We start from the raw sequence: 57671 nt of genomic DNA on the forward strand, positions 1-57671 counted from the left end.
ATGGCTTGCGGACCTCCATAGCCGTCGAATCTCGTCGTTGTCTAGCGACTGCGCTGCTCGTGTAGAAAAGCCTACACTGCGCTGCTCGCTGCGTCTACGCCTAGAGCTTCTCGGCTCTGGAGGTCCTCGCCATTGCCTTTTATTTGGGGAAGGTAGCCAATGGCTTGCGGATCTCCATAGCCGTCGAATCTAAAGCATAGATAAGCTCAGACTGAATGAAAACGTTTGTCTTTCGAGACGCGAAGCCTTAGGAGGCGCGGAGTTGCCATAAGGGCAATGAGCACCGGATAAGGCAAAGCAACGAAGAAAGCGAGCGTTTCTCATCAGGCTGTGTCGAATCTCGTCGTTGTCTAGCGACAGCGCTGCTCGTGTAGAAAAGCCTACACTGCGCTGCTCGCTGCGTCGACGCCTAGAGCTTCTCGGCTCTGAAGGTCCTCGCCATTGCCTTTTATTTTGGGAAGGAAACCAATGGCTTGCGGATCTCCAAGGCGATTTTGGCTTTGGACGTCCGCGCCATTGCTTTTAAAATGAATCATCACAACAATTGTTCATATAAGTCGGCTACATTATCTATGGATGGTTGTCTGAATGGACTTGTAGGTGAGCTTCTTATAAAAATGTTTAAATGAAACCTGGACGAGTGTCTCAGAAGACATTGAGCAAATTTAAATAGAGGAGGTTGCTTGTTGTGGGCACGATGTTAGTCATTCAACTGCTAATATTTTTGCTTATCATTGCAATCTTTGTGTTATCACCTAAAATGCGGAAGGGATCCATGAAGGAACGAAAGATTGTACAGTGTAATATCGCTATGAGTGTTGCTGTGCTGTTGCTTTTTCTCTCATTCTTTAATGAATTAGGGTGGATGGTTTTCGGTAGCTCATTTTTGCTCTTACTGACAAGCTTTAGCGCACAATTAAGAGTCAGGCGGCAACAGCATTGACCATCACACGATTTATTTGGTCTTAATATTTATGGATAAGAGAGTGAATGCTCTTGAAGCAAATGGCTATGTGCCGCGATTTACATCCTTAAATACTCTCATTATAAGAGGGGGTTAGTGTTTGAAATTAGCAACGAAAAGAGAACGCTTACTATTGTTGCATCATGGGCTTCAAGGTCAATGGAAGCCTTTGAAACGTGCGTTCGATGTTGATGAAGACCTCAATATCATCTTCAAAATGTCACCCTCAGAACTTGCTGCCTCTCTTCAATTGTCCCCAGCATTTGCCTCTTCACTCCATTCATTCATCTTGCGTACGTCACCGACAGAACTTGAAGAAGCCTATGCGAAAGAAGCTATCGAAGCCATTACGTTGTTTGATGACTTGTATCCCTTCCTCTTAAAGCATATATATGATCCTCCGTGGGTGTTGTATGTAAAGGGTACGCCGTCATTGCTGAACGCACAACGCCCCACCTTGGCTGTTGTCGGATCGCGTAAGCCTTCTAGTGACTGCTTGCCGTCGTTAGAAACCGTATTGCCTCCGTTAGTCAAGGCAGGTTACTGTATCGTTAGCGGTCTCGCCTTTGGAGCGGATCGGATGGCGCACGACATCACGTTAGCCCATCATGGCGTCACGTTTGCTGTCCTTGGGGGAGGTTTCTCACATCTCTATCCAAAAGAGCACAAACCGTTAGCTGAGGCCATCACCGCCCAGGGGTTGCTTATTAGTGAATACCCTCCCCATACAACTGTACAACGTTGGCATTTTCCGGCAAGAAATCGGATCGTGAGCGGATTATCTAATGGCGTGCTCATTGCTGAAGCAAAAGAGAAAAGCGGTACGTTAATTACGGCGCGTGTTGCGATGGAGCAAAACCGAGATGTGTTTGTGCTCCCGGGTTCCGTTCACCATGCAAAAGCACGTGGAAGCAATCGCCTTATTCAGGACGGAGCAATCCCTGTAATCGAAGCGGAAGACATTGAATTGCACTGTCATCTTTCAGGTTGATTTGGGCTATTGTTTGACAAAACATAGATAGATCATTAATAATAGGGAAGATTTTAATCTAAACCTCTTTGGGGGGAACTGAAGTTTATGGCAGATTACCTTGTCATCGTGGAATCGCCTGCAAAGGCGAAGACCATTGAAAAATACTTAGGCAAAAAATACAAAGTTAAAGCATCTATGGGACATGTGCGCGATCTGCCCAAAAGTCAAATGGGCGTTGACGTAACGGCTCATTTCGAACCCAAATATATTACTATACGCGGCAAAGGTCCTGTATTGAAAGATTTAAAAACCGCCGCAAAAAAAGCGAAAAAAATCTATCTTGCAGCTGACCCGGATCGCGAAGGGGAAGCCATTGCCTGGCATTTGGCTCACAGCTTAAACATTGATGAAACAAGTGCTTGTCGCGTCGTTTTTAATGAAATTACGAAAGAGGCCGTAAAGGAATCATTTAAACATCCAAGGGCAATCAATATGAATCTCGTTGATTCACAGCAGGCACGACGAATTCTTGATCGATTGGTTGGCTATAATATCTCACCATTGCTCTGGAAAAAAGTGAAAAAGGGCTTAAGTGCAGGGCGTGTTCAATCTGTAGCTGTTCGCCTGATCATTGAACGTGAAAATGAAATTAAAGCGTTCAATCCTGAAGAATATTGGACGATCCCAGCGCAAATGAAAAAGGGAAACAAGGAATTTGAAGCTAATTTTTGTGGGTATGGAGGCAAAAAGCAACCGTTGTCTACACGCGAGGACGTCGATGCTGTCTTAGCGAAAATGGATGGCGATGAAATGCTCGTCTCTTCTGTCTCAAAAAAGGAGAGACGCCGCAACCCTGCTCCTCCATTTACGACATCGTCCCTGCAGCAGGAGGCTGCGCGCAAGCTGAATTTCCGTGCTAAAAAGACAATGATGCTCGCTCAGCAACTCTATGAGGGGATTGATCTTGGAAAGGAAGGGACAGTCGGTTTAATCACGTATATGCGTACGGACTCTACTCGTATTTCGAATACAGCCCTTGAGGAAGTAAAAAATTACGTTGAAGAGACCTATGGCAAAGAGTATGCTTATAACCGTCCTGTTTCAAAGGGAAAATCCGAGAAAACACAAGATGCTCACGAAGCCGTGAGACCAACAGCTACTATGCGAGCGCCATCAGAGCTCAAAAAGTATCTAAAGCGAGACCAACTTCGTTTGTATAAACTCATTTGGGAACGTTTTGTGGCCAGTCAAATGGCTCCTGCTGTAATGGACACGATGTCTGTCGATATGACAAACAATGATGTTGTGTTTAGAGCGACAGGCTCAAAAGTTAAATTTCCAGGCTTTATGAAAGTATATGTAGAAGGAAATGATGACAATACGAAGGAAGAAGATCGGATTTTACCTCCTTTAGAAGAAGGGGACAAAGTGTCCACTTCCGACATAGATCCAAAACAACACTACACACAACCGCCTCCTCGCTACACAGAGGCGAGACTTGTAAAAACGTTAGAGGAGCTAGGTATAGGCCGTCCTTCAACCTTTGCTCCAACGCTCGATACCATCCAACGTCGTAATTATGTAGCACTTGACAATAAACGCTTTATTCCTACGGAGCTTGGCGAAATTGTACTCGATCTCATTCTAGAGTTTTTCCCGCAAATCATTGATGTGAACTTCACGGCAGAAATGGAAAGAAGCCTCGATGACATTGAAGAAGGCGGAAAAGAGTGGGAAAAGGTCATTGATCAATTTTATCAAGACTTTGAAAAACGACTTTTAGTCGCTGAAAAGGAAATGCAGGAAGTTGAAATTGAAGATGAGCCAGCTGGCATTGATTGTGATAAATGTGGATCGCCGATGGTCATAAAAATGGGACGTTACGGCAAGTTTATGGCTTGCTCCAACTTTCCGGACTGTCGAAATACGAAACCAATCGTTAAAGAAATAGGTGTCCCTTGCCCAACCTGTAAAGAAGGTCAGATTGTAGAACGTAAAAGTAAAAAAGGTCGCATTTTTTACGGCTGCGATCGCTTTCCGGAATGCGAATTTATTTCGTGGGATAAACCAATATCAAGACCATGTCCAAAATGTGAATCCCTGCTTGTGGAAAAGAAAATTAAAAAAGGCAAGCAAATTCAATGTACAAGCTGTGATTACAAAGAAGAGCCTCAAGAGTAGTTTGTAAGGAGAGAGTACCCAATGAGTGAAAAAAAAGTACATGTTATCGGTGCTGGTCTCGCGGGAAGTGAAGCGGCTTGGCAATTAGCCAAGCGCGGCATTTCTGTCGTATTACATGAGATGCGTCCAGTGAAACAGACCCCAGCACACCATACAGATAAATTTGCAGAGCTAGTTTGTAGCAACTCTCTGCGCGCCAATGCATTGACAAATGCAGTCGGTGTATTAAAAGAAGAAATGCGCTTGCTTGATTCCGTTATTGTTTCGGCAGCAGATGCCAGTTCAGTTCCAGCCGGTGGCGCCTTAGCTGTTGACCGTCATGAATTTGCTGCTCGCGTCACGCAACAAGTCAAAGAACACCCACTCGTCACCGTCGTTTCAGAAGAGGTTCAGTCCATACCAGATGGTCCAACAATTGTAGCTACAGGGCCACTTACGTCTGAGGCGTTTGGATCGTCACTACGTGCTCTGACTGGCGAAGAGGATTTATACTTTTTTGATGCCGCAGCACCTATTCTTGAAAAAGACTCCATTGATCTTGAGAAAGTCTATTTAAAATCACGCTATGATAAAGGTGAAGCGGCATACTTAAATTGCCCTATGACGGAAGACGAATTCAATCGCTTTTACGACGCCCTTATCGCTGCGGAAACTGTTCCAGTGAAGGAATTTGAAAAAGAAATCTTCTTTGAAGGCTGTATGCCTGTTGAAGTGATGGCAAACCGAGGACGTCAAACGCTGTTGTTCGGCCCGATGAAACCGGTTGGTCTAGAGGATCCAAAAACCGGCAAACGACCTTTTGCTGTCGTACAGTTGCGTCAGGATGATGCGGCAGGAACACTTTACAATATTGTCGGTTTTCAGACACATATGAAATGGGGCCCTCAAAAAGAGGTGCTGCGCCTGATTCCAGGATTGGAAAACGCTGAAATTGTCCGCTATGGCGTTATGCACCGCAATACATTTATTAATTCTCCTAAGCTATTAAAAGCGACCTACCAATATAAAGACCGTGATGATTTGTTTTTTGCCGGCCAAATGACAGGTGTGGAAGGGTATGTAGAGTCTGCTGCCTCCGGGCTCGTTGCAGGCATCAATGCAGCGCGTCTTGTCCAAGGAGAAGAACCTATCATTATGCCAACAAATACGGCAATGGGAAGTCTAGCAAATTATATTACGTCTGCTGATTCAACGAATTTTCAGCCGATGAACGTTAACTTTGGTCTTTTCCCTTCGTTAGAAACACGGATAAAAAATAAGCAAGAACGGAACCAAGCGATTGCCGAACGTGCACTGGAGTCAATTCAGAATTTTGAATTAATCCGATGATTATGGATTGCATAGCACTTTGAAAGTATGGTACTATTTGATTGCCTTCTATCTAGCGAGGTGAAAAAATGTTCACCAATGTACACCAATGCAAAAATGAGGTTGATCAGTTTCTAACATATCTTCGTGTAGAGAAGCTTTATTCCACTCATACGTTGACAAACTATGAGAAAGATATTGCACAGTTTGTTCAGTATATGGAGCAGCAACAGACCGAAACGTTTGCTGCTGTTTCCTATGCAGACGTAAGAGCGTATTTAACGATCCTTTATCGAAAAAATTATGCTAGAAAAACGGTCGCTCGTAAAATGTCTGCGCTACGTAGTCTCTACCATTTTCTGATGAGAGAATCCCTGGTCACCGAAAACCCTTTTGTGTTTTCTCATATTCCAAAGGCAGAGCGAAAACTGCCTCAATTTCTATATGAGAAAGAATTGAATCAACTTTTTTTGGTTTCAGATCAATCAACGGAACTCGGACAGAGAAATCAAGCATTGCTCGAATTGTTGTATGCAACAGGAATTCGTGTCTCAGAATGCATAGGAATTAATTTAGAAGACATTGATTTCTCAGTGGAAGCTGTTTTGATCAGAGGAAAAGGTCGTAAAGAACGCTTTGTCCCATTTGGAAGTTTTGCTCATGAAGCGTTACGCATGTATTTGAATGAAGGTAGACCAATACTGTTAGAAAAAGCTCCCCAGGCATCCAGTGCCCTTTTTTTGAATCATCGAGGAGGAAGGCTCTCTGACAGGTCAGTACGTGAAGTATTAAACAAACTTGTTCAAGAGGCTGCCCTCCATATACATATTAGTCCGCACACATTGAGGCATACGTTTGCAACTCATATGTTAAATGAAGGAGCCGATCTAAGATCCGTTCAGGAATTGCTTGGGCACAAAAACCTTTCGACAACACAAATGTACACTCATGTGACAAAAGATCGGTTGCGCCAGGTCTATCAACATACCCATCCCCGTGCGTAACAAGATTAGGAGGGACTCAATTGGAACACGCCTTTCATGCAACGACAATTTTTGCGATACACCATAACGGAGAAGCAGCGATGTCCGGTGATGGGCAGGTCACTTTTGGAAATGCAGTCGTCATGAAGCATACGGCAAGAAAAGTGAGAAAGCTTCATAATGGCCGTGTTTTGGCCGGATTTGCCGGATCAGTTGCAGACGCTTTTACGCTGTATGACTTATTTGAGAACAGCTTGGAAGAGTATCAAGGCAATTTGCAACGAGCCAGTGTTGAGCTTGCAAAGGAATGGCGGTCAGACAAAGTGCTTCGCCGTCTTGAAGCGATGCTAATCGTGATGGACAAATCGAATTTGTTTCTAGTTTCAGGTACTGGAGAAGTGATTGAGCCAGATGATGGCATTCTGGCGATTGGATCTGGTGGGAATTATGCACTCTCAGCGGGTAGAGCGTTAAAGACGTATGCGCCACAGTTAAGTGCTGAGGAAATTGCTCATGCAGCGCTAAAAACAGCTGGGCAGATTTGTGTGTACACAAATGATCAAGTGATTCTCGAAACGCTATAACGTTTCACGATTAGTCTTTCATTCCTTTCAGATGAAATGTTCGTAAAATGGTAACATAATGGGGCTGTTTTTTTGTTTATTAAGGGAAAACAGCTTATTATTAGGTTTTCTAACTTTCGTACAGAAACGCAGAGAAGGAAGAATAAGGAGGATGCCAATCTATGCAACAATCTCTCACTCCAAGACAAATTGTAGAAAAGCTTGATCAATTTATTGTAGGTCAAAAACATGCCAAAAAAGCGGTGGCTGTCGCTTTGCGGAATCGTTATCGAAGGAGTTTAGTGGAAGAGACCATTCGCGAAGAAATTGTCCCGAAAAACATTTTGATGATTGGTCCTACTGGTGTCGGGAAAACAGAAATCGCTCGAAGATTAGCGAAGCTCATCGGTGCACCTTTTGCAAAGGTAGAAGCTACAAAATTCACCGAGGTTGGGTATGTTGGTCGTGATGTTGAATCGATGGTGAGAGATTTAGTTGAAAGTGCGGTTCGCATCGTCCGTGAAGAAAAGGTCATCAGTGTCCAAGACAAAGCGCTTGAGCAAGCAAATCAACGAATTGTTGACCTGCTGATCCCGACAAAAAAGCAACAGCAAGCTTACAAAAATCCGCTTGAGATGCTTTTTGGACAGTCGGCATCTGAAGATGATGAACATGATGATGATCAACAACAGGAAAAAATGGACAAAAAGCAGCAACGTCAACAAATTGAGCAAAAGCTTTTGCTTGGTGAGTTAGAAGATCATGTGATTACAATTGAGCTTGAAGAACAGCAAGCATCAATGTTTGACATGCTTCAAGGAACGGGTATGGAGCAAATGGGCATGAACATGCAAGACGCGCTTGGAAGCATGATGCCTAAGAAATCAAAAAAGAAAAAACTTCCTGTATCTGAGGCAAGACCATATCTTATTCAAGAAGAAGCTCAAAAATTAATCGATATGGACGATGTAATACAAGAAGCGATTCAACGTGTCGAAAGTATGGGAATGATTTTCATTGACGAGATTGACAAAATATCCGGCAAAGGTGGCCATGGTGGTGCAGACGTATCCAGAGAAGGCGTTCAACGAGACATTCTTCCAATCGTAGAAGGATCAACCGTTGTTACGAAGCATGGGCCTGTGAAGACGGACCATATTTTGTTTATTGCGGCAGGTGCTTTTCACATGAGCAAGCCTTCAGATTTAATCCCCGAGCTTCAAGGGCGATTCCCGATTCGTGTTGAACTGTCTAATTTGACGGAGGATGATTTTTATCGCATTCTTATTGAGCCGGATCATGCCCTTCTTCGCCAATACAAGGCATTAATTCAAGCTGAAGGTATAAACGTTGAATTTTCAGACGATGCTATTCGTAAGATCGCTTCGATCGCTGCGAAAGTCAACCAGGAGACAGACAATATCGGTGCAAGACGTTTGCATACCATTTTGGAAAAGCTCCTTGAAGATGTGTTGTTTGAAGCGCCGGAGATCACACTGGAGACAATTGAAATCACGCCAGCCTATGTGGATGAAAAATTGTCAGAAATCGTTAAGAATCGTGATCTGAGTCAATATATTTTATAAGAACCAAGGAGGAAATCAAAAATGAATTTACTAGACAAAACTAGAGGGATTAACGCAATGCTACAAAAGGCTGCTGGTCGGCCGGTAAACTTTCGCGACATGGCGGAGACACTTCAAGAAGTGATTCAAGCAAACATCTTTGTTGTTAGCCGCAGAGGAAAGCTGCTTGGGTATTCTATCAATACGGAAATTGAAAACGATCGAATGAAATCGATCATCAGTGACCGTCAATTTCCTGAAGAGTATACAAATCGTTTGTTTAATGTAACAGAAACGTCTTCCAATCTTGATGTGGATAGCGAATACACAGCTTTCCCGATTGAAAATAAAGAGTTGTTTAAGAATGGTTTAACGACGATCGTTCCTATTATTGGTGGCGGTGAGCGCCTAGGGACACTTATTCTTGCTCGCTTAAGTGATTCGTTTGCAGACGATGATTTAATTTTGGCTGAGTATGGCGCAACAGTTGTTGGCATGGAGATCCTGCGAGAAAAAGGCGAAGAGATTGAAGAAGAAGCGAGAAGCAAAGCGGTTGTTCAAATGGCGATTTCTTCACTATCCTATAGTGAGCTTGAAGCCATTGAACATATTTTCGAAGAATTAAATGGCAATGAAGGCTTACTTGTCGCAAGTAAGATTGCTGACCGTGTAGGTATTACACGTTCGGTCATTGTTAATGCTCTCCGTAAGCTTGAAAGCGCAGGCGTTATAGAATCTCGCTCTCTTGGTATGAAAGGGACATACATTAAAGTCTTGAACAATAAATTCTTACATGAGCTAGAAAAATTAAAAGCAAATTAATTTTATAGACTCAACTTTCACACGCTCGCTTTCATACAAGTGCATCATCGACTCAAAAAGACTTCGTCGTGATTTCTTCTATGCCGCAGGAGTCTCGCTAGTGGCATCTTTTCATGATGGCCACTAGGTATGATGTGACATGAATAAAAACGCAGAAACAAAACTCAGCATAGTCAACATACGTAGACTCCTGCGGGAACAGCGCGAGCTGAAGATCCCGCAGGAAAGCAAAACTCCGAGGAAGCTGAAGCCGTGCCCGAGGAAAGCGAAGTATTTTGACGAAGCGTTCGTGATTTATAAATTATAGAAAAATGATAAAAACTGCTTTACTCGTCATGAATACGACGGGTAAAGCAGTTTTTTGTGTCTTTAGTCCTGAAAGCGCTCACAAGCCTATATGTCAATAGGCGTAGTCTAAAAGACTTTAAATGTCGAATTGATGATAAAAAAACCCGAGATATTATTTGTTTGTAATAAAAAAGATGTCGAATGGTGTTTGATGCAATGAAGTGTAGTTCTATTTAATCATAAAATTTAAGTGGTATCAACGTTAATAGGTATAAAGATACAAGTCATTGTAGGACTTTAGAACGATTTATGACGACTGTATTAGACATCATAGACAACAAGGCTAATATTATTTACAATAAAAATGAACCGAATTAAGGAAAATTAATGAAATAACACCACAATATTGTCTAAAAAGGTCAAAATGAGGAGGAGCGGAATGAGTCTTTTGTCGAGCAATACAATTAATCAGCTCATAAAATCAGTAGAATATGCACAGACGAAACAAAACGTTATAGCCCAAAATATCTCTAATGCAACAACACCGGGATATAAAGAACAGACGGTTACGTTTAAACAAACCTTAAATGAACATCAACATAGACTTAAAGCGAACATGACCAACCAAAAACATATTCCTTTCTCTACTCAAGTTGGTTCGCCTTTTATTATAACGAAAAGCAATACGATGTCCTATAATCACAACGGAAATTCGGTTGACGTGGACAAGCAGATGGCTATGATGGCTGAAAATCAACTGCATTATTACGCATTGGTTGATCGCTTGAGTGGAAAGTTTAGTTCATTACAATCGGTCATTCGAGGAGGACAGTAATTATGTCATTATTTACACCGCTTCATATCAGTGCCTCTGCTCTTACAACACAGAGATTGAAAATGGATGTCATTTCATCAAATATTGCGAATGCAAACTCAACAAGAGCACAGCTAGTAGACGGAGAATGGCAGCCCTACAGAAGGAAAATGGTCGCAGTAGCACCTGGTGGAGGGTCATCGTTTTCAAACATGCTATCTTCAGCTCAAAGGGAGCTTTCTGGTGTTCGAGTCACCGGTATTGTGGAAGATGAAACACCATTCATTCAACAGTATAATCCGACACATCCGGATGCAAATGAGCTCGGCTACGTGCAAATGCCGAATGTTGATCCCTTGAAAGAAATGGTTGATTTAATGAGTGCTACAAGAAGTTATGAAGCAAATGTAACTGTGTTGAACGCATCAAAGGGGATGCTCATGAAGACGTTAGAGATTGGCAAGTAACCAGCAGAGGTGATAAGGTTGATCGAAAATTTACAAAGTTTACAAAACATAAATAATATTACTGGCCAAACGACACAAAAGGTAAATACGCCAAACACGATGCAAGCCTCTTTTAAAGATTCATTATTTAATGCAATTGACCAAGTGAATCAAGCGCAAAAAGCATCCGACGTAAAAACAGAGCAGCTTACTACTGGAAAGGTAGATTCACTCCACGAGGTCATGATTGCTTCTGAACAGGCCGGTCTCTCGCTTCAGCTAACGATGGAAATTCGCAATAAAGTGGTTAGTGCCTATCAGGAAGTAATGAGGATGCAGATCTAGTCACAGCATATTACAGACGAAGGGGCAACCGGGGGAATGATGAACGAAAAACTGAAACAATACGGGGGTCGCTTTAAAGCCATTTGGAGTGAACGACCTCTTTGGCAAAAAGCAAGTGTGATTGGCGGAGTTCTCCTTCTAATCATTCTGCTTTCGGTCATGGCATACCGTGGGTCAAACCCATCGATGGTTACACTTTACAGTAACTTGACCCCTGAGGAGACGGGGCAAATCAAGTCAAGCCTTGATGCAAAAGGTGTACCATCTGAAATATCGGGCAACGGAACAGCCATACAAGTTCCTAAAGATCGTGCTGAAGCCCTTACAGTTGAATTGGCGTCAGAAGGTATTCCGGAAAGCGGAAACATTGATTATGGATTTTTTGGGGAACAGATGGGCCTAGGAATGACTGAAAACGAATTCCAGATGGTGAAGTTGGAATCAATGCAGAATGAACTTGCTTCACTCATGACATCCATAGAGAGCATTGAAGATGCAAAGGTAATGATTACGATTCCAGAGTCTTCTGTGTGGGTGAATGAAACAGAACAGCCAGCGTCAGCATCCATTGTACTCAACGTCGCACCAGGTGCATCAATGGACCAAGCATCCATTGATGGATTGTATCACCTCGTCTCAAAAAGCGTTCCGAATTTGCCAACTGAAAACATTGTCATTATGGATCAGAACTTTGCTCGTTTAGATATGAAAGGGAATGATGACCAGTCTCTTGTGTCCGTCTCCGATCAGCTAAGTGTGAAAAAGGCTATTGAGGATGACATTAAAAACAGAGTTCAGCAGATGTTGGGAATGCTCATCGGATACAACCGAGTCGTGACTACGGTGACCGCTGACATTGATTTCACGCAAGAAAATCGCACTGAAAACCTTGTCGTACCGGTGAACGAAGAAGATATGGAAGGAATCCAGCTTTCTGTTGAACGGATTACCGAAACCTTTGAAGGTGAAGGGGCGGGTGCAGGTGGCATTGATGGTACTGGAGCAACAGATATACCGAATTATGCAGCTGCTGGAAATACAGGAACGGGCGATTATGAACGAATTGAAGAACGTATCAATAACGACGTGTCGAGAATTCAGAAGAACATCGTTGAAAGTCCTTACCAGTTGCAAAATTTAGGCATTCAAGTCCTTGTCGATCCAACCATTCCAGGACAAGCAGGAGAGACACTCCCAGAAGCTGAGCAAGCCCAACTACAGGAAGACATTACTCAGATTCTTACAAAAATAATTCGTACTTCATTGCCAGAAACTGTCCGTCAAGAGCAGGAAAGTGACATTTCTGAGAATATTTCGGTTGCCATGCAGCCCTTTAACGGCCGTGTTGACTTTGAAGGGGAATCAGTTCCCTTCCTTCCGCAATGGGCAATTTACGTCATGGTTGGTTTAGGCTTGCTCTTACTAGTCTTGTTGGTTGTCCTCTTAAGGCGCAGAAAGCAAACAGAAGAGTTTGAGGAAGAGTTCGTTGAGGGGCAAGTTGACAACGATGAAGAACTTGAAGAGCTTGTTGTTGATGAAGGAACAGTAAAACGACGACAGCTTGAGAAGCTAGCCAGTGACAGTCCAGAAGATTTTGCTAAGCTATTAAGATCATGGTTATCAGAAGAGTAAAGGGAGGGGCAGTGCGTGGCGCGGTCAACAGTTGATTTATCTGGTAAACAAAAGGCAGCCATATTGCTCATTACACTAGGTCCGGAAGTATCAGCGAACGTGTATAAGCATTTGAGTGAAGAAGAGATTGAGAAGCTTACTTTAGAGATTTCCGCAGTGAAAAAAGTGGAAACATCGTATAAAGAATCAATTATTGAACAGTTTTATCAACTCGTCATGGCTCAGGATTTTATTTCTCAAGGTGGCATCGGGTATGCCAAAACAGTGCTTGAAAAGGCAATCGGCAAAGAAGAAGCCACGAGATTGATTACAAGGTTGACGTCCACGCTTCAAGTGCGGCCCTTTGATTTTGCACGGAAGGCAGAACCATCACAAGTGCTGAATTTCATCCAAAACGAACACCCGCAAACCATCGCGCTCGTATTGTCCTACTTAGATGCAGAACAATCAGGGCAAATACTGTCTTCGTTGCCTCATGAAATGCAGGCCGACATTGCGAAACGAATTGCTTTGATGGAAAGCACGTCTCCAGAGATGATCAATGAAGTAGAAACCATCTTGGAAAGAAAGCTATCGTCGACATTAACGCATGATTACACGCAAACGGGTGGAATTGAAGCAGTTGTTGATGTATTAAATGGTGTGGATCGTTCCACTGAGAAAACAATTCTTGAAGCACTTGAAATTCAAGATCCCGCCCTTGCTGAAGAAATTAAAAAACGGATGTTTGTCTTTGAAGATATTGTCACTCTTGATTCGAGAGCCATTCAGCGCATCGTTCGTGAAGTCGATAACGATGATTTGATGCTATCGTTGAAAGTCGCAAGCGAAGAAGTTAAAGATATTGTATTTTCCAATATGTCCCGACGTATGGTCGAAACATTTAAGGAAGAAATGGACGTGTCAGGGCCTGTGCGATTGCGAGATGTGGAAGAAGCACAAACGCGTATCGTGACGATTATCCGCCAGCTCGAGGATTCTGGTGAAATTGTGATTGCAAGAGGTGGGGGGGACGATATCATTGTCTAGAATTATCAAGACGACAGCAAAAAAGGCGGAAGGCAAAAAAATCATGCTGTCCCGCCCACTTTTTGAAACAAGCCATATCCCTGACGTATTGACTGAGGAGCAGCTTCTAGAACAACGCCTGCAATTGGCTGAGCAAGAAATGAAATTAAAGATTGAGCAAGCCGATGAGTATTACAGAGCGAAGATGCAAGAAATTGATGAAGCGCAAGCAAAAGCAGAAATAGAGAAAGAGGCCTTGTTCGCTAATGCAAAGCAAACTGGGTATCAGCAAGGGCTAAATGAGGGACGCGAGAAGGGTGAGGTCAGCTACAATGACCAGCTGCAACTTGCGCAGGACATCGTGGTTTCTGTTTCTGAAGCCAAGCGAAAAGAGCTCACCGCCTACGAGCGTGATTTGAAAGCCCTCGCCTTTGCCATTGGAGCTAAAATTACAAAACAAAAAATGCAAGATGAAGGTGCCTTCCTACCAATCATTGAGGATATGCTAAGAGAGGTCAAGGAAGCAAAAGCTGTGAAATTGTTTGTACACCCGAACCAATTTACAGCGATTGCGACACAAAAAGAATCCCTGATCCGATTTGGGCAACAGCTAGAGATTTATCCGGACAAGGACATGGACGAACTTTCATGTCTCATTGAAACGCCTTTTGGCAAAGTGGATGCCAGTATTGATAGCCAGCTTACAGAGCTTCGCAAGGCACTGGAGCTGCCGAAAGAAGAGGTGGACATCTATGAAGCCCTCTACACTAAAGCTTCTGAAACATATTGAGCAGGCTGACCTCTATCAACGGTACGGCAAAGTGTCACGTGTTGTAGGACTCATGATTGAATCGATCGGTCCAGCCTCATCGATTGGCGATGTCTGTTATATCCATGTCGGAAAGGGTGGCCGAGAACCGGTCGCTGCTGAGGTCGTCGGTTTTAAAGGCGAGCATTTGCTTCTCATGCCATTCTCTAGCACAAATGATGTTGCAGCTGGTTCCCTTGTTGAAGCGTCTAATACGGCTCTTCAGGTGCCTGCAGGAGACGCATTAATTGGGAAAACGGTAGATGCCCTTGGTCGGCCATTAGATGGATCATCACTGCCAGAAGGGATGATTCATGTAAGTGCTGATGCAGCGCCGCTTAATCCGCTTGAACGTCCGGCAATCAGTGAACCAATGGCGCTTGGCGTCAAAGTCTTGGATGGACTGCTCATGATGGGAAAAGGACAACGAATGGGCATATTTGCTGGGTCAGGCGTTGGAAAGAGTACTTTGCTTGGAATGATTGCTCGCAACTCCGAAGCGGACGTCAATGTCATCGCGCTTATAGGTGAGCGAGGTCGTGAAGTAAGAGAATTTATTGAACGCGACCTTGGACCGGAAGGTTTGAAACGATCTGTTGTCGTGGTTGCCACATCTGATCAACCAGCGTTAATGCGTATTAAAGGTGCTTTTACAGCGACAGCGATTGCCGAGCATTTTAGAGAGCAAGGGTTAAATGTGATGTTCATGATGGATTCTGTTACACGAGCAGCAATGGCGCAACGTGAAGTAGGCCTCGCAACAGGTGAGCCTCCGACGACAAAAGGATACACCCCTTCTGTTTTCGGAATGCTACCGCGGCTTTTAGAACGTGCAGGAAACAGTACGAATGGAACAATGAGCGCGATCTATACGGTGCTTGTCGACGGAGACGATTTAAATGATCCAATTGCGGATGCGGTTCGTGGGATTCTTGACGGCCATCTCGTCTTAGATCGTGCGATTGCGAATAGAGGACAATTCCCGGCGGTCCATGTGCTCAAAAGCATTAGCCGGCTAATGAATCACCTCGCATCGAAAGAACATTTGGAAGTAGCAGAACAAATTCGAATATGGCTTTCAAGCTATGAAGAAGCGGAAGACCTAATCAAAATTGGCGCGTATAAAAAAGGGTCGTCACGTGAGGTCGATCAGGCTGTTGCTAAAATGCCAGATATTCGCGCATTTCTAAAACAAAAAACGGATGAATCCTTCGAGCTTGACGACACATTGCAGGCACTAAAGCACTTGTTGGAGGGAACTCATGCGTCTTAAACATCGTTTTGATAAAATCATTCGCTTAAAATCTCATGAAACGGTCAGTGCAAGACAGGCATACGACCAGGCGGTTGAGATGTTCAGAATAGAAGGGACCGCCTTGTATCATCTCTTAAAAGAAAAAGAAGCGGTGGAAACCGAGCTTGGCGAAGTGCTTAAAAAAGGATGTACGTTATTGCACATTCAATCAAGTCAAGCCTTTCTAGGACAGCTTTCAGAAGAAGTAGCACGCAAACAGCATCAAGTTGCTGATGCGAGAAATGTCATGCAAGCAAAACAGGAAGTTCTTTTACTTAAGAATATTGAACAAAAAAAATATGAACATCTGAAAGACGTGCAAACCCAGAAAGAAAAGGAGCTTCATCAAGCCGAAGAAGCAAAAATGCTCGATGAAGTTTCCATACAGCAGCATCAAAAAAACGGGGCGCAGGTGTAGGTATGAAAAAGAAACAAGCAAACAAACGGTGGCAATGGTTTTTTCTCGTCATCCTTTTGCCTTTTGCTGCAGCACTGACGCTAACATTCGTCGTGATGTATTTCTTAGGAATGAACATTATTGATACGGGGAAATCACTGGCAAGTTCTGTGCCGTTCCTAGAGCAATGGGTCGACGAAGATACGGCGACTCAGGACGATGAAGCGAAGCTACAGCAATTGACAGCGTTGAATAGTGATCAAGAGAAACAAATTGCGGAACTGAAAGCCAGTCTTGAAACATCTGAGCAAACGATAGCCTCCCTTGAACAGGATGTGATGGAGGCTCGTCGAGCGCAGGAGCAACGGGAAACTGTTCAGCAGAATGAGCAAGACCAGGCAGCAGAAACGATTAAAACGTTTGAGGCGATGTCGGCCTCAAAGGCAGCCGAGTTGTTCAGTGAAATGGATCAGGAAATTGTTACGGGACTGCTTCTGCAAATGAAGCCTGACCAACGTGGTGCAATCCTGACGAGCATGGAACCAGTCGATGCGGCCCCGATAGCAGAATCAATTGCCGCAAACCTGCCATAAGGAGAGGAGGTGAGAGAATGAATGGTTTTCCAGCAATGCCACTTACAGGGCAACTGAACTCATTGGTCCAAAAGCTTTCAACAACTGAAAATGGCAAAGAATTGAGCATCACAACACTATTTGGGGACTATTTTTCAGCTTCTTTAGGAGCAACGACAAAAAGTGTGTTGAGCAATAGTGAGGCCACGCTCCCGTCGTTCCTTGCAGAGGTGAAGGCATTGCTTCAAGAAACAGGCATGTCATTTGAGGATCTAGAGGCGCTCCTTTCGAAGCTAAGTCAGATCGTATCGGCAGAGGAGCTTTTGCTTGAAAGTGACATCCCTGTCGAAGAGAAGAATGATGTCGGAGATGGTAGCGAAGTGCAGCTTCAACAGCTTGTGGTCTTAGTTTCACAGCTGATGACCTTATCAGAGGGAAAGCAAAGTAGCGGCGAGGTCGCGAAAAGCAGCCAGCAGGAACTCAGGGTAGCTTTGCAGCAACTTCTTGGTCAAACAGAGAAGCCCATTCAACACCTAACCCATCAACAAACACAACAGCAAGCTACGAAAACAATGCCGCAAACACAAGTGTCAATGATGACTGAAGGGACAGTACCCTTACAGCGCATTGAGGTTTTGGTACAGCTAGCAAACGTGAAAAATAAGCTTCCTGACCAATGGGAGACGTTAAAAGCGGCAATCGTCGGTTCAAGTGATGCACGTAAGGGGATCGAATCTAAATGGACGCATCAAGGGGAGCAACAGAGGTGGAAACTGTTAGAAGGCCAGGTGCAACAGACGCAGCCTGTAGTCCCTGTGCATTCAGAGCAAGGGAAAGGAACTTCCTTGCATACGGCCCTTCAAAAAACTGAGACTTTGCCTGGGGCATCCCAAACACAACGTCCCGTACTAGAGCAGTTGCAGCAAGCATTCAAACATCATTTCTCTGCACGTCCTGAAGCTTTGCCAACGCGATTAACAATCCAGCTTCAACCGGAGAACCTGGGGCAGGTAACGCTTCGTTTAACACAGACCAATCAAGGGATTGTTGCCCTTGTCACAGCTCACGTCACACAAACAAAAGAGTTATTAGAATCCAATTTACATCAGCTCAGGAACGCTTTAGGTCAACAGAATATCCAAATTGATCGAATTGAAATCGCTCAAGCGGATGATACGGAACGCTCGCTGACAGAGCAGCATACAGACGATCAGCAGCAGAGCTCTGATCAAGAGCAAGGTACGTCACAAGAAGCTGATGCAGAGACAAGTCGCTTTATCGATGAACTAGAACAAGAGCTTCTGAATTTAAGAGTCTAGGAGGCAGTGGATGAGCCCAAGTATAGGAAACCAATACGACCTTCCGACACAAAAAGCAACCATGCTCGAACCTAAGGAAACCATGAGAGAAGCTGGAGACAAGCTTGATAAAGATGACTTTCTGAAACTATTAATTCTGCAACTTCAGCATCAGGATCCTATGAGCCCAATGGAGGATAGAGAATTCATTGCTCAAATGGCGAGCTTTTCTTCTCTAGAGCAAATGACAAATCTCAACAAAACCTTTGAGGAGTTTGCTAGCAAGCAATCACAAAATGGTTTGACAGCTGCCGCAGAGCTTCTAGGAAAAACGATTCGTTATCAAAATGGAGAAGGTGAAGGAGAAGCCAAAACAGGCATTGTAACGTCTGTGTTTTCTAGCTCTCAAGGGATTACGTATCAGCTAGAAGATGGCACAAAGGTACCAGAAGCGAGCATCGTCTCCATCTCAGAAACAGATAAGCCCGAGCCTGAAGCGGGTCATCAACAACCAGTAGTACCACCAATTCCTGAAACACCGCCCGTCACCGAGTCACTCCCAGCTGAAGAGTTGACAGAAGAAGGACAGAACACCACAGCACCACTAGAGAATGGCACCGAGCCATCTGATGATCCAACTGTACCGGATGAGTCGGCGCCGGTGATTCCGCCTATCGTAGACGATCCGCCAGTCGTGGAACCACCACTTGAGGCAGATTCGCCAGTCGAAGGAACAGAACCGCCTCCATCAGATGCTGGAGACGAAGATAGTGAAAGCAGTGAGAACGGTGGAGTGACAGAACCTGTAGAGGCAACCGATGAGCCGGAAGAAAATCAACAAGAAGAGCCACAGGAAGAAACCGACGTCACTTGATAAATTAAATTAGGGGGAATGGACGATGCTACGTTCGTTATATTCAGGAATTAGTGGGATGAAAAATTTTCAATTGAAGCTTGATGTCATTGGCAACAATATCGCCAACGTAAACACGGTCGGCTTTAAAAAAGGGCGCGTAACATTCAAAGATCAAATGTATCAAGCGATCTCAGGAGCAAGTGCTGCTGCTCAGGGGCGTGGGGGGATTAACCCGAAGCAAGTCGGACTAGGAAGCACCGTGACGACAATTGACACGATTCATACCCAAGGGTCGACACAATCAACCTCTCGGGCTTTAGATTTATCACTTGCAGGAGACGGATTTTTCGTCGTTGGATCAATCATTGATGGCACCCTTGTACAAAAGGATACAAGCGGTGGAATGGGCTCAAACATCATTGATGGCAGCATCGATGACGCGATGGACCTTAGCTACACCCGTTTTGGCCGTTTTTTTATCGATGAAGAAGGCTATCTTGTGAATTCAGACGGCTTGTACCTTGTTGGGGAAGCCGGTCAGAAGGTCATGCCAGATCCTGCTGAAGCTGCGGCTGCAAAGAGTTTTACAGGTCCAGACGGAGACTTGACTACGTTTATCAGTGCAGTAACTGCTTTTAACCAAAGCTTGTCGAGTGCAACAACAGTAGATGAGATTCAAGAGGCCATTCAGACATTTGCAGGAACTACAGCACAAATTGGGGCTGGGGAAACAATAAGCGCAGGCGGTGCCATAGGCGCATTTATCTCAGATTTGGAAACTGCGAATGATACTGGTGAAAACTCTGGCTTTAATGCTGGCATGGGCAATCAATTAGGTAACTTAAAGGCACTTGCTAAAGAGCTTGCTAGTATTTCAGATGCAGCTGAAACTACAGGTGATGAAGTAGCACCTGACGTCGAAGATCTCCTTAAAAACATAGTTCCCCTAATGGAGACACCTGTAAACATCATTGAGACGGCAGAAAATGCAGCGCATGCGGCAACAGAGCCATCCTATACGACGGGGCTAAGCTTTGAGGCTGGTTTGATCCAAATTCCGAAGAGCGCAAAAAGTTTTTCGATTGGTTCTGACGGTACGATATCGTTCATTGACGCACGTGGTCAATTGAAAAAAGCAGGTCAACTTCTTGTTGCTTCTTTTCCAAACAATGGAGGCTTGCAAAAATCTGGAGATAACTTGTATAAAGCTACTACGAATTCGGGGTCACCTGATGCAGATGGCAATGGCTTGCAATTAAATGAACTTGGACGTCCAGGTAGTGGCGTATATGGAGCCGTCGCCGCAGGAACGCTTGAAATGTCCAACGTCGATCTAGCAGAAGAATTTTCAGAGATGATTATTGCCCAGCGTGGGTTTCAAGCAAATACAAGAATCATTACAACCGCTGATGAAATCTTGCAGGAGCTTGTCAATCTGAAACGATAGGGGGGACAGTGCCTTTGGTGGGCGCGGGATATCATGATTGAAGTGACTCGGTTAAATGGAAAAGTGTTTCATTTAAATGCACTTTTGGTCGAACAGGTTGAATCTCATCCTGATACAACGATTACTTTGACGAACGGCAAAACCTTTGTCGTTCGTGATGAAGAAAAGCTTGTTGTCCGCAAAGTCATCAACTATCAGCGGGAGATTCATCAACAGATAGTAAAGTAGAACGGAGGTATCCCATTGTTTGAAAATCGTGCGGTACGTTCTACGGTTCTTGTGCTTGTCATCGTGATTGTCTTACTCATCGGCGTTTTTGCGTGGCTTATGTTTTTTGATAACGAACCTAAAGTCAATGCAGAGCCGACCATTGACGAAATAGTCACCTGGTCGTATGCAACAGAGGAAATGACAACGAATCTTCACTCAGGTGAATATGTGAAGGCACAATTTACGATAGAAACCGACAGTGAAAAAGCGAAGAAAGAGTTGGAGAAACGTGGCTTTCAAGTGAAAAATGTGCTAATTCATCAGTTTGCTGGGATGGAAGAAGCTGATTTTAAGGAAGCCAACAGTATTGCGGCATTGGAAGAAACACTGAAGAAGAAACTGGGCGCTTTATTGGACCATGGTCATGTCGTCAATGTGTATACGACATCCTTTGTTCTTCAATAGAAAGGGGTGAATTCAATTGGCAGAGGAAATTCTTTCTCAAGGGGAGATTGATGCCTTACTTTCCGCCATCTCAAAGGGAGAGATGGACACGGAGCAATTCAAAGTGGAAGAAACAAAACGCCGTGTAAAGGTCTATGACTTTAAACGAGCGCTGCGATTCTCGAAAGATCAGATTCGCTCTTTGTCCAGAATCCATGACAATCTGGCTCGACTACTGACGACGTATTTTTCTGCCCAGTTGCGTACATACATCGACATAAAAGTCGCTTCCGTTGACCAACTTCCCTATGAGGAATTCATCCGATCCATTCCAAAAGTGACGATTTTAAACGTGTTTGAGATGGAGCCACTTGAAGGTCGAATGATTATGGAAGTCAACCCAGTCATTGCCTACGCAATGATGGAGAGGATGTTGGGTGGTCAAGGACGTTCTTACAAAAGCTCAGGAGCGTTAACTGAAATAGAAACACGCATCATATCCCAGCTGTTTGAAAGAATGAGTGAGCATTTTAAAGAGGCGTGGTCATCGATTGTGGATATCGAACCATCTTTGGATGAGTTTGAAAGCAATCCGCAATTTCTGCAAATGGTATCACCGAATGAAACGGTTATTGTCATTAGCCTGAACACAACTATAGGTGATTCTACTGGCATGATTAATATTTGTATTCCGCACGTTGTGCTCGAACCTATCATTTCGAAATTATCTGTTCATTATTGGATGCAAACAGGACGTAGGGAACAGCCTAAAGAAACAGCTGATTTACTGCAGAAAAAGCTCGAAAAAGCGACGCTTCCGCTAAGTGCGGAGCTCGGGACATCAACGATTTCTGTAGAGGATTTTTTAAGCCTTCAGCTCGATGATGTGATTGAACTCCAACAGTCCATTCATTCGCCATTAGTGATAAAAGTTGGCGATGTTCCGAAATTTACTGCGCAACCCGGAACAAAGGGAAAGAAGTTGGCTGTGCAAATATTAGAGAAGATTAAGGGGGGAGAAGAAGAAGATGAGTAACATGCTTTCACAAGATGAAATTGATGCATTGCTGAAAGGAACTGCACCGGCAGAAGACACCACTTCCCCTGAGTTATCGTTATCGGAGGTCGAGTCGGATGCAATGGGTGAGATCGCTAATATCTCCTTTGGAAGTTCGGCAACGGCACTGTCTGCTCTCCTGCAACAAAAGGTTGAAATTACAACACCTACGGTTCGAGTCATTCAACGTGAAGAGTTGCAAGAAGCGTTTCCAAGACCTTACGTGGCGATTGTAGTCAGCTATACAGAAGGATTTGTCGGTCACAACGTGTTCGTTATGGAAACCCGCGACGCCATGATTATTGCCAATTTGATGCTAGGCGGAGATGGGACTGACCCCGGTGAGGAATTGGGCGAGCTTGAAAAAAGTGCTGTCCAGGAAGCCATGAACCAAATGATGGGTTCGGCAGCAACGTCTATGTCCACCGTCTTTCATAAAAAGGTAGATATCTCACCACCGTCTGTTGAAGTATGGGATTTTAAGAATGAAGATTTTAAATCAATTCCAGAGGACCCAACGATCGCACAAGTATCCTTTCGTCTAAAAGTGGGTGAGTTGATCGATTCCGCATTGATGCAGCTTGTTCCGATCGATTTTAGTAAAGATCTAGTGGCCGAGTTGTTCCGAATCAATAAAGAAGATAATCAATCGGCTCCGGCGCAAGAAACACTGACACCACCGACTGTTGAAGCACCGCGCCAGCAGATGGTACAAAGCTCACAGTCATCTAGTCAACCAGCGCCAACAGCATCAAAGGCGGCTCCAAAAGCGCAAGAAGTTCAACCAGCCATATTCTCTAGCTTCGATGAGATTGAGCAACCACATCATGTGGACTCCGCGAATATTGGCATGTTGCTTGATATCCCTTTACAGGTGACAGTTGAGCTTGGACGCACAAAACGCAAAGTTCAGGACATTCTTGATTTGGCTTCGGGCTCTATAATTGAGCTTGATAAGTTGGCAGGAGAGCCCGTCGATATATTGATCAACCAAAAGAAGGTTGCGAAAGGTGAAGTTGTCGTCATAGACGAGAATTTCGGCGTTCGCGTTACGGATATCATTAGTCAAAACGATCGAATAAAAAAATTGCAGTAAGAGGGAGAGTTTCTTGACATGGCTCATAAAATTTTAATAGTTGATGACGCTGCTTTCATGAGAATGATGATAAAAGATATTTTAACAAAAAATGGTTTTGAAGTTGTTGGTGAAGCTGTGGATGGCAATCAAGCCGTTGAGAAATACAAAGAGCTTTCCCCTGACCTTGTCACGATGGATATTACAATGCCTGAAAAGGACGGCGTTTCTGCATTAAAAGAGATTCGTGCATTTGATAGTGACGCAAACATTATTATGTGTTCAGCGATGGGGCAGCAAGCGATGGTTATTGAAGCGATCAGCGCCGGCGCAAGAGACTTTATTGTAAAGCCGTTTCAAGCGGATCGTGTCGTTGAAGCGATCAATAAAACGCTCGAGTAGTGATGACTGTGCATGCATTAAAGAAAGTCGCTGCGATTGTCTTTATCGCAAGTATTGTTGCCATGTATGGATTGCCGCATAGCGCGAACGCCTCAGAACCAACTGTGAGTGATCTGTATCAACAGCCTGCTGAAAATGATGAGTCTGCAAGTGAAGAAACGACAACGCAAAATGACGTCGAGAATGATGGAAGCATAGACGCTCTTCCTGGTACTGAAGAAGTGGCAAGCGATAATGAGAGCCTAGTGTTTGATGCATTACGAGCATTTTTGGCTCTCGCTGCCGTCATTGCATTGTTGTATCTCATTCTAATGCTCGTCAAAAAACGTCAATCGGCTCTGCAGGCGAAGGGAGGCTTGCAGTCGATCTCTGGCCTCCCACTTGGGCAGCAACGTTCTATTCAGGTCGTTAAGGCAGGGTCGAAAATTCTCGTTGTAGGGGTCGGTCAGCAGGTCGAGCTACTTGCTGAGATCAATGATCCTGAAGACATTCGTTTCTTCATGGAACAACAAGAAGGATCAGAAGACGAATCCTTCACAGCATCGTTTACGACAAAGCTTGAGAAATTAAAGCAGCAACGTAAACAGATGTCGTCAAGTTGGAAGAAAAACAATGGGGACTCAAAATGAATGAACTAGTGAATTCAGTGGAGGGATTGCCCGGCATATCAACATCCTTGCAGCTGTTGCTTTTGCTGACTGTACTCTCTTTTTTACCAGCCGTACTCGTTTTAATGACAAGCTTTACACGCATTATCATTGTTTTAGGTTTTGTGCGGACGTCATTAGCTACGCAACAAATGCCGCCAACACAAGTGTTAATTGGCTTGGCGTTGTTTTTAACCTTTTTCATTATGGCACCAGTATTTGCGGACGTGAATGATCAAGCACTTCAACCTCTGCTTGCAGGGGAACTGGATGCTGAAGAAGCGTTCGATGCAGCAGCTTTGCCAATGAAGGAATTTATGGCTCAACATACAAGACAAAAAGATCTTGCGCTGTTTCTAGGATATAGCGGAGCTGAGCGTCCTGAAAGTGTGGCGGATATTCCACTCACTTCACTAGTGCCTGCCTACGCGATATCAGAGCTTAAAACGGCTTTCACGATTGGCTTTATGATTTTTATTCCGTTTCTAGTCATCGATATGGTCGTTGCGTCTGTGTTGATGTCAATGGGGATGATGATGCTTCCCCCCGTCATGATTTCATTGCCTTTTAAGATCCTGCTTTTTGTGCTTGTTGATGGTTGGTATCTTGTTGTGAAATCATTGCTGTATAGCTTTTAGAACCAATGTTTTTATCAAGAAAGGACGTTGTACATTGAATGCCGAGACTGTCATTGCTTTTGCAAAGGAAGGCGTCTACATTACACTGCTCGTGTCGGGACCGTTGCTGCTATTGGCGCTCGTTACAGGTCTGATTGTGAGTATTTTTCAGGCGACCACTCAAATTCAGGAACAAACGCTTGCTTTTATTCCTAAAATCATCGCCGTCTTAGTGGGCCTCGTCTTTTTTGGCCCTTGGATGCTCACAGAAATGGTCAATTACGCGCATGCCATCTTTGAAAATCTCTCGCGCTTTGCAGGGTAACGTATGACTGAATTTTTATTGCAGTGGCCGGTGTTCTTATTGGTTCTCGCCCGAGTGGCTTCATTTTTTACTGTGCTGCCACTATTCTCATATCGTAACGTACCTGTCATCTACCGTGTTGGCCTTTCAATCTTTCTCAGCTGGACGATGATCTACACGATAGATGCGCCGCCAATTGGCGTCGATGGCACTTACGTGGCGTATCTATTACAAGAAATTTTCGTTGGCCTTGCGCTAGGACTCATCGCGTATATCATTATGAGCGCCTTTCAAATTGCTGGGGCATTTATTGATTTTCAAATGGGGTTTGCTGTCGCCAATGTCATTGACCCGCAAACCGGAGCACAAACCCCGCTTGTCGGACAATATTTGTATACCTTTTCGTTGTTGTTTTTATTAAGCGTAGATGCCCATCACATGCTATTGAATGGTATCTTTTACAGCTATCAGCTATTGCCCCTTGGACTTGATGGTCTTTCAATTGCTGACGGGAACGCTGTTCATACCGTCATTGTCGCTTTTACGAAAATGTTTCTCATCGCTCTGCAAATGGCGATTCCTGTAGTTGGGTGCTTGTTTCTTGTTGATGTCGCGCTAGGAATTGTTGCCCGTTCAGTGCCGCAGCTTAACGTATTTGTCGTCGGTCTTCCGTTAAAAATTTTGGTCAGTTTTATCATGCTTATTATTGTCATGCCTGCGTTTTTTATGTTGGCAGATGAAATGTTCAGCTTGGTAACGAAGACAATGCGAGATGTCCTGCTGGCTTTGGAGGGAAATGTATGAAGCGGCAGACAATGATAGAGCTAAATTTACAATACTTTTCGCAAGAGAAAACAGAGAAGGCAACACCGAAAAAACGGGAGGATACGAAAAAAAAGGGGCAAATTGCGAAAAGCGCAGATATAAATACAGCGATCATTCTCCTCTTTATGTTTGTTTTCTTTTCGGTTGGAGGCGGGTATATGAAGGACGCTGCTTTAGGGTTCTTCATCAACACCTTCACACAAGATATGAGTGCATCTTTAACGATTGATAATGTGATGAAGCTTTTTATCGAAATCATGGTCGATGCCGGATTGTTTTTGGCGCCAATCATGGGTGTAGCTGCTGCAGCTGCCATTTTTGCGAATTACATTCAAGTCGGACCAATGTTCTCAGGGGAAGTCATTAAAGCAAAGCTTGATCGCTTAAATCCGCTCCAGGGCTTTAAACGAATATATTCAGTTCGCGCACTTGTTGAATTTATAAAGTCATTGCTGAAAATATCACTGGTCGGTTTTGCTACTTTCTTAGTCATCTGGCTCAATCTTGATGAGTTGCTTGTGCTCTCACAGCAAAGTCTTGAGGTATCGTTGCAATTTTTCGCAGAGACGACGGTTATGATGGGGCTCTCCGCTTCCATACTCCTTATTTTTTTGGCAGGGCTTGATTATTTCTATCAACGCTTTGACCATGAGAAAAATATTCGGATGTCGAAGCAAGACGTGAAGGATGAATACAAAAAATCTGAAGGTGATCCACTCATACGTTCCAAGCGAAAAGAAAAACAAAAACAGATGGCCATGCAGCGAATGATGCAGGAAGTGCCACACGCTGATGTGGTCATAACAAACCCAACCCACTTTGCGGTTGCACTGAAGTATGATGAATCGGTTTCTGAAGCGCCCTATGTCATTGCAAAAGGCCAGGATCATATGGCTTTGCGAATTAAGGAGCTAGCAAAAGAAGCAAATATCGCGCTTGTTGAAAATAAGCCATTAGCAAGAGCGCTTTACGCACAATTGGATGTGCTAGATGCCATCCCAGCGAATCTGTTTCAAGCAGTAGCTGAAGTTCTAGCCTATGTGTACCAATTAAAAAACAATACAAAAACAACTATGAATAAGGAGAGAAGAGGATGATCGTACGTGATTTTTCAGTTCTAACTTTTGTCATTCTAATCATTGTTATGCTCGTCATCCCACTGCCTCCTTTCTTACTTGACTTGCTCATCATTACAAATATCGCCCTCTCGTTAGTGGTCATACTTGTTGCGATGAACATGAAAGAACCGTTGGAGTTTTCGATTTTCCCTGCTTTGCTACTCCTCTTAACTTTGTTTCGATTAGGGTTAAGTGTATCAACGACAAGAGCGATCCTGTCTGATGCAAATGCTGGACACGTCATCGAAGCCTTCGGTGCGTTTGTGGTCGGTGGAAATGCCCTTGTTGGCTTTGTCGTCTTTGTCATTCTCGTTATTATCCAATTTGTTGTTATTGTAAAAGGGGCCGAGCGTGTCTCGGAGGTTGGTGCGCGTTTTACATTGGACGCGATGCCAGGAAAGCAAATGAGTATTGATGCCGATTTGAATGCTGGGATGATCACTGAGACCCAAGCCCGCGAACGAAGAGAGAAAGTAGAAAAAGAAGCCGATTTTTATGGTTCGATGGATGGGGCAAGCAAATTTATTAAAGGGGATGCCATCGCAGCGATTATCATTGTCATTATTAATTTAATTGTTGGTATGGTTGTTGGTATGGTTCAGATGGGCCTTTCCTTTGGTGAATCAGCTCAAACCTTTACATTGCTCACGGTTGGGGATGGGCTCGTCACCCAGATCCCTGCATTGCTCGTTTCGACGGCAACCGGGATTGTTGTGACACGTGCCGCTTCAGACGGCAACTTAAGCCAGGACATTACGAAGCAATTGCTTGCCTTCCCGAAAATGCTGTATGTGGCAGGAGCTACCATTCTTCTCTTAAGCGTACTTGCGCCGATCCCATTTCAAGTCACACTGCCGGTTGCGGCAATCCTGATTGTGGGTGCGTATCTTATCAGCCGTCAGAAAAAAGAGCTTGAAGCAGGAGAAATGGCGGCAGTGACCGATGAGGAGACGAACGAAGACGATCGAACAAGTCCTGAAAGTGTGATGAGCTTGTTGCAAATCGATCCGATTGAATTCGAGTTTGGGTACGGATTGATTCCTCTTGCAGATACCGAGCAAGGTGGCGATCTCCTGGATCGAGTGGTTATGATTCGTAGACAGTTGGCGATTGAGCTAGGCCTTATTGTTCCTGTCGTTCGCATCCGCGACAACATCCAGTTGCAGCCAAATGAATATCGTTTGAAGGTCAAAGGCAATGAGGTTGCTCGTGGGGAGTTGTTGCTCGATCATTATCTAGCGATGAGTCCAGGATATGACGATGAACGAGTAGAAGGTCTCGACACGATCGAACCGGCCTTCCAAATGCCCGCCAAATGGATTTCTGATGGGATGAAAGAAACGGCTGAACTGGCAGGATACACAGTTGTGGACCCTCCTTCTGTTGTGTCTACCCACATGACGGAAGTGATAAAACGACATGCGTATGAGTTGCTGGGTCGTCAGGAAACGAAGCAGCTGATTGAGCATCTTAAAGAAACACATGAGATTCTAGTGGAGGATGTGACGCCAGAGCCGTTATCCGTCGGCTCTGTGCAAAAAGTGCTCGCCAAATTGCTGAAGGAGCAAGTGTCCATTAAAAACCTACCACTTATTTTCGAAGCTCTTGCGGATTATGGCCGCCATACGAGTGACACAGATTTACTTGCGGAATACGCTCGACAGCAGTTGGCCAAGCAAATTACGTTGCAATTTGCAGGTGATGCTCGTCAGCTTCAAGTATTAACGTTGTCAGGAAGTGCAGAGAAAACGATTGCTGAAGCGATAAAGCACACAGAGCAAGGAAGCTACTTGCATCTTAATCCGCAAGACTCGCAATCGTTGATTGAATCGATTTCGTCTGAAGCCAATCGCTTGGCAGAGCAAGACACTTCTCCTGTGATCCTTTGCTCACCAGCCGTTCGAATGTATGTCAAAGATATGATTGAAAAGTATTTACCAACGGTTCCTGTCCTTTCCTATAATGAGCTGGAGCCATCAATTGAAATTCAGAGCGTAGGGATGGTGAGTATGTCATGAAAACCAAAAAGATAGTCGCGGGCAGTATGCCTGAAGCCATGACAAAGGTCCGGCATGAGCTCGGTCAAAATGCTGTGATCTTACACTCGAAAAAGGTTCAAACGGGGGGGTGGCTAGGGTTTTTTAAAAAGCCGCAAATTGAAGTGCTCGCCACAATCGATCCCTACCCTCATGTGTCTGAAAAGCGGACTAAGCCTATAAAAGAAAAACCAACACTAAGGCCAACGAAAGGAATGGAGTTACGTCCTTCAACGGCAAAGAAGCACGCAACAGAAATCACTTGGAGCAACCAAGCTCGTAACCAACTTCCCGATTGGCTTCAATCTGTCGAAAAGCGGCTGGTTCAAAACGGTTTTGCAAGTGATCAAATCGATGGTGTTTGTCAATTCTTACTTAAAAACTGGTACAACCGTGAAAAGCCAGATTCATCTGAACTCATGGATTGGGAGCGGATATACTTCGAGGGGCAGCTTGGAAAAATACCTCATGGCCCTGCGAAATTGCAGCATAAAATCGTCGTCCTCGTCGGTCCAACAGGTGTTGGCAAAACAACAACGCTGGCCAAACTTGCAGCGGATGCAACGGTAAATCAAAAGCAATCGGTTGGTTTTATAACGTTTGATACGTATCGTATTGGAGCCATTGAACAATTGAAAACCTATGGTGAAATACTCGACGCTCCGGTTATGGTGGCTTACTCTCCAGAGGATGTCACACAGGCATTGGAAAAGTTGAAGGACAAAGACAAAGTATTTATTGATACGGCCGGACGAAACTATAGAGAAGAAGGCTTTGTAGAAGAACTTAGCCGAATGCTCCCAGATGAAAAAGAGTGTGTGACGTACCTCGTTTTGTCTTTAACATCGAAGCATGACGACATGGAACAGATTTATCAAAACTTCCGTAAGATTCCGATCAATCGCTTTATTTTTACGAAAAAAGATGAAACGTCTTCGTATGGTGCGATGTTTAATATGGTGGACAAGCATCAGCTTGGTGTTGCGTATGTCACGATGGGTCAGGATGTACCAGAAGATATCGTTTCCTCCTCAACGAAATCGATCACGAATTTGCTTGCTCAAAGCAGGAAACTTTATGGGTGATCAGGCGAGCTCACTAAGACAACTGCTTCAGCAACAACAGCCATCCCAAAAGCAACGAATGGGAGATTCACAGACACCGACATGTAGCATCGCCGTCTTGAGTGGAAAGGGTGGCGTTGGAAAAACAAATGTGTCCGTAAATCTAGGTATCGCACTTACAGAATTGAACTATAGCGTATTGCTTGTGGATATGGACATCGGCATGGGGAACATAGATGCCATGGTAGGGACGTATTCTACGATGTCAATGGCTGATCTGTTGCGTGGGAGTGGCGACGTTAGCACTCTCATTCAACCTTCACTATATGGGATCGACATTATCGCTGGCGGGAGTGCGCTAGCCGAAGAGCTATCTCCAGATGAAGATGTCGTTCAATTGGCACTTGGGGAGTTAGAGGAACGATTTTCAAAGTATGATTTTGTGTTGTTTGACTTAGGTGCCGGAATTTCTAAGGACCGGGTTCCTGTTCTTACAAGTGTTGATCGCATCATTGGTGTGACTGTGCCTGAGCCACCAGCACTAACCGATCTGTACAGCGCTTTAAAGTGGGTTCATCACTATGAACCTATGATTCCAATCCAGCTTATTGTCAACAAAGCGGTTTCCGAAAAAGAGGGATTGGCAGCTGCCGAGCGCATTCAGGCTGTTGCGAAGCGCTTTTTGCAAAAAGAGGTTGAGTTGCTTGGCGTGATTAGAGAGGATCCGGCGGTTGTGTCATCAGTGAAAGCCCAAGTGCCATTTGTGTGTCGTCTCCCAAAGGCAATGGCTAGTCAAGCTGTAAGAGGGATGGCCAGAAAGCTGACATTACAGCCAAGTGCTGAAGAGTATCGACCATCCTTTATTCAACGGCTATCGCAGAGGTGGGGAGGAAAGAAACGTGCGTAATAAAATTCGTGTCCTAATCGTTGATGATTCGGCATTTATGCGAAAACTCATCCGTTCCTTTTTAGAATCACATCCCGATATAGAGATCGTTGATATCGCACGGAATGGAGAGGATGCTGTCGAAAAAGCCAAACGCCATCGGCCAGATGTCATGACGATGGATGTTGAGATGCCGGTAAAAAATGGCCTCGAAGCTGTAAGTGAGATTATGGCGCAAAGTCCATGCGCGATCATAATGCTGTCAAGTGTCACCATTAAAGGGGCTGAATTGACCATTGATGCCATGCAGCGTGGTGCGATTGATTTTGTCCAGAAGCCTTCTGGGGCCATCTCCTTGGATCTTGATTTGGTCAAGGATGAGCTTGTGCAAAAAGTGGTCCAGGCAGCGTCTGCCAACCCGGTGTATAAACAGCCTGTAGTGAAGCAAAAGCCGCCAAAAGTGACGATCAAACAACCAGAGCCAGTTAGGCGGATGCGTACAGGAAGAGCCCAACAACCGGAGTTGATTGTGATTGGATCGTCGACTGGTGGGCCAAGGGCATTAGCGGCTGTGCTGACAAACCTTCCGAAAGATTTTCAGACACCGATTGTCATTGTGCAGCACATGCCCCCAGGATTTACTGGATCGCTTGCGAAAAGGCTACATCAACAATCACGCATTACAGTTAAGGAAGCATCACACGCAGAGCTTTTAAAAAAGGGTCACGCCTACATTGCACCTGGGGGAGTTCACTTGGTCATTGAACGTGTAGGGTCGTCATTGGCCGCTTGTCTAAGCACTGCCCCACCACTTCATCGACATCGACCTTCGGTGGACGTGCTCTGCTTGTCTGTTGCAAAACTAGGCATCGCCTCTACCTCAGTCATATTAACTGGGATGGGCAAGGACGGGACAAAAGGGGTTCGGGCGTTAAAGGAGCAAGGTCGTCACTATTGCATTGCGCAATCAAAACGTACGTCAATCATTCATGGCATGCCAGGATCCATTATTCAGTCAGAGTTACATGATGAAGAAACAGATATTGACAAAGTTGCCGACTCGCTCTGTCAAAAACTTTTACCTGCAGGGGGGATTACCGATGGAAACCAATCAATATCTTGACGTGTTTATTGATGAAAGCAAGGAGCATTTGCAAGGAATCAACGACAGCTTACTGCAGCTTGAGAAAGACCCGACTGATTTGACGCATATAGAGGTCATTTTTCGGGCAGCGCATACCATTAAAGGCATGTCTGCAACAATGGGGTATGATGACCTTGCCAATTTAACGCATCAAATGGAAAACGTACTAGACCAAATTCGAAATAAAGTCCTTCACGTCACACAGCAAGTCCTTGATGTATTGTTTACTTCTGTGGATTTAATGGAGGCGATGGTGGATGATATTTCTTCTGGTGGCAATGGGAAAAAAGATGTCTCGGCCGCCGTTGCCGAACTGACAGACATTGAACTAGGCAAAACCTCCACAAAGGGCCAAAGCGTTCGGAAAGCAGAAAACGCTTCTGCGAACATTCAAGATTCGTATAGCGAGCTCGCCCTTGATTCGTTTACGCAAACAGTCATTGATCAATCTTTTGAGCAAGGGTTTGACGCGTACCATATCATTGTTTACTTGTCGCCACATTGTTTATTGAAAGCGGCTCGGGCATTTATGGTGTTTGAATTGATGGAGAAAAAAGGCGACATTGTCTACTCCGCACCGAATGTCGAAAATATTGAAAAAGAAGACTTTGATGATCATTTCCAACTTGTTTTGATTACGAAAGATAGCAAAGCAGAAATTGAGGCGGTTATTCTTAAAGTGTCAGAAATTGCTGGGGTTGACCTGGCGCCAATGCAACGCACTATGGATGCCTCTGAAGAGGAGGATGTAAAAGGCGCTGAGTCGGTTGTCGAGATGCCTCCTGAGGATGTACATAAGCAGGTAGTGTCGAGCAAGGAAGCCAGTGTTGATACACCAAAAGCAGCATCAAAAACAATTCGTGTGAACATCGCCAAGCTTGATCACTTAATGAATTTATTTGAAGAGCTTGTTGTCGGTCGTGGTCGACTAGAGCAGATATCAAAGGAACTTGGAAATGATGATTTAAATGACTCCGTCGAACGGATGGTAAGAACGTCGCAGGACTTACAAAGTATGATTTTAACGATGCGCATGGTTCCAGTGGATCAAGTGTTCAATCGTTTCCCAAGAATGGTGCGTCAGCTGGCAAAAGATTTGGGCAAACAGGTTCAGCTGGACATTGTTGGTGCTGAAACGGAGCTTGACCGCACAGTCATTGATGAAATTGGCGACCCACTCGTGCATTTGATTAGGAATGCTCTGGATCACGGGATTGAAACGCCAGAAGTACGCGTTCAACGTGGAAAAACGCCAGTGGGTCACCTCACACTATCCGCATACCATAGTGGCAATCACGTGTTTATTGACATTAAAGAGGATGGCGCGGGGATCGCGAAAGAAAAGGTGCTTGCAAAGGCGATTGAACGTGGTCTCGTCACATCTGATCAAGCGGATCAACTAGAAGAGCAACAGGTCTTTGAATTAACGATGGCTCCTGGGTTTTCTACCGCCGAAAAAATATCTGATGTGTCAGGTAGAGGTGTCGGTCTGGATGTCGTAAAAAACACTATAGAGTCACTTGGGGGCCATATTTCGATCACGTCGGAGTTAAACAAAGGCACCACCTTTTCAGTCCAACTGCCCCTTACGCTTTCAATCATCTCTGTCATGCTAACAAAAATTGCTGATGAAACATACGCTATCCCGCTTTCATCAATCGTAGAAACAGCAATCATTCGAAGAGACCAAGTGATGCGTGCCCATCAGCAGGAGGTCATCGATTTCCGTGGGAAGGTCGTTCCACTCGTCTTTCTTGGCCGTGTGTTTAACGTTGAAGGCATGGATGAACAAGGATCGCATCTTTCCGTTCTTATCGTTCGGAAAGGGGATAAAATGGCGGGCATTGTTGTGGATGAGCTCATTGGCCAGCAGGAAGTTGTCTTAAAATCGTTAGGAAACTATTTAACGTCCATCTTTGCCATTTCTGGCGCGACGATTCTTGGCGACGGAAAAGTGTCACTTATTGTTGATTGCAATTCGCTTATTAAATCCTAAAGGGGGCCATTACCATGACAGAAAATGTACAAACACAAGAGATGAAGGTTATTGTATTTCAATTAGAGGATGAGTCTTACGGAGTTCCTGTCAATCAAGTCAAATCCATTGAGCGTATGCAAGCTATTACGCGCGTCCCTAAAGCACCGACATTTGTCAAAGGTGTCATTAATATGAGGGGGGTCATTACGCCTATTATTGCGCTAAGGAGCCGCTTTGATCTCGAAGAAGTCCCTCACACAGATAAAACAAGAATGATTATTGTATCGGTCGGTCAGATGGAAGTAGGGTTAATTGTGGACGCCGCCAATGATGTTATTGATATTCCTTTACAAGCCATTGAACCGCCACCATCTGTTGTAGGTGTTGTGGAGAGGGATTATTTAAATGGTGTCGCGAAGCTCGAAGATCGACTCTTAATCCTTTTGAATCTAGACAAGGTTCTCAACGAAAGCGAAGTGAATTCGTTAAAAAAGCTGGACGAATAATATGACGCACAGTCAGTTGCTGAACGACGCTGAATTGGATGTGTTAAAAGAAATCGGCAGTATTGGAGCAGGTCACGCTGCGGGCGCATTGTCCGAACTGATCGGCCGCCCTGTGATGCTCCAAGTTCCTTCTGTTCACTTGTTAGGCTTTGATGATGCCTTAGAGCGACTTGGTGGAGCCGATTCGCCGACAATTGCTTCTGTTTTTCGGGTATCTGGCGAGGCAGAAGGGTGGATGTTTGTTCTATTTTCTCCAGAAACAGCACATGCTCTGTTGACCTTGCTCTTGGGAGAAAGGTCGAAAGAAAGCTTCAAAAGCCTCGAATTTTCAGCAGTTGGCGAAGTTGGCAACATCGTGTTAGGAGCCTATCTCACCGCGATTTACAACCTGACGAAGCTCACACTTTCTCCGTCTGTGCCGAATGTGGTGTTTGATATGGTTGGTGCGGTTCTGTCAGCTGGTTTGGCAGAAGCGTCCGCTTATGGCGATGAGGTATTGTTTATTGATTCAGCCTTTAAGGACATTGGTCCTGGGGCCGTGCAATTTTTATTCATGCCTCATTTAACGACCTATCAAACGTTTTTGGATGCGTTAGGAGCGGCTGCAAAATGATTCAAACGAAACCAATTGCGCATCGTGTAGGCATCGCTGAGGTCGTCTTTTCTGCTGGAGAAGAGCAATTGAAAGCGACTGGACTAGGGTCCTGTGTTGCTGTGGTCCTGTTTGATGAAAGTGTATCAGTCGCAGGGATGGGACATGTCATGCTGCCATCATCAAGCATTGATCAATCTAAAGTGCCTGCGAAACCAGGGAAATTTGCCGATACAGCTGTTCCTTATCTATGCAAAAAACTACAGCAGCAAGGAGCCAAGCATCTGAAGGCGAAAATTGCTGGAGGTGCTCAAATGTTTCAATTCTCAAACAGCAATGGACAGTTAAACATTGGGCCACGGAATGTAGAAGCCATTAAAGAACAGCTTAAACACTGCAACATTCCATTATTAAATGAGCATGTCGGTGGTCATCAAGGAAGAACCGTTGTTTTCACACCGAAAAACAGCGTCTTTACGATAAAACTATTCCAAAAGGGGACGTTTGACATATGAGCAGTCTGGCGATGAGGAGGGATTATATGACGTTCGCCCGTACGAATGAACCAGAAGCCGCGTGGCGGTGCTGGGCTGATAGCCGTGATCCCGAAGCAGGCAATGATTTAATTGCCTATTACTATCCGTTAGTAGCCTACCATGTTCAGCGTATTGCCTCAGGACTTCCTAAAAATATTCAGCGTGACGAGTTAAGCAGCTATGGGTTACTTGGGCTATATGATGCGCTTGAAAAATTTGATATCGATAGAGACCTTAAATTTGATACGTATGCGAGTTTTCGCATTCGTGGTGCTATTATGGATGGCTTGCGAAAAGAAGATTGGATGCCTCGCAGTTTAAGAGAAAAGTGTAAAAAAATCGATGCGGCGGTTGACGTTCTTGAGCAACGCCTCATGCGACGCCCTACGGCCGAAGAGATTGCGGAACATACCGGCTATCAGGCCGCGGATGTATACGAAGCGCTTTCTGAAGGATTTTTCGCAAATATCCTATCGATGGACGAAGGCTATTCAGATCGTGGTGAAAAAGAAGACAAGGCTACAGTGAATATTAAGGACGAGCGAGCTCGGACTCCAGAAGAACAAATGGAGCATGAAGAAACACTGAATGAAATGACCACGCTCTTGCATGAGTTAAACGAAAAAGAACAGCTTGTCATCAGTCTTTTTTATAAGGAAGAGCTGACGTTAACTGAGATTGGGCGCATGCTGTCGTTATCGACGTCGCGGGTGTCGCAAATACATTCCAAGGCATTATTTAAAATGAAGCATCTTATTCAAGGTGAAGAGATCGCGAAACGCTCTACCAATTCGAGGTGAACCAATGTACGTTCTTGTCATAGCAAGCATTTTACTAAACATTATTGTGCTTTTATGTATTGTTATTCTGTACACGAAGCTAAAGGCAGTAGAGAATCAGGGCACCCCAGCCTTTGGCAAAGAGTTGCTTGCGTATATGGATGACACGCATGAAGATAACGAAAAACTTTTACAGGCAATTGAAAAGCTATCTAAGCGGCAGGAAAAGGGGGTCAATGGGTCTTCTGAACCAAGCACTCCACCCGTCCCGCAAATAAGTAAGGATTCTGCTCCAAAAGCAATCCCACAGGTAGGGGCAACATTTGGACAGTATTTGCACAGAGCGACGGAGACTTACAGCCCACCTCTGGAAACCGATGAGGCTGTCTATTCACCACCGCCTTTAAAAGAAGAGCAATTGTACACCACCTCCAATGAAGCGAAAATCCTCCAGCTTGCAGAAAAAGGCTGGACGGTGGAAGACATTGCGAGGAAACTGAACAAAGGAAAGACCGAAGTTCAGCTGACAATTAAAATGAACCATAAAAAGGACGTATGAGCAGGAGAAAAGTCCTCAGTGGTCCTAGGCGCAGTGACGAGAGACCTCGGCTGCGTTTTTTGGCGTTTATCCAACTGAAAAACGGGATGTCGCAGATTATGCCCTTCAATGTAAAAGTGAGAGTATAGCTGCTTGTCTATGATCAAATTTAGTAACTAAGCAGACCTCTACGCTCTAAAAAACTAGATGAGTCCCTTTTAATTCATGTCACATCATAAAAATGAGTGCATTAAAACCTGTCCACTAGCGAGATTCCAGCGGCAAAGAAAACACGACGAAGTCTTCTCAAGTCGATGTTGCGCTTATGCCACGGCCGCTTCGTCAAAATACTCCGCTTTCCGCGGGCACGGCTTCAGCTTCCTCGGAAAGCAAAAGCGGCTTTCCTGCGGGATCTTCAGCTCGCGCTGTTCCCGCAGGAGTCTACGTATTTTGACTCCGCTGATGATTGTTCTGTGTAAATTTATTTTATTTGTCCGGTTCTCGTATACCAGAGAAATGGAAAAGGAAGTTGAAGCTTGTTGCTTTAGCAAACAAGAGAAGTAAGTTCATCGTTTCATGCAGATCATATCACCTGGTGCACGAAGATCACCGGCTTCGCAGGATTGATGCAGTGGTAGATGTTGCTGACCATGCAAATTCTGTTCGATCTGTTGGATGAGAGAGTCAGGAAGCTCAAGTGAATTTTGCGTATAAATGGAACAAATTAATTTGAGTTAAGCGATACGTTCAAAAAGCGAATAAAGCCTAGACCGATCATGGAACACAAGAATGGACTGCATACAACTAAGTACATGGGGCATTTCCGAAACATGCATACTTTACTGCGATAGAAGTAAACACCAAACGTATGATAAAGCTAATTGAGAAGACAGCAGTCCACCCTAGAATGAGGATAGACTGCTGTCTTCTGCAAAATCAACTTTCGCTGCGCAAAAACCATCTTCAATGCTAAAAGTGCTAAAGTGGTGGCAATATCCTTGTTTAGTAAAGGAAGATACCAACGTCCATTACCGTACACTTCCAAAAGAAAACAAGCTTCATTTTATAGCAAAGCATGAAATTAGCTGGGTTGGGTAAATTCCATAACAAATTTTATGTGAGCAATACCTTAGCTTGTAAAAAGAGTCAATAAATCAAAAGCAGCCACTAGCGAGACTCCAGCGGGAAAAGCGAGCTAAGCGAGACCCCACAGAGCGCGCAAGCGATCGAGGAGGCTCGCAGTTCGCCCGCGGAAAGCGAGCGTATGGCAGCTTGTATAAAAAGCAACCCCAACAATAAATTGCAGGGTTTACCCATTTATATCTAGGCACGTCTGCCAGATGTCAGGTGCGAAAGTTGAGTTGATAAGAAGAAAAACATCGAAACACGTGGGAAAAGCTTGATTGTGAAGGTGGATTATGGTATATTATCTCACGGTGTGACTACACACGCCTGCCGATAAATACGAGTGTGCCTTTAGAGGTCTCGTCATTTACTTGACGCAGTGCGGAGGTAAAACAAAGGAGGAAACACACATGTCAGTTATTTCAATGAAACAGCTTTTAGAAGCTGGGGTTCATTTCGGTCATCAAACTCGTCGATGGAACCCAAAAATGAAGCGTTACATCTTTACACAGCGTAATGGTATTTACATCATTGACCTGCAAAAAACGGTCAAGAAAGTAGAAGAAGCGTATCGTTTTGTACGTGATATCTCTGCTGATGGCGGAACAGTCTTGTTTGTTGGAACGAAAAAGCAAGCACAAGACTCGGTTCGTGAAGAAGCAACTCGTGCAGGTATGCACTTTGTGAACCAACGTTGGTTAGGTGGTACGTTAACCAACTTTGAAACGATCCAAAAACGTATTACACGCCTGAAAAAAATCCGCAAAATGGAGGAAGACGGCACGTTTGACGTCCTTCCGAAAAAAGAGGTTGTTCAACTTCGTAAAGAACATGAACGCCTTGAAAAATTCCTAGGCGGTATTCAAGACATGAAGGGTCTTCCAGATGCATTGTTCATCATTGACCCTCGTAAAGAGCGCATCGCTGTTGCGGAAGCGCGTAAACTTAACATTCCAATTGTAGCTATTGTTGATACAAACTGTGATCCAGATGAAATTGATGTCATTATCCCTGGGAACGATGACGCAATCCGTGCGGTTCGCTTGTTATGTGCAAAAATGGCAGATGCCGTTCTTGAGTCAAAACAAGGCGAAGAAACACCTGCATAAGTCTGATACAAAAAGAGAGGTGGTAAGGGGGAATAGCCTTTTGCCACCTTTTTTTACAAGCCGAAGTGAGGCTTGATATAAACGAGCACTGACGCAATAAGAAAAAGCCGTTTTAAAGCGGTATACGATGATCTAGCAAAGGAGAATATTCTATGGCTGTAACAGCACAAATGGTAAAAGAACTGCGCGCAAAAACAGGTGCAGGAATGATGGACTGCAAAAAAGCATTAACCGAAACTGGCGGAAACATGGATAAAGCAATTGATTATCTTCGTGAAAAAGGTATCGCAAAAGCAGCGAAAAAAGCTGACCGTGTTGCGGCTGAAGGACTTACGTATATCGAAACAGAAGGCAACAATGCCGTTATCGTTGAAGTAAACTCTGAAACTGATTTTGTTGCTAAAAATGATGGTTTCAAGCAAATGATTGCAACGCTTGCTAAACATCTCTTGGCTGAGAAGCCTGGAAGTGTTGAAGAGGCACTAAAAACAACCATTTCTTCTGAAGGTACGACAGTCCAAGAATTTATCAATTCAAACATTGCAAAGATTGGTGAAAACCTCTCATTGCGTCGTTTTACTGTGTTAACGAAAGAAGACAGCGATGTATTTGGCGGCTATTTGCATATGGGTGGACGCATCGGCGTACTGTCCGTTGTTAAAAACACTGCTGATGAGCAGGTAGCAAGGGACGTTGCCATGCACGCGGCTGCGATAAACCCACGTTACGTAAAAAGAGATGAAGTTCCACAAGCAGAAGTTGCGCAAGAGGAAGAAGTCCTTAAGCAACAAGCTCTTAATGAAGGAAAACCTGAAAATATCGTTGAAAAAATGGTGCAAGGCCGTTTGAACAAGTTTTTCGAAGACATCTGTCTTGTAGACCAAGGGTTTATCAAAGACCCAGATACAAAAGTAGGAAAATACTTAGCTTCTAAAGGCGCTGAAGTTGATTCCTTCGTGCGTTATGAAGTCGGCGAAGGTATTGAAAAGCGTGAAGACAACTTCGCTGAAGAAGTGATGAACCAAGTGAATAAGTAAGTTCGTGTGACAGACGGAGAACCCGTCTGCAAAGGAAGAGTTGGGAACACATTGTGTTCCCCTTTTTCACACTTAGAAGCAAAGTCAGATTGAGATTCTTAGATAAGAAATAGAATATGCCTTGATGGAGGTCCGTATGAACAACGCGAAATATGAACGAATTGTATTAAAACTTAGTGGGGAAGCACTTGCTGGTGATCAAGGCTTTGGCATCGACCCGAAAATTGTGCAGTCCATCAGCTTGCAAGTCAAGGAAGTTGTCGAACTTGGTGTCGAAGTCGCTGTCGTTGTTGGCGCTGGCAATATATGGAGAGGAAAAGTCGGTGGTGAAATGGGTATGGACAGAGCCACCGCAGATTACATGGGTATGCTTGCGACCGTCATGAACTCTCTTGCGCTTCAAGACAGCCTAGAAAATATTGGGATTCAGACGCGTGTTCAGACGTCCATCGAAATGAGACAGGTAGCAGAACCGTATATTCGCCGCAAAGCGATTCGTCATCTTGAGAAAAAAAGAGTCGTTATTTTTGCAGCAGGCACTGGAAATCCGTACTTTACGACGGATACGACAGCAGCTTTGCGTGCAGCAGAAATTGAAGCTGACGTGATTTTAATGGCGAAAAACAAAGTGGATGGCGTCTATTCTGCAGATCCATCAATTGATGCGAACGCCAAGAAATACAATGAGCTTTCCTATTTGGACCTCTTAAAAGGTGGATTAGGGGTCATGGACTCCACCGCTTCATCGCTATGCATGGACAATAACATTCCACTGTTAGTTTTTTCGATTATGGAAGAAGGAAATATTAAACGGGCGGTGCTTGGAGAAAATATTGGCACTGTTGTAAGGGGGAAATAATGATGGCAAAGCAAATCATTGCAAACACGAAGGATCGGATGGACAAAACAGAGCAGGCCTTGCGTAAGGAGCTTGCAACCGTTCGTGCAGGTCGTGCTACACCTAGTTTACTTGATAAGGTACAAGTGGAATACTATGGCGCATTGACTCCATTGAACCAGTTGGCGACCATTTCTGCTCCTGAAGCACGCTTGCTCGTCATTCAACCTTTTGACAAATCGAGCATTACAGATGTTGAAAAAGCGATTCAAAAAGCTGATTTAGGTTTATCGCCAACGAATGACGGTCAGGTCGTACGTATCGGGATTCCTGCATTAACGGAAGAGCGCCGTTTAGAGCTTGTCAAAGTCGTAAAAAAATATGGCGAAGATGCGAAAGTATCTGTGCGTAATATTAGAAGAGATGGCAATGATGAATTGAAGAAGATCGAAAAAAATGGTGATATTACTGAAGACGAGCTTCGAGGTTATAATGAAGATATTCAGAAGCTAACCGATGATTCGACGAAAAACATTGATGACACCATTAAACAAAAAGAAAAAGAAATGCTAGAAGTGTAACCACAAAGCTTTAGGAAAAGGAAAGGTCGTTTATGGCTGCAACGATACCTTACAAGGCGGATTCATTGATCGGCTAAACACCTTTTAAAACACGTTTTATCACGATCGTTACACACGCGTGTCTAAGCATCAGCCAGGGGGGTATGCAAAACCAGCCACGCGGCCAGGTTGCACACCTCCTTTTTATATGTGTAAAATAGGTGATAGTGATATAGTTGAAAGCCAGCCTTGCCTAAAGTAAAGACCCGTGCCTGGGGAGAGGGGATTTCGATAGAGACACCACCCGTCATAGTGATCGAAATCAGTCAAAGTGGGGGATCCATATGCTAGAAAAACTCTCTAATTGGAGAAGCAATAAAGGGAATCAAAAGCAAGACCAAGAGTGGACGGTCGAGGAAGTGGATCCTCAAAAGCTGCCAAAACATGTCGCCATTATTATGGATGGCAACGGTCGATGGGCAAAAAAAAGAGGACTCCCGAGAATTGCAGGGCATCATGAGGGGATGAAGGCCATTCGCCGTATTGTTCGGCTCGCAAGTAGACTTGGGATCGAAACACTCACGCTTTACGCTTTTTCAACGGAAAATTGGAAACGCCCAAAAACGGAAGTGGATTATTTGTTAGGTCTTCCTGAGGAATTTCTCGGAACCTTCCTGCCCGAACTTATTTCCGAAAATGTTCAGGTGAAGATTATTGGGAAGAAAGATCAACTCCCAGGCGCTACCGTAAGGGCAGTAGAGCGAATGGTTGGTGAGACGACTTACAATAATGGGCTCACTTTAAATTTTGCGCTGAATTATGGAAGTCGACAGGAAATCGTCGAAGCTTTCCGTGACATGACTGAAGACATTCAGGACAAGAAAATTTCCGCCAACGATATTTCCGAGGACCTGATCTCTTCTTATATGGCAACGAAAGCACTTAGAGATCCTGATCTACTTATTCGAACCAGCGGAGAATTGCGTTTAAGCAATTTTATGCTATGGCAAATTGCGTATACAGAGCTCTGGTTTACAGATGTCTTCTGGCCAGATTTTAAAGACCGCAATCTATTAGAAGCCATAATTCAATATCAAAGAAGAGGTCGCAGGTACGGAGGCGTTTGATAAGGATGGGACTGGGATGAGAATTCGAATCTTAACAGCAGTGTTCTTGTTGCTTTTGTTTGTACCACTTTTATTTTTAGGTGGTATTCCATTTACACTGCTCGTGTATTGTATTGCAACATTATGTTTGTATGAATTTTTTGAAATGAAACGGCTCAATTTTTTCTCTCTTCACGGCTTGATTTCAACTGTTCTTATTTGGCTCGTCCTTATTCCCAGTGCATATTCAGCGCCGTTTGAAAATAGTGAGTTTACTAAAATTGAAATTCTGACTTTATCTATTCTTTTGCTTCTCACACTTACTGTGTTGTCAAAAAACAAAGTGACGATAGAAGACATGTCTTTTGTGCTGTTTGGTGCTCTATACGTTGGTATGGGCTTATACTATCTTATCGAGCTGCGTGCCGTTGGGCTGCCCTATATTCTTTACGCATTGCTCATTGTATGGGCGACCGATACCGGAGCTTATTTTGTTGGTAAATCGATAGGTAGCCATAAGTTGTGGCCTGACATTTCACCAAACAAAACAACCGAAGGCTTTGTTGGAGGCATATTATGTGCGTTGGCCGTATCGTTTCTGCTGTTTTTGTGGCACCCTATCTATGACTCCATTTGGGTGGGTCTCGTCATTACAGCAGTCTTGAGTGTTGCTGGGCAAATGGGCGACTTGGCAGAATCCGCATTTAAACGTCATTTCGGTGTCAAAGACTCAGGTAAATTGCTTCCAGGTCATGGTGGTGTTTTAGATCGAATTGACAGTTTGATATTCATTTTGCCGATCCTTTATTTGTTGCATATGTTATAGAAGAGGAATTGACATGGACGAGGCATGCCAAGCATAGAGTTAGGGGAGCAGGTTTTTTCAATCGAGCATCCCATTTCAACGCTTGAACTCGACAAGCAAAAAAGGGTACACTGTGATTGAAAGACAGCGACGCTACGGATGATTGACGGGGATCATTATGAGGTTCTAGAATGTATGGAGGCATCAAATGGTTTTTTCTCGATGTATCCATTGATACGTCCGTTTTATTCGCTCTGCTTGGAAGGTTGTTCAAAAAGCCTCAGGATCCGGCGATCGCATGATTCATCGGTTTTCCTCTCTTTTTGCCCTCCTTACGATATGGACATTCAAGGCAAAGGTGGAATCTAATTGACTACGGTTATTGCGTTTATCATTATTTTTGGTGCACTTGTTTTTTTTCATGAGCTGGGGCACTTAATTTTTGCCAAGCGTTCAGGGATGCTTGCGAGAGAATTTGCGATTGGCATGGGGCCAAAAATGTTCTCGTTTTTCCGCAATGAGACATTGTACACAATCCGAATGCTACCCGTTGGTGGTTTTGTACGAGTAGCAGGGGAAGACCCTGAAATTGTCGAAATAAAACCAGGTCACCATATTGCGATTGAGCAAAATGCGGAAGGCTTGGTTACGAAAATTATCGTAAATAACAAGTCGAAGCACCAAAATGCGCGCATCATTGAAGTGGAAGAGGTAGATCTGAATCACAAGTTAGTGATTCGGGGCAGTGAGCATGGTCTTGATGATGAAGAACAAGTGCAAACCTATCAAGTGCATGAAAAAGCGATGTTTGTTGTGGACGATCAAGCAACACAGATTGCTCCATACAATCGTCAATTTGCATCAAAGTCGATTCCGCAGCGATTCATGCAAATTTTTGCAGGTCCGATGATGAACTTCATCTTAGCAGCGATTCTTTTAATTGTTGTTGGACTTCTTGCAGGAACGGCCTCTGATACACCTGTCATCGGTAATGCACTTGAGGATGGTGCGGCAGTACAAGCAGGTTTGCAGCAAGGAGACCGGATTACGGCAATTGATGATCAGCCTATTGCGAGTTGGCAGGATATCCAAGCTTATGTCATTGAGCGTCCTAATCAGGAGCTTTCCTTTACCATTGATCGCGATGGAAATGAAATGACAGTGGCTGTAACGCCTAAAGAAGAAATGAGACAAGATCAGCCTGTAGGGATTATTGGAGTGACGCCAATGATGGAGCATTCGATCATTGGTTCCATTACTGGCGGTATTCAAGAGACGGTGTTTTTCGGTCAACAAATACTATCCGCTCTTGGAAAGCTCGTCACTGGGCAATTCTCCATTGAGGCATTGTCTGGTCCTGTAGGCATCTATGATCAAACCAACACGTTTGTTGAATCTGGGATGATCACCCTTGTTCGTTGGGCCGCTTTTTTAAGTATTAACTTGGGCATTATTAACTTGTTGCCGTTGCCAGCATTAGACGGCGGTCGAATCATGTTTATTCTTCTTGAAGCTGTTCGAGGCAAACCGATTGATCCAGGAAAAGAAGGCTTTGTTCATTTTGTTGGATTCGCCTTATTGTTCCTGCTCATGATCGTCGTCACCTGGAACGATATACAACGTCTGTTTTAGTCGTCAATGAACAATGGCACTAAAAAAGAAGGGGCTCTCTGCTGCAGTAAACAATGAAGCTGGCGGTGGAGCTTCTTTTTTTCAAGTGACGTAGAGTTCAAACGTTCGATAATAAGACAAGTCATACATAATAGAGGTGTTCATAATGAAACAATCGCAAACTTACATACCAACGTTACGTGATGTACCGGCAGATGCTGATGCCAGAAGCCACCAATTGCTTCTCAGAGCGGGTTATATCCGTCAGAATGCAGCCGGCATCTATTCGTTTTTGCCTTTAGGTTTTCGTGTGCTTGAACGGGTGAAGCAAATTATTAAAGAAGAAATGGAAGCTGCCGGCCTTGCAGAGGTGTTGATGCCTGCCATGCAGCTATCCGATCTTTGGAAGGAATCGGGACGCTGGAGTGTGTACGGACCTGAGCTGATGCGTTTGGAGGATCGAAATGGTCGTGAGTTTGCCCTTGGCGCCACGCATGAGGAAATGATTACGTCGCTTTTGCGGGATGAGGTCAACTCGTATAAGCAACTTCCTCTAGGGATGTTCCAAATTCAAACAAAATATAGAGATGAACTTCGCCCTCGTTTTGGATTGCTTCGTGGACGCGAGTTCCTGATGAAGGATGCCTACACGTTTCACGCCACAGAGGAATCATTGGATGAAGCGTACGACACTTTGTTTGCTGCTTATGAACGAATTTGTCAACGATGCGGTTTGAATTATCGAGCAGTCCTTGCGGATTCTGGTGCGATCGGTGGAACAGACAACCATGAATTTATGGCTCTTGCAGACATCGGTGAGGATACCATTGCCTATTCAGACGAATCCAATTATGCAGCGAATATTGAGATGGCCACGTTCGCTGTTCCGCCAGTCAACGCGTTACCTGATCCAAAGCCGTTACAAGAGATTGAAACACCAGATCAAAAAACAATCAAGGACATTGCTGCATTTCTCAATAAGCCTGAACAGGAATGCATCAAAACCTTATTGCTCCGCGCAGATGAGGATTATATCCTCGCTCTGCTCCGTGGTGATCATGAATTGAATGAGGTCAAGCTCGCTGCCTTTTTAGGCGTTCCCTCTTTGGAATTTGCTACGGCAGAGGAAACGGTTTCTCTTATGGGCGCCTCGCACGGTTCCTTAGGGCCGATTGGCGTTTCATCAGATGTACGCATTGTTGCAGATCATGCTGTAGCCGCGCTTTCTGATGCCAATTGCGGCGCCAATAAAGACGGCTGGCATTATACAGGTGTTCATGCAGGGCGCGATATTGCCCCAGCTGGTGACGCAATATATACAGACATTCGCAATGTGGTTGAGGGCGATCTTTCGCCAGACGGAAAAGGGACAATTCGTTTTGCTCGTGGCATTGAAGTCGGGCATGTATTTAAGCTAGGAACGAAGTACAGCACCGCAATGAATGCCACGATTCTTGACCAAAACGGGAAAAGCATTCCCGTGATCATGGGCTGCTATGGCATCGGTGTTTCAAGATTAATGGCTGCGATTGCTGAACAATCAAATGTTGAACAAGGGCTCCTTTGGCCAGAAAATGTCGCGCCGTTCGCGGTCCATTTGCTTGTCATGAATGTAAAGGACGCTGACCAAGTCAAATTGGGCGATGAGATTTACGAAACGTTGACAAAGCAAGGCATTGCCGTACTGTATGATGATCGAAAAGAACGTGCAGGCGTGAAATTTGCTGATGCTGATTTGATCGGCATTCAACAGCGAATCATCGTTGGTAAACAAGCAGTTGAACGTAACGTCGAGATGAGTGTCGCCCATGCAGAAAAGGTGGTAGTGGCCGTCGACGATATCGAAAGCAAGCTCCAATAATCATCTACGGAACTGTCTTTTCTGAGCATGCATTCGTGTCTTTCGAATGGTGCACTTCAGAAAAGACAGTCCTTTTTTCCGCATAAGGATGTTTTTGAGCAACGTTACTCATTGGTGTAGAGAGGAGTGGTGACGATGCAGGATATCGAAATCAGGGAAGAACGATTTTCAATGCTTTTAACACAAATCGGCATGCCAGAAGAAGAGAAACAGAGGCTGACAGGCGGTCGCATTCAAAAACTCACTGTGCATCAAGAAAGCAAACAATGGCATTTTGACTTTTGGCTTCCGGTTTGTATGCCAAGCACTACATACAGAGAACTACGGACACGATTGGATCATGCGTTTTCGGCAATCGCTACAATTGATGTTAGCCTTACAATTGATGAAGCGTATGAACTTAAAGGAGAAGAGTTTATCTCTTACTGGTCGGTCATGTCAGAATGGATGGCGAAGGAAGTGCCTGGGTTGGCCTCAAGGCTGCAAAGCGAGCCCTCATTTAAAGAGGCCACAATGTGGATAACAACGGCAAATAATGCAGAAACAGAGCTTATGAACCGAAAGCTTAAGGCCTTTGGTGATGGACTTTGCAAAAAACTTGGGTTTCAATCGTTTTCAATTGCATTTCAAGCATCCGAAACGGAGGAAGATTTTCAAAAGTTTGTTTCGGCTCGTAAGGAAGAGGATGAAACAAAAGCACGAAAAGCCTTAGAAGATAAAGGAAAAAAAGAACAACAAGCAGGCTCAGATGTCAAGAAGGGGCCATTGGTTATCGGCTATCCGATCAAGGAGGAGCCTGTCCAGCTTCAAAGCATTCAAGAGGAAGAACGTCGTATCGTTACGCAAGGGTATATATTCGATGCCGAAACGAAGGAATTGCGAAGCGGAAGAACACTGCTGACCTTTAAAATCACAGACTATACGGATTCCATCCTCGTAAAAATGTTTTCTCGTGACAAAGAAGATGTTCCTCAACTGCAGCATGTGAAAAAGGGAATGTGGGTAAAGGTGCGAGGTGGCGTTCAGGATGATACGTACGTTCGTGACCTTGTGATGATTGCCAATGACATTAATGAGATCCAGCCATTAATTGAACGCCATGATACGTATGATGAAGAGAATACACGAGTAGAGCTCCACCTTCATACGCCAATGAGTCAGATGGATGCTGTGAGTTCAATTGATGAACTTGTTAAACAGGCGGCAGCTTGGGGGCACCCAGCCATTGCTGTAACGGACCACGCGGTAGCTCAATCGTTTCCAGATGCGTATGCGGCCTCCAAAAAATATGGTGTGAAGATGATGTATGGGCTTGAAGCCAATGTGGTTGATGATGGTGTGCCAATTGCATACAACCCAGCGCCACGCGTCTTAAAAGACGACACTTTTGTCGTCTTTGATGTCGAAACAACCGGTCTTTCTGCCAATTACGATAAGATTATCGAGTTAGCGGCAGTGAGAGTGAAGGATGGTGGGATTGTCGATCGCTTTGAAGCCTTTGCAAATCCACATCATCCCTTATCGGCTACAACGATCGATTTAACAGGCATCACAGATGAAATGGTGGCAAACGCCCCAGAGATTGATCAAGTCATCGTCGATTTCAAACAATGGATTAAAAATGATATTCTCGTCGCGCATAACGCAAGTTTTGATATGGGGTTTCTAAATGCGGCTTTAAAAAAAGCTGGAGAAGAAAAAGCAGGCAACCCCGTTATCGATACGCTAGAATTGGCTCGCTTCCTTTTTCCAACGATGAAAAATCATCGTCTCAATACGCTTTGTAAAAAGTTTGACATTGATCTGACACAGCATCATAGAGCCATTTACGATGCGGAAGCGACAGGTTATTTGTTTTGGAAGCTGTTAAAAGACGCGAACGAAAGAGACATCGTTTCTCATGACCAGCTCAATAACTATATGGGTGAGGGAAACGCTTATCAGCGCTCACGTCCATTTCATGTGACGATCCTAGCGCAAACAGAGAAGGGCTTAAAAAATCTGTTCAAGCTCATCTCCATTTCGCACCTTGATTATTTCTATAGAGTTCCGAGAATTCCACGCTCTAAGCTTGAGGCTTATAGGGAAGGCTTATTCATTGGTTCTGCCTGTGATCGTGGTGAAGTGTTCGAAGGGATGATGCAAAAGCCTTACGAGGAAGTGAAGGACATTGCGAGCTTTTATGATTACCTCGAAGTGCAGCCGCCAGCAAATTACGGACATCTGCTTGAAAAAGAGCTTGTGCAGGATGAATTGAAGCTGCGTGAAATTCTTAAAAACATTGTAGCGCTAGGAGCTGAGCTGGAGTTGCCTGTTGTTGCAACGGGTAACGTGCATTATCTTGCTCCCCATGACAAGCTCTACAGGCAAATCTTGATTCATTCTCAAGGTGGAGCAAATCCATTAAATAAACAAACGTTGCCGGATGTGCATTTTCGCACAACAGACGAAATGATGGAGGCTTTTTCCTTTTTGCCAACAGACGTCCGCGAGCAAATTGTTATTCATGCGCCAAGAGCGCTTGCCAATTGCATTGAAGAAATTAAGCCGATCAAGGACGATCTTTATACACCACGGATTGAAGGCGCAGATGACGAAGTACGTTCAATGAGCTATGACCGCGCTAGGGCCATTTACGGGGAGCAATTGCCTGAGCTCGTCGAAGCTAGAATTGAAAAAGAATTAAAAAGCATCATAGGACATGGGTTTTCGGTTATTTATTTAATTTCACATAAGCTTGTTAAAAAATCGCTTGATGATGGCTACCTCGTTGGCTCAAGGGGGTCCGTTGGTTCGTCCTTTGTTGCGACAATGACGGAAATTACCGAGGTTAATCCCCTTCCGCCACATTACGTATGTCCAAGCTGTCAGCAGTCAGAGTTTTTTACAGATGGTTCTGTAGGCTCAGGGTTTGATTTGGTCGATAAAAACTGTCCTTCGTGCGATGTCGCCATGCTAAAGGACGGGCACGATATCCCGTTTGAAACCTTCCTTGGCTTTAAAGGTGACAAGGTACCTGATATCGATTTGAATTTCTCGGGAGAGTATCAGCCACGAGCTCATAACTATACGAAAGAACTGTTTGGGGATGACAATGTCTTTCGGGCAGGGACGATCGGTACGGTCGCTGAAAAAACCGCTTATGGATATTCTAAAGGCTTTGCCGGCGATTTTGAACTTCAGCTGAGAGGGGCAGAGATTGATCGGCTTGTGAGTGGTTGTACGGGCGTAAAGCGGACGACCGGGCAGCATCCAGGTGGCATTATCGTTGTGCCAGACTATATGGACATTTATGATTTCACACCAGTGCAATTTCCTGCCGACGATAGAGAATCCGCCTGGAAGACAACTCATTTCGATTTCCATTCAATTCACGACAACTTGTTGAAATTGGACATTCTTGGGCACGACGATCCGACAGTCATTCGTATGCTTCAGGACTTAAGTGGAATGGATCCGAAAACGATTCCTACAGACGACGCAGAAGTGATGAAAATCTTTTCAGGCACAGAATCACTCGGTGTGACAGCAGACCAGATCAAATGCAAGACGGGGACGCTTGGCATACCAGAGTTTGGTACGCGATTTGTGCGCCAGATGCTTGAAGAAACAAAGCCAACCACCTTCTCAGAGCTCGTGCAAATATCCGGTCTTTCTCATGGCACCGATGTGTGGCTAAACAATGCCAATGAATTAATTTACAATGGCACGTGTGAGTTGTCCGATGTCATCGGCTGCCGGGATGATATTATGGTGTACTTGATGCACAAAGGCCTTGAGCCATCACTTGCGTTTAAAATTATGGAGTTTGTTCGGAAAGGCAAAGGACTGCAGGAGGAATGGATTGAAGCCATGAAATCCTACAACGTACCGGACTGGTATATCGACTCCTGTCAAAAAATCAAATATATGTTCCCGAAGGCCCATGCAGCGGCCTATGTGTTAATGGCGGTCCGCATTGCTTATTTCAAAGTCCATCATCCGATTTTGTTTTATGCAGCCTATTTTACGGTGCGCGCGGATGATTTTGAAATTGATGCGATGCGGAAGGGCTCTAATGCCATTCAAAAACGACTTGATGACATTCACGCTAAAGGCTTTGATGCCGCACCGAAAGAAAAAGCACTATACACAGTGTTGGAAATTGCGCTTGAAATGTGTGAGCGTAAGTTCTCCTTTTTGCCAGTGGACTTATATCAATCAAGTGCAACTGAATTTATCGTTAAAGGCGACCAGCTCTTACCACCTTTTAACGCACTGCCAGGACTCGGAACAAATGCGGCCTTGAGTATCGTTGCGGCTCGCGAGCATGGTGAGTTCCTTTCGAAAGAGGATTTACAAAAGCGCAGTAAAATATCAAAAACTGTCATTGAGTTTTTAGATCAGCAAGGATGTTTGGAAGGTTTGCCTGATCAAAACCAGCTGTCGCTTTTTTAACCGCATTGCCTGAACGCTAGAGAGTGTAGCTCTCTTGCATGAGGGAGTGGGTTATGATATAGTTTTCTTGGTAAGACTATGAATAAGTGGAATCTAAAAGAGTGGGTGCTCCCCACTCTTTCGTTTTACCTTGTGTACGTATTACGTATCGTGAACGACTGTTGCCTTGTTCCCTGCTTTTACAAAAGCAGGGGATTTTCATGGTAAGGTCCTGCAATGCCCTGCCAATTGGCGAGTCTGCCATTGTGCCCTCGAAAAGGAGGAACCAAAAATGAGTAAAAAAAGCATTACAGAACTAACCGAAGAACAAGCCTTACCTATTTTAAAGGAAATGGGACTAGAGCTTGTTGATACAGAGTTTATTAAAGAGGGTAAACATTGGTATCTACGGGTATACATTGACCGTGAGGGAGGCGTTGATATTGAAGATTGCAGCAATGTCAATGAACGCCTAAGCGCACAGCTTGATGAGCTTGATCCGGTCAATGTCCCTTACTTTTTGGATGTGTCCTCTCCAGGGGCAGAACGGCCACTGAAAAAGGAGCAGGATTATATCGGTGCATTAGGCTCTCAAGTGCATATAAAAACATACGAACCTATTGCTGGACAGAAGGCGTTTGAAGGCCGTCTTGAAAGCTATAATTCGGAGCAGTTAACTCTCATTTACATGGAAAAAACAAGAGAGATAACAGTGGAGATACCAACAAATAAAGTCGCCAAAGCAAGATTGGCTGTGACATTTTAAAAAGGGGGAAAAAACCATTATGTCGAGCGAACTGTTGGATGCATTGACAGTGCTTGAAAAGGAGAAGGGCATCAGCAAGGATATCTTGCTCGAGGCGATTGAGGCCGCGCTTATTTCTGCCTACAAACGAAATTTTAATCAAGCGCAAAATGTTCGAGTGGACCTCAATGAACAAAACGGCTCGATGAAGGTGTTCGCCCGCAAAGACATTGTTCAAGAAGTAACGGATACACGTTTAGAAATGACTGTCGAACAGGCTCGAAGCATATCGCCACAATACGAAGAAGGCGATGTGATTGAAATCGAGGTTACGCCTAAGGACTTTGGGCGTATTGCTGCTCAAACTGCAAAGCAGGTTGTCACGCAACGTGTTCGTGAAGCGGAACGAGGCGTCATCTTTAATGAGTTTATTGACCGCGAAGAGGATATCATGACAGGCATTGTCCAGCGTAAGGACACTCGATTTGTCTATGTGAATCTTGGAAAGGTCGAGGCCCTACTCGCACCTAGCGAGCAGATGCTAACCGAAAACTACCAGCCTCACGATCGTGTGAAGGTGTTCATAACGAAGGTAGAAAAAACGACAAAGGGCCCGCAAATCTTTGTCTCTCGTACACATCCTGGGTTGCTTAAGCGTTTGTTTGAGCTTGAAGTTCCTGAAATCTATGATGGCACGGTTGAAATTAAGTCGGTATCACGAGAAGCAGGAGATCGCTCGAAAATTTCTGTCCACGCTGAGGACAAAGATATTGATCCAGTAGGCTCTTGTGTTGGACAAAAGGGACAACGTGTTCAAGCGGTCGTGAATGAGTTGAAAGGGGAAAAGATTGACATTGTCTGTTGGTCAGATGACCCTGTCATTTATGTCGCTAATGCGTTAAGCCCCTCCAATGTGCTCAAAGTGATTGTCAATGAGGAAGACAAGGCAACAACAGTGATCGTTCCGGACTATCAGTTGTCGTTAGCGATCGGTAAAAGAGGGCAAAATGCCAGACTTGCAGCGAAACTTACTGGCTGGAAAATTGATATTAAAAGTGAAACTGATGCTCGTGAGGCAGGGCTTCTTACGGATGATGAGCCTTTGCTAACAGAGACATTAGGAGATCAGCAGTCGTCAAGCTTTGGCGGCCAAATTTTGGAGTAGCTTTTAGGAGGTAACGGGCATGAAAAAGGCAAAAATACCGATGAGAAAATGCATCGCTACACAAACGCTCGTTCCTAAGAAGGAACTCGTACGGATTGTTAGAACTCCTGAAGGCGATATCTTCATTGATGACACAGGAAAAAAATCTGGACGTGGTGCCTATCTTAAGCTCGACGAAGAAGCAATCCTAAAAGCGAAAAAAAAGCATATGCTCTCCAATCACTTAAAAGCAGACGTGCCTGATTCAATTTACGATGCACTTCTAGAAAGAGTGCGACTATGAATCAAAAGATCTTGAATCTACTTGGCCTTTCTTATCGAGCGCGGAAATGCACCATTGGAGAGGAAGCAGTGCTGCAAGAAATAAAAAACCGCAAAGCGAAGCTCGTTTTGCTTTCTCTTGATACATCTGAAGGAACTCGGAAAAGAATTGAAGACAAGTGCACGCATTATAGCGTTCCGATTCGTTATGCTGAAGACCGTTATCAACTTGGCCACGCATTTGGCAAGCATGAGCGAGTCGTTGCAGCAATCATCGAAACAGGATTCGCAAACAAGATCATCCGTATGTTCGATGAAAACTAGCGGAGGTGAATCGATGAGTAAAACCCGTGTTTACGAATATGCCAAAAAACACAATATGTCAAGCAAGCAAGTCATCGAGAAGTTAAAGTCATTAAATGTGGAGGTGGCCAACCATATGTCCACACTAGATGAGTCAGTGGTTTCCCAATTGGAAAAGCAAAACGAACCGAAAAAAGAAGCAGCAAAGAAAGTAGAGAAATCTACATCGGCTCGCCCGGCAAAAGACAACAACAAGAACCAGTCTACAACGAAAAAACCGGGTCAACGTCCGAATCAAAACAGCAGCAATACCAACAACAGCAATAATAAAAACAACGCAAATAAGCGCCCTGCTGGTCAAGGAACAAACTTCCAGCCGAAAAAAAACCATAACCCTAATCAAAACCGTAATCGCACGAACCAAGGCAATAAAAATCGCCCGAACAACCAGCAGCAACGTAATCAGCAGCCAGCACAACAACCTGCTAAGCCTAAAGAGCCAGAAAATAAGGTCATCAAGTACTCCGGTTCCTTAACCGTCGGGCAATTGGCTGAAAAAATGAAAAAAGAACCTGCTGAGCTTATTAAACAACTGATGCAATTGGGCGTTATGGCGACGATTAATCAGGATGTAGACAAAGAGTCAATTGAACTCATTGCTGAGGAAAATGGGTTTGAGGTGGAAGAAATCATTGTGATTGACACGACGGCTCTCTCCACATACGACACGGAAGATGAAGAAAAAGATCTTTCCATTCGTCCACCAGTTGTGACGATTATGGGACACGTTGACCATGGGAAAACGACTTTGTTAGATGCAATTCGAAAATCAAAAGTGACAGCGTCTGAAGCTGGAGGCATTACGCAGCATATTGGTGCTTACCAGATTGAAGAGAATGGCAAGAAAATTACCTTCCTTGACACTCCTGGACACGCAGCCTTTACAACAATGCGTGCTCGTGGTGCAAAAGTAACCGACATTACGATCCTTGTTGTTGCGGCAGACGATGGTGTTATGCCACAAACGGTTGAGGCGATTAACCATGCGAAAGCCGCAGAGGTGCCTATTATTGTCGCCGTGAACAAAATGGATAAGCCTGGTGCAAACCCAGACCGTGTGATGCAGGAGCTTACAGAGCACGGCCTTGTTTCTGAAGCATGGGGCGGCGAAACGATCTTCGCTCAACTGTCAGCAGTACAAGGAGAAGGCATTGATGAGCTTCTTGAAATGATTCTCCTCGTTGCTGAGGTCGAAGAATTCAAGGCGAATCCAGATCGGATGGCTCAAGGTTCTGTCATTGAAGCCGAGCTTGACAAAGGGAAAGGCTCTGTTGCTACGTTACTCGTTCAAAAGGGTACACTTAACGTCGGGGATGCGATTGTTGTTGGCAATACTTTTGGTCGTGTACGTGCGATGGTTAACGACCTCGGACGTCGAATCAAATCGGCGGGGCCATCGACGCCAGTTGAGATCACTGGGTTAAATGATGTGCCGCTTGCAGGAGATCCATTTATTGTCTTTAAAGATGAAAAAACGGCGCGTCAGGTCGGAGAAGCGCGTGCGCAAAAACAAATTGATAAAGCGCGTAATGAAAAAACACGCGTCAGTCTTGACGATTTGTTTGAACAAATCAAGCAAGGTGAAATGAAAGAAATTAATTTGATTGTTAAAGCGGATGTACAAGGTTCAGTTGAAGCATTGGCAGCCTCTTTGCAAAAAATTGATGTGGAAGGCGTCAACATCAAGATCATCCACACAGGTGCGGGTGCCATTACAGAATCGGATATTATTTTGGCTTCTGCTTCCAATGCGATCGTCATTGGCTTTAACGTTCGTCCTGATTCGAATGCACGTAAAACAGCAGAGCAGGAAAAGGTTGATATTCGTCTACACAATGTCATTTATCGAGCGATTGAAGAAATAGAAGCTGCAATGAAAGGCATGCTTGATCCAGAGTATCAGGAAAAAGTGATCGGTCAAGCAGAGGTGCGTACAACGTTTAAAGTATCTAAAGTGGGAACCATCGCTGGAAGTTATGTGACAGAAGGCAAAGTGACTCGTGATGCAGGCTTGCGCGTCGTACGTGACGGAGTTGTTGTCTTCGAAGGAAAAATTGACACCCTTAAACGTTTTAAGGATGATGTCAAAGAAGTCGCGACAGGTTACGAGTGTGGTATCACAATTGAAAAATTCAACGATCTTAAAGAAGGCGATATCTTTGAACTGTATATCATGGAAGAGATCGCTAGATAAATTTTTTTCTTGATCGCAAAAGGCTCACAACTGGTCTGAATTCTCGCTTCGCTGGCCTGTCCTTGTCGCAGGGATAACTGCGACAAGGGATGGGTATCTTTTAAGTATATGGCGCGGGCGAGCAAAGAGGAGCAGGGTCAATGTTTCGAAAAGTGAGGTGGATAATACGTGGGAAATCTCCGCGCAAACCGAGTGGCTGAGCAAATGAAAAAAGAACTTGGTGATATTCTGGGACGAAAAATCAAGGATCCCCGAGTCGGATTCGTTACTGTGACGGATGTAGAAGTTTCAGGTGATTTACAGCTTGCAACGGTCTATATTTCGGTTCTTGGCGATGACGACAAGAAAAAGGATACGCTTCAAGGCTTACTAAAGGCAAGAGGTTTTATCCGCTCAGAAATTGGGCAGCGTATCCGCTTGCGAAAAACACCTGAGCTCACCTTTGAGTTTGATGATTCTGTAGCTTATGGAAATCGAATTGAACACTTACTCGCTGATTTAAATCAGCGTGATCATTAAGAATGTAGGTCTTATAGCTTTAAAAAGCCAAGACAAAGACAGGCGTAGGCAAAGGGCGCCTGTTTTTTTGATGATAATTAAAGGGGGCCATTGCTATGGATGGCGTTTTGCCACTGTTAAAGCCAGCAGGAATGACCTCAAGACAATGCGTCTCGAAGGTGCAGCGTCTGCTTGGCGTTAAAAAAGCAGGGCATACCGGGACATTGGATCCCGAGGTGACTGGAGTGCTTCCCATCTGTCTAGGGAAAGGCACAAAGCTCGTTGAATATTTGACAGGTCATAATAAGACGTATGAGGCTGAAATTACGTTAGGATTTTCAACATCTACTGAGGACGCTGAAGGCGATATCATCGAAGAAGTCGCAATACATCCAGAAGAAGTTAACGAAAAAAATATTATGTTAACTTTGGAGTCGTTTCAGGGAACCATCATTCAAACTCCACCGATGTATTCTGCAGTTAAGGTCAATGGGAAACGTTTGTATGAATACGCACGAGAAGGCATTACTGTGGAACGTCCTTCTAGAGAGGTTTCCATTTATGACATCGCTTTGCTTTCTGCGCCAGTCACAAACGATGGAAGGTGTACGTTCTCGGTCCGTGTCGAATGTTCTAAGGGGACGTACATACGTAC

Annotated in this window: 57 protein-coding genes and 1 pseudogene (1 of these 58 running past the window's edge); 57 read left to right on the plus strand and 1 reads right to left on the minus strand. The window is 44.4% G+C overall.

The features are described from left to right. Nucleotides 1–193: pseudogene (locus EV213_RS20970) on the plus strand (hypothetical protein); the annotation flags it as partial. Between the two features lie 187 nt (nucleotides 194–380). Here the strand turns inward: EV213_RS20970 and EV213_RS20705 are convergent. Beyond that, nucleotides 381–536 carry a hypothetical protein gene (locus EV213_RS20705; protein WP_166639240.1) on the minus strand — a complete coding sequence of 52 codons (156 nt, stop codon included), beginning with the start codon at nucleotides 534–536 and terminating at the stop codon, nucleotides 381–383. 152 nt (nucleotides 537–688) lie between these two features. Here EV213_RS20705 and EV213_RS20710 point away from each other — a divergent pair, with 152 nt between their 5' ends. The 56 genes from EV213_RS20710 to truB all read left to right on the plus strand — a co-directional run. Continuing rightward, on the plus strand, nucleotides 689–943 hold the full coding sequence (locus EV213_RS20710; protein ID WP_166639241.1) for a hypothetical protein: 255 nt from the start codon (nucleotides 689–691) through the stop codon (nucleotides 941–943). Nucleotides 944–1064: 121 nt separating this feature from the next. Further along, a complete protein-coding gene (gene dprA / locus EV213_RS09600) occupies nucleotides 1065–1955 on the plus strand; it encodes a DNA-processing protein DprA (RefSeq protein ID WP_133580316.1) in 891 nt (296 codons plus the stop codon). A gap of 87 nt (nucleotides 1956–2042) precedes the next feature. Continuing rightward, complete coding sequence (gene topA, locus EV213_RS09605; RefSeq protein ID WP_133580317.1) at nucleotides 2043–4118, plus strand: type I DNA topoisomerase; 2076 nt, start codon at nucleotides 2043–2045, stop codon at nucleotides 4116–4118. A 21-nt stretch (nucleotides 4119–4139) separates the two neighbouring features. After that, on the plus strand, nucleotides 4140–5447 hold the full coding sequence (gene trmFO, locus EV213_RS09610) for an FADH(2)-oxidizing methylenetetrahydrofolate--tRNA-(uracil(54)-C(5))-methyltransferase TrmFO (protein ID WP_133580318.1): 1308 nt from the start codon (nucleotides 4140–4142) through the stop codon (nucleotides 5445–5447). 68 nt (nucleotides 5448–5515) lie between these two features. Continuing rightward, nucleotides 5516–6430, plus strand: a complete 915-nt coding sequence (gene xerC / locus EV213_RS09615) for a tyrosine recombinase XerC (RefSeq protein WP_133580319.1) — start codon at nucleotides 5516–5518, stop codon at nucleotides 6428–6430. A 20-nt stretch (nucleotides 6431–6450) separates the two neighbouring features. Next, nucleotides 6451–6993 carry an ATP-dependent protease subunit HslV gene (hslV, locus tag EV213_RS09620; protein ID WP_133580320.1) on the plus strand — a complete coding sequence of 181 codons (543 nt, stop codon included), beginning with the start codon at nucleotides 6451–6453 and terminating at the stop codon, nucleotides 6991–6993. A 161-nt stretch (nucleotides 6994–7154) separates the two neighbouring features. Continuing rightward, the gene (gene hslU, locus EV213_RS09625; RefSeq protein WP_133580321.1) at nucleotides 7155–8558 is read left to right on the plus strand and encodes an ATP-dependent protease ATPase subunit HslU; all 1404 of its coding nucleotides are present in this window, start codon (nucleotides 7155–7157) and stop codon (nucleotides 8556–8558) included. A 21-nt stretch (nucleotides 8559–8579) separates the two neighbouring features. Further along, nucleotides 8580–9359, plus strand: a complete 780-nt coding sequence (codY, locus tag EV213_RS09630; protein ID WP_133580322.1) for a GTP-sensing pleiotropic transcriptional regulator CodY — start codon at nucleotides 8580–8582, stop codon at nucleotides 9357–9359. A 727-nt stretch (nucleotides 9360–10086) separates the two neighbouring features. Then, nucleotides 10087–10482, plus strand: coding sequence for a flagellar basal body rod protein FlgB (gene flgB / locus EV213_RS09635; RefSeq protein WP_133580323.1), 396 nt, complete (start codon nucleotides 10087–10089; stop codon nucleotides 10480–10482). 2 nt (nucleotides 10483–10484) lie between these two features. Continuing rightward, nucleotides 10485–10928 (plus strand): flagellar basal body rod protein FlgC, encoded by a 444-nt coding sequence (flgC, locus tag EV213_RS09640; RefSeq protein WP_133580324.1) that lies wholly within the window; start codon nucleotides 10485–10487, stop codon nucleotides 10926–10928. A gap of 18 nt (nucleotides 10929–10946) precedes the next feature. Continuing rightward, nucleotides 10947–11252: a flagellar hook-basal body complex protein FliE gene (fliE, locus tag EV213_RS09645; RefSeq protein ID WP_243740059.1), complete on the plus strand. Its 306-nt coding sequence runs from the start codon at nucleotides 10947–10949 to the stop codon at nucleotides 11250–11252. A gap of 36 nt (nucleotides 11253–11288) precedes the next feature. Beyond that, on the plus strand, nucleotides 11289–12884 hold the full coding sequence (gene fliF, locus EV213_RS09650; RefSeq protein ID WP_341770334.1) for a flagellar basal-body MS-ring/collar protein FliF: 1596 nt from the start codon (nucleotides 11289–11291) through the stop codon (nucleotides 12882–12884). Between the two features lie 15 nt (nucleotides 12885–12899). Beyond that, nucleotides 12900–13913 (plus strand): flagellar motor switch protein FliG, encoded by a 1014-nt coding sequence (fliG, locus tag EV213_RS09655; RefSeq protein WP_133580325.1) that lies wholly within the window; start codon nucleotides 12900–12902, stop codon nucleotides 13911–13913. Next, on the plus strand, nucleotides 13906–14682 hold the full coding sequence (fliH, locus tag EV213_RS09660) for a flagellar assembly protein FliH (protein WP_166639242.1): 777 nt from the start codon (nucleotides 13906–13908) through the stop codon (nucleotides 14680–14682). Before fliG ends, fliH begins: the two co-directional genes overlap by 8 nt. Then, nucleotides 14645–15973, plus strand: a complete 1329-nt coding sequence (gene fliI / locus EV213_RS09665) for a flagellar protein export ATPase FliI (RefSeq protein ID WP_133580327.1) — start codon at nucleotides 14645–14647, stop codon at nucleotides 15971–15973. Before fliH ends, fliI begins: the two co-directional genes overlap by 38 nt. Beyond that, complete coding sequence (fliJ, locus tag EV213_RS09670) at nucleotides 15963–16412, plus strand: flagellar export protein FliJ (RefSeq protein WP_133580328.1); 450 nt, start codon at nucleotides 15963–15965, stop codon at nucleotides 16410–16412. The genes fliI and fliJ overlap by 11 nt, the downstream gene beginning before the upstream one ends. A 2-nt stretch (nucleotides 16413–16414) precedes the next feature. After that, a complete protein-coding gene (locus EV213_RS09675; protein ID WP_133580329.1) occupies nucleotides 16415–16984 on the plus strand; it encodes a MotE family protein in 570 nt (189 codons plus the stop codon). A gap of 17 nt (nucleotides 16985–17001) precedes the next feature. Further along, complete coding sequence (locus EV213_RS09680) at nucleotides 17002–18282, plus strand: flagellar hook-length control protein FliK (RefSeq protein ID WP_133580330.1); 1281 nt, start codon at nucleotides 17002–17004, stop codon at nucleotides 18280–18282. Between the two features lie 10 nt (nucleotides 18283–18292). Next, nucleotides 18293–19135, plus strand: a complete 843-nt coding sequence (gene flgD, locus EV213_RS09685) for a flagellar hook assembly protein FlgD (protein WP_133580331.1) — start codon at nucleotides 18293–18295, stop codon at nucleotides 19133–19135. Nucleotides 19136–19160: 25 nt separating this feature from the next. Next, nucleotides 19161–20564, plus strand: a complete 1404-nt coding sequence (locus EV213_RS09690) for a flagellar hook-basal body complex protein (RefSeq protein WP_133580332.1) — start codon at nucleotides 19161–19163, stop codon at nucleotides 20562–20564. Nucleotides 20565–20597: 33 nt separating this feature from the next. Further along, nucleotides 20598–20792, plus strand: coding sequence for a flagellar FlbD family protein (locus EV213_RS09695; protein WP_133580333.1), 195 nt, complete (start codon nucleotides 20598–20600; stop codon nucleotides 20790–20792). Between the two features lie 15 nt (nucleotides 20793–20807). Then, on the plus strand, nucleotides 20808–21239 hold the full coding sequence (gene fliL / locus EV213_RS09700) for a flagellar basal body-associated protein FliL (protein WP_166639243.1): 432 nt from the start codon (nucleotides 20808–20810) through the stop codon (nucleotides 21237–21239). A gap of 16 nt (nucleotides 21240–21255) precedes the next feature. Continuing rightward, nucleotides 21256–22254 (plus strand): flagellar motor switch protein FliM, encoded by a 999-nt coding sequence (fliM, locus tag EV213_RS09705; RefSeq protein WP_133580335.1) that lies wholly within the window; start codon nucleotides 21256–21258, stop codon nucleotides 22252–22254. Continuing rightward, nucleotides 22247–23371, plus strand: coding sequence for a flagellar motor switch phosphatase FliY (gene fliY / locus EV213_RS09710; protein WP_133580336.1), 1125 nt, complete (start codon nucleotides 22247–22249; stop codon nucleotides 23369–23371). The genes fliM and fliY overlap by 8 nt, the downstream gene beginning before the upstream one ends. Nucleotides 23372–23389: 18 nt before the next feature. After that, nucleotides 23390–23752, plus strand: coding sequence for a response regulator (locus tag EV213_RS09715; RefSeq protein ID WP_133580337.1), 363 nt, complete (start codon nucleotides 23390–23392; stop codon nucleotides 23750–23752). Nucleotides 23753–23760: 8 nt separating this feature from the next. Next, a complete protein-coding gene (locus EV213_RS09720; RefSeq protein ID WP_166639244.1) occupies nucleotides 23761–24381 on the plus strand; it encodes a flagellar biosynthetic protein FliO in 621 nt (206 codons plus the stop codon). Continuing rightward, the gene (gene fliP / locus EV213_RS09725) at nucleotides 24378–25037 is read left to right on the plus strand and encodes a flagellar type III secretion system pore protein FliP (RefSeq protein ID WP_133580339.1); all 660 of its coding nucleotides are present in this window, start codon (nucleotides 24378–24380) and stop codon (nucleotides 25035–25037) included. Before EV213_RS09720 ends, fliP begins: the two co-directional genes overlap by 4 nt. A 34-nt stretch (nucleotides 25038–25071) precedes the next feature. Then, on the plus strand, nucleotides 25072–25341 hold the full coding sequence (gene fliQ, locus EV213_RS09730) for a flagellar biosynthesis protein FliQ (RefSeq protein WP_133580340.1): 270 nt from the start codon (nucleotides 25072–25074) through the stop codon (nucleotides 25339–25341). Between the two features lie 3 nt (nucleotides 25342–25344). After that, nucleotides 25345–26124 (plus strand): flagellar biosynthetic protein FliR, encoded by a 780-nt coding sequence (gene fliR, locus EV213_RS09735; protein ID WP_133580341.1) that lies wholly within the window; start codon nucleotides 25345–25347, stop codon nucleotides 26122–26124. Beyond that, nucleotides 26121–27242, plus strand: a complete 1122-nt coding sequence (gene flhB / locus EV213_RS09740) for a flagellar biosynthesis protein FlhB (protein ID WP_133580342.1) — start codon at nucleotides 26121–26123, stop codon at nucleotides 27240–27242. The genes fliR and flhB overlap by 4 nt, the downstream gene beginning before the upstream one ends. Then, complete coding sequence (gene flhA / locus EV213_RS09745) at nucleotides 27239–29281, plus strand: flagellar biosynthesis protein FlhA (RefSeq protein WP_133580343.1); 2043 nt, start codon at nucleotides 27239–27241, stop codon at nucleotides 29279–29281. The genes flhB and flhA overlap by 4 nt, the downstream gene beginning before the upstream one ends. Next, on the plus strand, nucleotides 29278–30384 hold the full coding sequence (locus EV213_RS09750) for a flagellar biosynthesis protein FlhF (protein ID WP_133580344.1): 1107 nt from the start codon (nucleotides 29278–29280) through the stop codon (nucleotides 30382–30384). The genes flhA and EV213_RS09750 overlap by 4 nt, the downstream gene beginning before the upstream one ends. Then, nucleotides 30377–31270, plus strand: coding sequence for a nucleotide-binding protein (locus EV213_RS09755; protein ID WP_166639245.1), 894 nt, complete (start codon nucleotides 30377–30379; stop codon nucleotides 31268–31270). The genes EV213_RS09750 and EV213_RS09755 overlap by 8 nt, the downstream gene beginning before the upstream one ends. Continuing rightward, on the plus strand, nucleotides 31263–32372 hold the full coding sequence (locus tag EV213_RS09760) for a protein-glutamate methylesterase/protein-glutamine glutaminase (RefSeq protein ID WP_133580346.1): 1110 nt from the start codon (nucleotides 31263–31265) through the stop codon (nucleotides 32370–32372). The genes EV213_RS09755 and EV213_RS09760 overlap by 8 nt, the downstream gene beginning before the upstream one ends. Then, on the plus strand, nucleotides 32350–34389 hold the full coding sequence (locus EV213_RS09765; protein WP_133580347.1) for a chemotaxis protein CheA: 2040 nt from the start codon (nucleotides 32350–32352) through the stop codon (nucleotides 34387–34389). Before EV213_RS09760 ends, EV213_RS09765 begins: the two co-directional genes overlap by 23 nt. A 14-nt stretch (nucleotides 34390–34403) precedes the next feature. Beyond that, nucleotides 34404–34877: a chemotaxis protein CheW gene (locus tag EV213_RS09770; RefSeq protein ID WP_133580348.1), complete on the plus strand. Its 474-nt coding sequence runs from the start codon at nucleotides 34404–34406 to the stop codon at nucleotides 34875–34877. A 1-nt stretch (nucleotide 34878) separates the two neighbouring features. Beyond that, on the plus strand, nucleotides 34879–35490 hold the full coding sequence (locus EV213_RS09775; RefSeq protein WP_133580349.1) for a chemotaxis protein CheC: 612 nt from the start codon (nucleotides 34879–34881) through the stop codon (nucleotides 35488–35490). Further along, entirely contained in the window at nucleotides 35487–35984 is a 498-nt protein-coding gene (locus EV213_RS09780) for a chemotaxis protein CheD (RefSeq protein WP_133580350.1), read from the plus strand. Before EV213_RS09775 ends, EV213_RS09780 begins: the two co-directional genes overlap by 4 nt. Nucleotides 35985–36010: 26 nt before the next feature. Continuing rightward, nucleotides 36011–36805: a FliA/WhiG family RNA polymerase sigma factor gene (locus EV213_RS09785; protein ID WP_133580351.1), complete on the plus strand. Its 795-nt coding sequence runs from the start codon at nucleotides 36011–36013 to the stop codon at nucleotides 36803–36805. Between the two features lie 4 nt (nucleotides 36806–36809). Next, nucleotides 36810–37343, plus strand: a complete 534-nt coding sequence (locus tag EV213_RS09790; RefSeq protein WP_133580352.1) for a DUF6115 domain-containing protein — start codon at nucleotides 36810–36812, stop codon at nucleotides 37341–37343. A 1514-nt stretch (nucleotides 37344–38857) separates the two neighbouring features. Then, nucleotides 38858–39556 carry a 30S ribosomal protein S2 gene (gene rpsB, locus EV213_RS09795; protein ID WP_133580353.1) on the plus strand — a complete coding sequence of 233 codons (699 nt, stop codon included), beginning with the start codon at nucleotides 38858–38860 and terminating at the stop codon, nucleotides 39554–39556. A 152-nt stretch (nucleotides 39557–39708) separates the two neighbouring features. Further along, nucleotides 39709–40593: a translation elongation factor Ts gene (tsf, locus tag EV213_RS09800; protein ID WP_133580354.1), complete on the plus strand. Its 885-nt coding sequence runs from the start codon at nucleotides 39709–39711 to the stop codon at nucleotides 40591–40593. A gap of 136 nt (nucleotides 40594–40729) precedes the next feature. Next, the gene (pyrH, locus tag EV213_RS09805) at nucleotides 40730–41452 is read left to right on the plus strand and encodes a UMP kinase (protein ID WP_133580355.1); all 723 of its coding nucleotides are present in this window, start codon (nucleotides 40730–40732) and stop codon (nucleotides 41450–41452) included. A gap of 2 nt (nucleotides 41453–41454) precedes the next feature. After that, nucleotides 41455–42012 (plus strand): ribosome recycling factor, encoded by a 558-nt coding sequence (gene frr / locus EV213_RS09810; RefSeq protein ID WP_133580356.1) that lies wholly within the window; start codon nucleotides 41455–41457, stop codon nucleotides 42010–42012. A 323-nt stretch (nucleotides 42013–42335) separates the two neighbouring features. Then, nucleotides 42336–43118 (plus strand): isoprenyl transferase, encoded by a 783-nt coding sequence (locus EV213_RS09815; protein ID WP_133580357.1) that lies wholly within the window; start codon nucleotides 42336–42338, stop codon nucleotides 43116–43118. 16 nt (nucleotides 43119–43134) lie between these two features. Then, nucleotides 43135–43923: a phosphatidate cytidylyltransferase gene (locus EV213_RS09820; RefSeq protein WP_133580358.1), complete on the plus strand. Its 789-nt coding sequence runs from the start codon at nucleotides 43135–43137 to the stop codon at nucleotides 43921–43923. A 348-nt stretch (nucleotides 43924–44271) separates the two neighbouring features. Beyond that, nucleotides 44272–45534, plus strand: coding sequence for an RIP metalloprotease RseP (gene rseP, locus EV213_RS09825; RefSeq protein WP_133580359.1), 1263 nt, complete (start codon nucleotides 44272–44274; stop codon nucleotides 45532–45534). Nucleotides 45535–45679: 145 nt separating this feature from the next. Beyond that, entirely contained in the window at nucleotides 45680–47374 is a 1695-nt protein-coding gene (locus EV213_RS09830) for a proline--tRNA ligase (RefSeq protein ID WP_133580360.1), read from the plus strand. Between the two features lie 135 nt (nucleotides 47375–47509). Further along, entirely contained in the window at nucleotides 47510–51811 is a 4302-nt protein-coding gene (locus EV213_RS09835; RefSeq protein ID WP_133580361.1) for a PolC-type DNA polymerase III, read from the plus strand. A 271-nt stretch (nucleotides 51812–52082) separates the two neighbouring features. Continuing rightward, entirely contained in the window at nucleotides 52083–52556 is a 474-nt protein-coding gene (rimP, locus tag EV213_RS09840) for a ribosome maturation factor RimP (RefSeq protein ID WP_133580362.1), read from the plus strand. A gap of 19 nt (nucleotides 52557–52575) precedes the next feature. Further along, the gene (gene nusA / locus EV213_RS09845) at nucleotides 52576–53700 is read left to right on the plus strand and encodes a transcription termination factor NusA (RefSeq protein ID WP_133580363.1); all 1125 of its coding nucleotides are present in this window, start codon (nucleotides 52576–52578) and stop codon (nucleotides 53698–53700) included. A 19-nt stretch (nucleotides 53701–53719) separates the two neighbouring features. Beyond that, nucleotides 53720–53983: an RNase P modulator RnpM gene (gene rnpM, locus EV213_RS09850; protein ID WP_133580364.1), complete on the plus strand. Its 264-nt coding sequence runs from the start codon at nucleotides 53720–53722 to the stop codon at nucleotides 53981–53983. After that, the gene (locus EV213_RS09855; protein ID WP_133580365.1) at nucleotides 53980–54285 is read left to right on the plus strand and encodes a YlxQ family RNA-binding protein; all 306 of its coding nucleotides are present in this window, start codon (nucleotides 53980–53982) and stop codon (nucleotides 54283–54285) included. The genes rnpM and EV213_RS09855 overlap by 4 nt, the downstream gene beginning before the upstream one ends. A gap of 13 nt (nucleotides 54286–54298) precedes the next feature. Then, nucleotides 54299–56518, plus strand: a complete 2220-nt coding sequence (gene infB / locus EV213_RS09860) for a translation initiation factor IF-2 (RefSeq protein WP_133580366.1) — start codon at nucleotides 54299–54301, stop codon at nucleotides 56516–56518. Between the two features lie 168 nt (nucleotides 56519–56686). Continuing rightward, nucleotides 56687–57037, plus strand: a complete 351-nt coding sequence (gene rbfA, locus EV213_RS09865) for a 30S ribosome-binding factor RbfA (RefSeq protein ID WP_133580367.1) — start codon at nucleotides 56687–56689, stop codon at nucleotides 57035–57037. Nucleotides 57038–57132: 95 nt separating this feature from the next. Next, nucleotides 57133–57671, plus strand: the 5' portion of a protein-coding gene (gene truB / locus EV213_RS09870) for a tRNA pseudouridine(55) synthase TruB (RefSeq protein ID WP_133580368.1). It continues 361 nt past the right edge of the window; 539 of the gene's 900 nt are visible here — the first part of the coding sequence; its start codon is at nucleotides 57133–57135; its stop codon lies beyond the right edge, outside the window.

This window comes from Aureibacillus halotolerans, from assembly GCF_004363045.1.
GTDB lineage: Bacteria > Bacillota > Bacilli > Bacillales > DSM-28697 > Aureibacillus > Aureibacillus halotolerans.

Bases quoted from the DNA above. Each gene is read 5' to 3' on its own strand.
- flgC (WP_133580324.1), top strand. From the start codon at position 10,485: ATGTCATTATTTACACCGCTTCATATCAGTGCCTCTGCTCTTACAACA.
- fliP (WP_133580339.1), top strand. From the start codon at position 24,378: ATGAATGAACTAGTGAATTCAGTGGAGGGATTGCCCGGCATATCAACA.
- fliJ (WP_133580328.1), top strand. From the start codon at position 15,963: ATGCGTCTTAAACATCGTTTTGATAAAATCATTCGCTTAAAATCTCAT.
- rimP (WP_133580362.1), top strand. From the start codon at position 52,083: ATGAGTAAAAAAAGCATTACAGAACTAACCGAAGAACAAGCCTTACCT.
- frr (WP_133580356.1), top strand. From the start codon at position 41,455: ATGGCAAAGCAAATCATTGCAAACACGAAGGATCGGATGGACAAAACA.
- EV213_RS09715 (WP_133580337.1), top strand. From the start codon at position 23,390: ATGGCTCATAAAATTTTAATAGTTGATGACGCTGCTTTCATGAGAATG.
- codY (WP_133580322.1), top strand. From the start codon at position 8,580: ATGAATTTACTAGACAAAACTAGAGGGATTAACGCAATGCTACAAAAG.
- EV213_RS09835 (WP_133580361.1), top strand. From the start codon at position 47,510: ATGCAGGATATCGAAATCAGGGAAGAACGATTTTCAATGCTTTTAACA.
- EV213_RS09785 (WP_133580351.1), top strand. From the start codon at position 36,011: ATGACGTTCGCCCGTACGAATGAACCAGAAGCCGCGTGGCGGTGCTGG.
- EV213_RS09755 (WP_166639245.1), top strand. From the start codon at position 30,377: ATGGGTGATCAGGCGAGCTCACTAAGACAACTGCTTCAGCAACAACAG.
- flgB (WP_133580323.1), top strand. From the start codon at position 10,087: ATGAGTCTTTTGTCGAGCAATACAATTAATCAGCTCATAAAATCAGTA.
- fliR (WP_133580341.1), top strand. From the start codon at position 25,345: ATGACTGAATTTTTATTGCAGTGGCCGGTGTTCTTATTGGTTCTCGCC.
- flgD (WP_133580331.1), top strand. From the start codon at position 18,293: ATGAGCCCAAGTATAGGAAACCAATACGACCTTCCGACACAAAAAGCA.
- nusA (WP_133580363.1), top strand. From the start codon at position 52,576: ATGTCGAGCGAACTGTTGGATGCATTGACAGTGCTTGAAAAGGAGAAG.
- EV213_RS09695 (WP_133580333.1), top strand. From the start codon at position 20,598: ATGATTGAAGTGACTCGGTTAAATGGAAAAGTGTTTCATTTAAATGCA.
- EV213_RS09820 (WP_133580358.1), top strand. From the start codon at position 43,135: ATGAGAATTCGAATCTTAACAGCAGTGTTCTTGTTGCTTTTGTTTGTA.
- EV213_RS09815 (WP_133580357.1), top strand. From the start codon at position 42,336: ATGCTAGAAAAACTCTCTAATTGGAGAAGCAATAAAGGGAATCAAAAG.
- xerC (WP_133580319.1), top strand. From the start codon at position 5,516: ATGTTCACCAATGTACACCAATGCAAAAATGAGGTTGATCAGTTTCTA.
- EV213_RS09790 (WP_133580352.1), top strand. From the start codon at position 36,810: ATGTACGTTCTTGTCATAGCAAGCATTTTACTAAACATTATTGTGCTT.
- rpsB (WP_133580353.1), top strand. From the start codon at position 38,858: ATGTCAGTTATTTCAATGAAACAGCTTTTAGAAGCTGGGGTTCATTTC.
- topA (WP_133580317.1), top strand. From the start codon at position 2,043: ATGGCAGATTACCTTGTCATCGTGGAATCGCCTGCAAAGGCGAAGACC.
- EV213_RS09830 (WP_133580360.1), top strand. From the start codon at position 45,680: ATGAAACAATCGCAAACTTACATACCAACGTTACGTGATGTACCGGCA.
- EV213_RS09750 (WP_133580344.1), top strand. From the start codon at position 29,278: ATGAAAACCAAAAAGATAGTCGCGGGCAGTATGCCTGAAGCCATGACA.
- flhA (WP_133580343.1), top strand. From the start codon at position 27,239: ATGATCGTACGTGATTTTTCAGTTCTAACTTTTGTCATTCTAATCATT.
- EV213_RS09775 (WP_133580349.1), top strand. From the start codon at position 34,879: ATGACGCACAGTCAGTTGCTGAACGACGCTGAATTGGATGTGTTAAAA.
- EV213_RS09855 (WP_133580365.1), top strand. From the start codon at position 53,980: ATGAATCAAAAGATCTTGAATCTACTTGGCCTTTCTTATCGAGCGCGG.
- EV213_RS09690 (WP_133580332.1), top strand. From the start codon at position 19,161: ATGCTACGTTCGTTATATTCAGGAATTAGTGGGATGAAAAATTTTCAA.
- hslU (WP_133580321.1), top strand. From the start codon at position 7,155: ATGCAACAATCTCTCACTCCAAGACAAATTGTAGAAAAGCTTGATCAA.
- EV213_RS09765 (WP_133580347.1), top strand. From the start codon at position 32,350: ATGGAAACCAATCAATATCTTGACGTGTTTATTGATGAAAGCAAGGAG.
- EV213_RS20705 (WP_166639240.1), bottom strand. From the start codon at position 536: ATGATTCATTTTAAAAGCAATGGCGCGGACGTCCAAAGCCAAAATCGC.
- fliI (WP_133580327.1), top strand. From the start codon at position 14,645: ATGAAGCCCTCTACACTAAAGCTTCTGAAACATATTGAGCAGGCTGAC.
- tsf (WP_133580354.1), top strand. From the start codon at position 39,709: ATGGCTGTAACAGCACAAATGGTAAAAGAACTGCGCGCAAAAACAGGT.
- infB (WP_133580366.1), top strand. From the start codon at position 54,299: ATGAGTAAAACCCGTGTTTACGAATATGCCAAAAAACACAATATGTCA.
- rnpM (WP_133580364.1), top strand. From the start codon at position 53,720: ATGAAAAAGGCAAAAATACCGATGAGAAAATGCATCGCTACACAAACG.
- fliY (WP_133580336.1), top strand. From the start codon at position 22,247: ATGAGTAACATGCTTTCACAAGATGAAATTGATGCATTGCTGAAAGGA.
- pyrH (WP_133580355.1), top strand. From the start codon at position 40,730: ATGAACAACGCGAAATATGAACGAATTGTATTAAAACTTAGTGGGGAA.
- EV213_RS09680 (WP_133580330.1), top strand. From the start codon at position 17,002: ATGAATGGTTTTCCAGCAATGCCACTTACAGGGCAACTGAACTCATTG.
- flhB (WP_133580342.1), top strand. From the start codon at position 26,121: ATGAAGCGGCAGACAATGATAGAGCTAAATTTACAATACTTTTCGCAA.
- trmFO (WP_133580318.1), top strand. From the start codon at position 4,140: ATGAGTGAAAAAAAAGTACATGTTATCGGTGCTGGTCTCGCGGGAAGT.
- EV213_RS09675 (WP_133580329.1), top strand. From the start codon at position 16,415: ATGAAAAAGAAACAAGCAAACAAACGGTGGCAATGGTTTTTTCTCGTC.
- EV213_RS09780 (WP_133580350.1), top strand. From the start codon at position 35,487: ATGATTCAAACGAAACCAATTGCGCATCGTGTAGGCATCGCTGAGGTC.
- EV213_RS09770 (WP_133580348.1), top strand. From the start codon at position 34,404: ATGACAGAAAATGTACAAACACAAGAGATGAAGGTTATTGTATTTCAA.
- fliF (WP_341770334.1), top strand. From the start codon at position 11,289: ATGATGAACGAAAAACTGAAACAATACGGGGGTCGCTTTAAAGCCATT.